The 57,671-nt window shown below is 45.4% G+C and carries 45 protein-coding genes (1 of these 45 running past the window's edge); 26 read left to right on the forward strand and 19 right to left on the reverse strand.

All coding sequences use genetic code 11. The annotated features are described in order from the left end of the window. The 3 genes from NIASO_RS12845 to NIASO_RS12855 all read right to left on the reverse strand — a co-directional run. Nucleotides 1-853, reverse strand: the 5' portion of a protein-coding gene (locus NIASO_RS12845; RefSeq protein WP_008586431.1) for a SusC/RagA family TonB-linked outer membrane protein. Its footprint begins 2,657 nt before the window's first position; only the first 853 of its 3,510 coding nucleotides appear in the window; it begins with the start codon at nucleotides 851-853; the stop codon falls past the left edge of the window. Between the two features lie 219 nt (nucleotides 854-1,072). After that, a complete protein-coding gene (locus NIASO_RS12850; protein ID WP_008586432.1) occupies nucleotides 1,073-2,314 on the reverse strand; it encodes a FecR family protein in 1,242 nt (413 codons plus the stop codon). A gap of 112 nt (nucleotides 2,315-2,426) precedes the next feature. Further along, on the reverse strand, nucleotides 2,427-3,038 hold the full coding sequence (locus NIASO_RS12855) for an RNA polymerase sigma factor (RefSeq protein WP_008586433.1): 612 nt from the start codon (nucleotides 3,036-3,038) through the stop codon (nucleotides 2,427-2,429). 184 nt (nucleotides 3,039-3,222) lie between these two features. On the opposite strand from NIASO_RS12855, the gene NIASO_RS12860 reads away from it, so the two are divergent. Continuing rightward, a complete protein-coding gene (locus NIASO_RS12860; RefSeq protein ID WP_008586434.1) occupies nucleotides 3,223-4,056 on the forward strand; it encodes a phytanoyl-CoA dioxygenase family protein in 834 nt (277 codons plus the stop codon). A 118-nt stretch (nucleotides 4,057-4,174) separates the two neighbouring features. Here the strand turns inward: NIASO_RS12860 and NIASO_RS12865 are convergent, their stop codons facing one another. The 3 genes from NIASO_RS12865 to NIASO_RS12875 all read right to left on the reverse strand — a co-directional run bounded on the left by NIASO_RS12865 (nucleotide 4,175) and on the right by NIASO_RS12875 (nucleotide 7,339). Continuing rightward, nucleotides 4,175-5,275, reverse strand: a complete 1,101-nt coding sequence (locus NIASO_RS12865; RefSeq protein WP_008586436.1) for a transporter family protein — start codon at nucleotides 5,273-5,275, stop codon at nucleotides 4,175-4,177. Beyond that, a complete protein-coding gene (locus NIASO_RS12870) occupies nucleotides 5,275-6,621 on the reverse strand; it encodes a vanadium-dependent haloperoxidase (RefSeq protein WP_025298948.1) in 1,347 nt (448 codons plus the stop codon). Before NIASO_RS12870 ends, NIASO_RS12865 begins: the two co-directional genes overlap by 1 nt. 160 nt (nucleotides 6,622-6,781) lie before the next feature. Continuing rightward, on the reverse strand, nucleotides 6,782-7,339 hold the full coding sequence (locus NIASO_RS12875; protein ID WP_008586438.1) for a hypothetical protein: 558 nt from the start codon (nucleotides 7,337-7,339) through the stop codon (nucleotides 6,782-6,784). Nucleotides 7,340-7,489: 150 nt separating this feature from the next. Here NIASO_RS12875 and NIASO_RS12880 point away from each other — a divergent pair, with 150 nt between their 5' ends. After that, nucleotides 7,490-8,416: a hypothetical protein gene (locus NIASO_RS12880; RefSeq protein WP_008586439.1), complete on the forward strand. Its 927-nt coding sequence runs from the start codon at nucleotides 7,490-7,492 to the stop codon at nucleotides 8,414-8,416. Nucleotides 8,417-9,240: 824 nt separating this feature from the next. Here the strand turns inward: NIASO_RS12880 and NIASO_RS12885 are convergent. The 5 genes from NIASO_RS12885 to NIASO_RS12905 all read right to left on the reverse strand — a co-directional run bounded on the left by NIASO_RS12885 (nucleotide 9,241) and on the right by NIASO_RS12905 (nucleotide 21,769). Beyond that, complete coding sequence (locus tag NIASO_RS12885; protein WP_025298950.1) at nucleotides 9,241-12,585, reverse strand: VCBS repeat-containing protein; 3,345 nt, start codon at nucleotides 12,583-12,585, stop codon at nucleotides 9,241-9,243. Nucleotides 12,586-12,757: 172 nt separating this feature from the next. After that, nucleotides 12,758-16,087, reverse strand: a complete 3,330-nt coding sequence (locus tag NIASO_RS12890) for a VCBS repeat-containing protein (protein WP_008586442.1) — start codon at nucleotides 16,085-16,087, stop codon at nucleotides 12,758-12,760. A gap of 75 nt (nucleotides 16,088-16,162) precedes the next feature. Beyond that, nucleotides 16,163-17,839 (reverse strand): RagB/SusD family nutrient uptake outer membrane protein, encoded by a 1,677-nt coding sequence (locus tag NIASO_RS12895; protein WP_008586443.1) that lies wholly within the window; start codon nucleotides 17,837-17,839, stop codon nucleotides 16,163-16,165. 36 nt (nucleotides 17,840-17,875) lie between these two features. Then, nucleotides 17,876-20,887: a SusC/RagA family TonB-linked outer membrane protein gene (locus NIASO_RS12900; protein WP_008586444.1), complete on the reverse strand. Its 3,012-nt coding sequence runs from the start codon at nucleotides 20,885-20,887 to the stop codon at nucleotides 17,876-17,878. Between the two features lie 192 nt (nucleotides 20,888-21,079). Beyond that, nucleotides 21,080-21,769 carry an NUDIX hydrolase gene (locus NIASO_RS12905; protein ID WP_008586445.1) on the reverse strand — a complete coding sequence of 230 codons (690 nt, stop codon included), beginning with the start codon at nucleotides 21,767-21,769 and terminating at the stop codon, nucleotides 21,080-21,082. Nucleotides 21,770-22,146: 377 nt separating this feature from the next. Between NIASO_RS12905 and ligA the strand changes: the two genes are divergently transcribed. The 3 genes from ligA (at nucleotide 22,147) to NIASO_RS12920 (ending at nucleotide 27,028) form a co-directional block, all read left to right on the forward strand. Then, the gene (gene ligA, locus NIASO_RS12910) at nucleotides 22,147-24,240 is read left to right on the forward strand and encodes an NAD-dependent DNA ligase LigA (protein WP_008586446.1); all 2,094 of its coding nucleotides are present in this window, start codon (nucleotides 22,147-22,149) and stop codon (nucleotides 24,238-24,240) included. 184 nt (nucleotides 24,241-24,424) lie between these two features. Next, on the forward strand, nucleotides 24,425-25,093 hold the full coding sequence (locus NIASO_RS12915) for a DUF2461 domain-containing protein (RefSeq protein ID WP_025298951.1): 669 nt from the start codon (nucleotides 24,425-24,427) through the stop codon (nucleotides 25,091-25,093). An 87-nt stretch (nucleotides 25,094-25,180) separates the two neighbouring features. Next, the gene (locus NIASO_RS12920; protein WP_008586448.1) at nucleotides 25,181-27,028 is read left to right on the forward strand and encodes an amidophosphoribosyltransferase; all 1,848 of its coding nucleotides are present in this window, start codon (nucleotides 25,181-25,183) and stop codon (nucleotides 27,026-27,028) included. A 446-nt stretch (nucleotides 27,029-27,474) separates the two neighbouring features. Here the strand turns inward: NIASO_RS12920 and NIASO_RS12930 are convergent, their stop codons facing one another. Both NIASO_RS12930 and NIASO_RS12935 read right to left on the reverse strand, forming a co-directional pair. Continuing rightward, nucleotides 27,475-29,205 carry a RagB/SusD family nutrient uptake outer membrane protein gene (locus NIASO_RS12930; protein ID WP_008586449.1) on the reverse strand — a complete coding sequence of 577 codons (1,731 nt, stop codon included), beginning with the start codon at nucleotides 29,203-29,205 and terminating at the stop codon, nucleotides 27,475-27,477. Between the two features lie 24 nt (nucleotides 29,206-29,229). Continuing rightward, entirely contained in the window at nucleotides 29,230-32,448 is a 3,219-nt protein-coding gene (locus NIASO_RS12935) for a SusC/RagA family TonB-linked outer membrane protein (RefSeq protein WP_008586450.1), read from the reverse strand. 461 nt (nucleotides 32,449-32,909) lie between these two features. Here NIASO_RS12935 and NIASO_RS12945 point away from each other — a divergent pair, with 461 nt between their 5' ends. Beyond that, on the forward strand, nucleotides 32,910-33,398 hold the full coding sequence (locus NIASO_RS12945; RefSeq protein ID WP_008586451.1) for a SixA phosphatase family protein: 489 nt from the start codon (nucleotides 32,910-32,912) through the stop codon (nucleotides 33,396-33,398). A 74-nt stretch (nucleotides 33,399-33,472) separates the two neighbouring features. On the opposite strand, the gene NIASO_RS12950 is transcribed toward NIASO_RS12945, so the two are convergent. Together NIASO_RS12950 and NIASO_RS12955 are read right to left on the reverse strand one after the other, a co-directional pair. Beyond that, complete coding sequence (locus tag NIASO_RS12950; RefSeq protein WP_008586452.1) at nucleotides 33,473-34,555, reverse strand: sensor histidine kinase; 1,083 nt, start codon at nucleotides 34,553-34,555, stop codon at nucleotides 33,473-33,475. 86 nt (nucleotides 34,556-34,641) lie between these two features. Beyond that, nucleotides 34,642-35,319, reverse strand: coding sequence for a response regulator (locus tag NIASO_RS12955; RefSeq protein WP_008586453.1), 678 nt, complete (start codon nucleotides 35,317-35,319; stop codon nucleotides 34,642-34,644). 218 nt (nucleotides 35,320-35,537) lie between these two features. On the opposite strand from NIASO_RS12955, the gene NIASO_RS12960 reads away from it, so the two are divergent. Together NIASO_RS12960 and NIASO_RS12965 are read left to right on the forward strand one after the other, a co-directional pair. Next, nucleotides 35,538-37,778 carry a hypothetical protein gene (locus tag NIASO_RS12960; RefSeq protein WP_245605181.1) on the forward strand — a complete coding sequence of 747 codons (2,241 nt, stop codon included), beginning with the start codon at nucleotides 35,538-35,540 and terminating at the stop codon, nucleotides 37,776-37,778. Between the two features lie 98 nt (nucleotides 37,779-37,876). Further along, nucleotides 37,877-40,078: a hypothetical protein gene (locus tag NIASO_RS12965; protein ID WP_008586456.1), complete on the forward strand. Its 2,202-nt coding sequence runs from the start codon at nucleotides 37,877-37,879 to the stop codon at nucleotides 40,076-40,078. 101 nt (nucleotides 40,079-40,179) lie between these two features. On the opposite strand, the gene NIASO_RS12970 is transcribed toward NIASO_RS12965, so the two are convergent. After that, on the reverse strand, nucleotides 40,180-40,872 hold the full coding sequence (locus NIASO_RS12970; protein WP_044046323.1) for an ROK family protein: 693 nt from the start codon (nucleotides 40,870-40,872) through the stop codon (nucleotides 40,180-40,182). A 257-nt stretch (nucleotides 40,873-41,129) separates the two neighbouring features. Between NIASO_RS12970 and NIASO_RS12975 the strand changes: the two genes are divergently transcribed. The 13 genes from NIASO_RS12975 (at nucleotide 41,130) to atpH (ending at nucleotide 51,461) form a co-directional block, all read left to right on the forward strand. Next, nucleotides 41,130-42,899 (forward strand): ABC transporter ATP-binding protein, encoded by a 1,770-nt coding sequence (locus NIASO_RS12975; RefSeq protein WP_008586459.1) that lies wholly within the window; start codon nucleotides 41,130-41,132, stop codon nucleotides 42,897-42,899. A gap of 127 nt (nucleotides 42,900-43,026) precedes the next feature. Then, nucleotides 43,027-43,605 (forward strand): RNA polymerase sigma factor, encoded by a 579-nt coding sequence (locus NIASO_RS12980; protein WP_008586462.1) that lies wholly within the window; start codon nucleotides 43,027-43,029, stop codon nucleotides 43,603-43,605. Beyond that, entirely contained in the window at nucleotides 43,602-44,855 is a 1,254-nt protein-coding gene (locus NIASO_RS12985) for a porin family protein (protein ID WP_008586463.1), read from the forward strand. The genes NIASO_RS12980 and NIASO_RS12985 overlap by 4 nt, the downstream gene beginning before the upstream one ends. A 43-nt stretch (nucleotides 44,856-44,898) precedes the next feature. Then, a complete protein-coding gene (locus NIASO_RS12990; protein WP_008586465.1) occupies nucleotides 44,899-45,276 on the forward strand; it encodes a hypothetical protein in 378 nt (125 codons plus the stop codon). A 3-nt stretch (nucleotides 45,277-45,279) separates the two neighbouring features. After that, nucleotides 45,280-45,699: an OB-fold protein gene (locus NIASO_RS12995; RefSeq protein ID WP_008586468.1), complete on the forward strand. Its 420-nt coding sequence runs from the start codon at nucleotides 45,280-45,282 to the stop codon at nucleotides 45,697-45,699. Between the two features lie 15 nt (nucleotides 45,700-45,714). Next, nucleotides 45,715-46,263, forward strand: coding sequence for a YceI family protein (locus NIASO_RS13000; RefSeq protein ID WP_008586470.1), 549 nt, complete (start codon nucleotides 45,715-45,717; stop codon nucleotides 46,261-46,263). Nucleotides 46,264-46,293: 30 nt separating this feature from the next. Continuing rightward, entirely contained in the window at nucleotides 46,294-47,202 is a 909-nt protein-coding gene (locus tag NIASO_RS13005) for a DUF5777 family beta-barrel protein (protein ID WP_008586472.1), read from the forward strand. A 46-nt stretch (nucleotides 47,203-47,248) separates the two neighbouring features. Beyond that, on the forward strand, nucleotides 47,249-48,166 hold the full coding sequence (locus tag NIASO_RS13010) for a COG4315 family predicted lipoprotein (RefSeq protein WP_008586474.1): 918 nt from the start codon (nucleotides 47,249-47,251) through the stop codon (nucleotides 48,164-48,166). Between the two features lie 280 nt (nucleotides 48,167-48,446). After that, nucleotides 48,447-48,677 (forward strand): hypothetical protein, encoded by a 231-nt coding sequence (locus NIASO_RS20225; protein WP_008586476.1) that lies wholly within the window; start codon nucleotides 48,447-48,449, stop codon nucleotides 48,675-48,677. A 116-nt stretch (nucleotides 48,678-48,793) separates the two neighbouring features. Beyond that, complete coding sequence (gene atpB / locus NIASO_RS13020; RefSeq protein ID WP_025298955.1) at nucleotides 48,794-49,906, forward strand: F0F1 ATP synthase subunit A; 1,113 nt, start codon at nucleotides 48,794-48,796, stop codon at nucleotides 49,904-49,906. A gap of 38 nt (nucleotides 49,907-49,944) precedes the next feature. Further along, nucleotides 49,945-50,196 (forward strand): ATP synthase F0 subunit C, encoded by a 252-nt coding sequence (gene atpE, locus NIASO_RS13025; protein ID WP_008586479.1) that lies wholly within the window; start codon nucleotides 49,945-49,947, stop codon nucleotides 50,194-50,196. A gap of 149 nt (nucleotides 50,197-50,345) precedes the next feature. Beyond that, entirely contained in the window at nucleotides 50,346-50,840 is a 495-nt protein-coding gene (gene atpF, locus NIASO_RS13030; protein ID WP_008586480.1) for a F0F1 ATP synthase subunit B, read from the forward strand. Nucleotides 50,841-50,897: 57 nt separating this feature from the next. After that, nucleotides 50,898-51,461 carry an ATP synthase F1 subunit delta gene (atpH, locus tag NIASO_RS13035; RefSeq protein ID WP_008586482.1) on the forward strand — a complete coding sequence of 188 codons (564 nt, stop codon included), beginning with the start codon at nucleotides 50,898-50,900 and terminating at the stop codon, nucleotides 51,459-51,461. A 162-nt stretch (nucleotides 51,462-51,623) separates the two neighbouring features. On the opposite strand, the gene NIASO_RS13040 is transcribed toward atpH, so the two are convergent. Continuing rightward, nucleotides 51,624-52,238 (reverse strand): HAD family hydrolase, encoded by a 615-nt coding sequence (locus tag NIASO_RS13040; RefSeq protein WP_008586484.1) that lies wholly within the window; start codon nucleotides 52,236-52,238, stop codon nucleotides 51,624-51,626. A 197-nt stretch (nucleotides 52,239-52,435) separates the two neighbouring features. Here NIASO_RS13040 and NIASO_RS13045 point away from each other — a divergent pair, with 197 nt between their 5' ends. From NIASO_RS13045 to NIASO_RS13065, 5 genes are all read left to right on the forward strand, one after another. Next, nucleotides 52,436-52,663, forward strand: a complete 228-nt coding sequence (locus NIASO_RS13045) for a CDGSH iron-sulfur domain-containing protein (protein WP_008586486.1) — start codon at nucleotides 52,436-52,438, stop codon at nucleotides 52,661-52,663. A gap of 27 nt (nucleotides 52,664-52,690) precedes the next feature. Beyond that, nucleotides 52,691-53,443, forward strand: a complete 753-nt coding sequence (gene rsmA / locus NIASO_RS13050) for a 16S rRNA (adenine(1518)-N(6)/adenine(1519)-N(6))-dimethyltransferase RsmA (RefSeq protein ID WP_008586488.1) — start codon at nucleotides 52,691-52,693, stop codon at nucleotides 53,441-53,443. 23 nt (nucleotides 53,444-53,466) lie between these two features. Then, entirely contained in the window at nucleotides 53,467-54,402 is a 936-nt protein-coding gene (locus NIASO_RS13055; RefSeq protein WP_008586490.1) for an NAD(P)-dependent oxidoreductase, read from the forward strand. Nucleotides 54,403-54,497: 95 nt separating this feature from the next. After that, nucleotides 54,498-54,968 carry a transcription elongation factor GreA gene (gene greA / locus NIASO_RS13060; RefSeq protein WP_008586492.1) on the forward strand — a complete coding sequence of 157 codons (471 nt, stop codon included), beginning with the start codon at nucleotides 54,498-54,500 and terminating at the stop codon, nucleotides 54,966-54,968. Between the two features lie 175 nt (nucleotides 54,969-55,143). After that, nucleotides 55,144-55,533, forward strand: a complete 390-nt coding sequence (locus NIASO_RS13065; RefSeq protein ID WP_008586494.1) for an HIT family protein — start codon at nucleotides 55,144-55,146, stop codon at nucleotides 55,531-55,533. A gap of 21 nt (nucleotides 55,534-55,554) precedes the next feature. On the opposite strand, the gene NIASO_RS13070 is transcribed toward NIASO_RS13065, so the two are convergent. Further along, a complete protein-coding gene (locus NIASO_RS13070) occupies nucleotides 55,555-56,931 on the reverse strand; it encodes a tryptophanase (protein WP_008586496.1) in 1,377 nt (458 codons plus the stop codon). 241 nt (nucleotides 56,932-57,172) lie between these two features. Further along, nucleotides 57,173-57,667: a DinB family protein gene (locus tag NIASO_RS13075; protein ID WP_008586498.1), complete on the reverse strand. Its 495-nt coding sequence runs from the start codon at nucleotides 57,665-57,667 to the stop codon at nucleotides 57,173-57,175. Between the last annotated feature and the right edge of the window lie 4 nt (nucleotides 57,668-57,671).

A 57,671-nucleotide genomic window follows, 5' to 3' on the forward strand; every position in this document is an offset into this window, starting at 1 on the left:
GGTTGATCCGTTCTATATCGCCCTCAATGCCATCCACCAGGATCAACGGGCCTCCTCCGTTAACGGAATTGAAACCGCGGATATTGATGTCAGGAGTGGCACCGGGATCGCCATTATTTGACTGGATATTTAAGCCCGGCAGCAATCCCTGCAATGAAGTTGCCAGGTTGGGCACCGGCCGGGAAGCAATATAGGTTGACCCAACCTGGCTGATAGCGCCGGTAAGATCTCCTTTTTTTTGCGTGCCATACCCTACTACCACCACATCGTTCAGCCCGGTTACCTGTTCCTCCAGCGCAATACTGATCGCTGCTTCGCTGTTCACTTTTATTCTTTTTGACTGATAGCCCACGCAGGTAATTTCCAGTTCTACCGGCAGGTTGCCGGGAGTCCGGAGGGTAAACCTGCCGGCACTGTCCGTGGTAGTTCCTATGGAAGTGCCAACGATCAGAACAGAAACATTCGACAGCGGCTGGCCGTCTCTTTTTAGTACCCGTCCGTGAAGGACCAAGGGAGGCGGGGGCGGCAAGGACAGGATCGCCCCATCCGGAACATTATTGTCCCTGGTGGATCTGATGACGATTGTTTTGCCAATAATCTCATAAGAAAGCTTTTCTCCCTTTAAGGCCGCTGCAAGCGCTTGCTGAAGGGATGCGTTCTTTACTTTGATCGTTATCCTTCCCGACGCATTTAAAATTTCGGAGGTGGATACCAGTTCATACCCACTTTGTTGCCTGATCTTTTTCAGAACCACCTCCAGGGGTACATTGGTCTCCGTAAGGGTGATCTGGGAATAACCCCTTGCGCTTACGTGAATGCAGGCTATCAATAACATAATAGGAATCAGCTTCATAATCTTCAAGATTTGGCTTGAGCATTCCGGTGAAAAATGCCGCTGGTAAGCAAGTAAAAGAACTTTTAAATCCATAACTTCGTTTGGCCTGTCTGTCCGGCAGGAAGGTTTTAGTTAATACAATAATTGTCCGAAAGCGATTTTTATTAGCTTAGCCTGCATTCAAGCCGGGTTGTGCCGCAAACACTTCCCGGTTTTTTGTGCTGCTTTATCTGCTGTTTAGGTTTTGGCCGGCATAATGATAATTTTATTTCCGTTTATCTGAAAGCGTACGCCTCCGGTAGCCTCCAGTATCTTCAATACCTGCGCAAGATCTGCCTCTTTTGAAATGGAGCCCCAGAAGTGTTGCCTGATAGCGCCCCTGTACTCTACCTGAACATCATACCACCGGGCGATCTGCTGCATAATGGTTTGAATATCTGTGTCCTTGTTAAAAACAAATCGCCCGTTCTTCCAGCCCATTACCTCGTCCAGGTCCACATTGTCCACAATGCTGATATTGCTGGCTACCTGCGCCTGCTGTCCAGGTTTTAATACCCTGGAGGCGCTCCCTTTTATTACCTGTACGGCCCCGTCCAGCAAGGTGATCCGGTCTGCCGCGTCATCCTTATAACTGTTAATATTAAAACGGGTTCCAAGATCTACCGTTTCGATCCCATTGGCTATCACTTTAAACGGCATCGAAGCATTATGCGTCACTTCAAAATATGCTTCACCCGTAATTTCCACTTTCCGTTCCCTGCCTGAAAATGCCGTGGGAAAACGTATAGATGAAAGTGCGTTTAACCAAACCTTGGTACCATCTGCTAAGGTGATCTGGTATTGCCCTCCCCGGGGCGTGGTAATGGTATTATAAAGTGGTGTTCCCTGTTTTTCATTTCCCATATCATATGCCAGGGCACCGTTGTTCAGCTTAATGATACGGGTAGTTCCCTGCATTCCCAGCATGCCATTTTGGGCAGTGTCCAGCACCACTACCTCCCCGTTGGCAAGGGTCAGCGATGCCCGGTTCCCCCCGGGCCGGATGGTGTGTTGCGCCCTGCTTACCACAGGTTGCTCTTTCACTATCTTATCCCCACTACTGAAATGCAATACAAGAAAATAGCCCGCCAGTGCAACGGTTATCAAAACCGCGGCCGCTGAAAGCCCTGTTTTTAAAGTCCGGGAAATAGAAAACCGGCCCCTGGCAACCTTCAGCGCCTGGCCTTCTTTATTTATATGCCTTTCAATCTTTTCCCAAACTTCTGCTGCCGCGGTTTCCTGCACAGCAATTTTCTCTGCAGAAAAAATCGCCCGTAATTGTTCCTCCGCCTCCCGCATCTGGTCAAGGTTTGGAGGGGCCGTGTGTATCCATTCTCTCCAAAAGGCAGATGCATGTTCACTATTGTCTCTTATCCATTCGATAAAAAAAGGGTCTTCCAGGAACGCTCCGGCAGTATATGTATTATAGTTTTTATTCATTTAAGCCAATCGTTTGCAGGCATCCGCTAATAAAGGACAGTGCGATTGCATTTTTTACCCCATCAAAACGGATCTTTTTTTAAAATTTTTCTGTTTTTATTATTTAGCAGCGCTAAGCGAATATTTCCCGGCAACAAGCAGTTAATAAACCGAGCAGCAAAATATCAGACACATGTAATAGTTGTTTCAAGGTATCAAGACCTCTCGCCTTTAGCTTGTACACCGCTTTAAGAGAGCTGTTCATTATTCTGGCTATTTCCTCATAGTCCAGTTCTTCAAAATAACGCAGATAGATGAGCTCCTTTTGTTTGGGTGTTAGCTGGTTGAGTGCGGCCAGTAATTTTTGTGTTTGTAATAAGTGTGATTCCCTGGCGATATATTTTGATTCGGCAGAAAATACCATTTCAAATTCATCCTTCATCTCCAGCGACCGTACTGGTCTTTTACTGCTTTGCTGTATTTTATTATACAATGCAGACCGGAGCGATACCAGCAGATAGGGTTTTATTTTTGTGATGTTCTCAAAATTGGATCGGTTAGTCCATATTTTTATAAAAAGATCCTGTATGGTATCTTTTACCAGTTCTTCATTGGCCGTAATCCGCACGCCATATTCATACAAGCTTTTGAAATGGTTAAAATAGATATTGGCAAGCGCCTCCTGTTTTCCTTCCTTTAAGGATTGCCATAAATGATAGTCATCCTTTATATCTTCTGCCGGCATACCGCTTTTAAATAAGGAGGAAGATACATCTTTTATCGAAAGAAAAACAAAGTGCGTTTTGTTTCGCAAACTTTCTAGCCGTCACCGGTATCCCCTGCACACAGGCTATTGGGAGGATAACATTACCTGATCGCCGTAACCAAGTATTGGCGTAATTTTATTGCTTAATAGTAAAACAATAGCGATGGCAGTACCTGCAACTATTTTAAAAGAATTAGAAGTGCCTTATAAGGTCACAAAGGAAAACGTTGAAGCCTATAACAAGAACCGGTTTATAAAACTAAAGCACGTATTGTCTGCCGGGGCCATTGCGGTTTTCAATGAAATAATCGCCGCGCAGGTTGATAAAATGAATACCGTTACAACCGCGCTGGCGCAAAGAGATACCTATGGTAAGGCTTTTTTACAGTTGTTTAATTTATGGCGGGAAAACGCCGATATAAGATCGCTGATATTCAGCAGGCGGCTTGGAAAAATTGCTGCTGATCTGATGCAGGTGGAAGGTGTACGGATGTACCACGATCAGGCATTATTTAAAGAAGGCGGCGGCGGTATTACGCCCTGGCATGCCGATCAATATTACTGGCCGCTGGAAACAGACAAAACCATTACGGCCTGGATCCCCTTGCAGGAAACCCCGCTGGAAATGGGTCCTTTGGAATTCAGCGCCGGCAGTCATCAGATCATTGAAGGACGCGATTTATCGATCGGCGATGAAAGTGAAACCTTTATGGAGCAGCGTTTAAAAGTGACGGATTTTGAACATATCATTGAGCCTTTTGATGCGGGTGAAGTAAGCTTTCATTCCGGCTGGGTGTTTCACCGGGCCGGGGCCAACACTACCCCCGGTACCCGACGGGCGATGACCATTATTTATATGGACCGCGACATGAAATTAATAGCTCCGAAAAATAAAAACCAGCAACTGGATTGGGACACCTGGTGCCCGGGAGCAGCTATTGGCGCGGTCATTAATACACCGATGAATCCGGTTTTATACGACCGGAATCAATTGTAGTGTTAAGTGAAACGTGAAGAGGAACAGGTTTCACTTAACGTTCAATTCTATATCACTAAAAACAAAAAGGCGCCCGTAAAGACTTACAGCGCCGGATTGCTTATGTTATATTTTTATTTCAGAGCTTTATGGTAACGCCCATATTAAGAAAATAGTCGGCAAAAGCTGCATCACCGTTCACTTTTTTGCCTGTATCCTCCGATATCAATTTATCAGCATAGCTTTGGATGCGATTCCGCTGCAGCGCTACCGGGGCGGATAAATAGATGCTCGTCTTCCTGACGGTGTAAGCAATAACGGGCTCTGCAGATAATATATAGCCCGGTCTTCTGAATCCTTTGCTTCCACCGATAAGATCATTTGCGGGAAGCCCTTCAATACGAAGGCCGGCAGACGCATTAAAACCGCCAGACATAAAAGAGGCCCCCACCCTGGCCAGGTATTGATCGGGCACGCTCATTGTGTTGGTGTAATACCGGAGAGCATTAGCACTAACGGCACTGCCCCTGCTGGTGGAAACGCCATTTTGTTCCACCGGGCTAAGCAGGTAATAGGCCGTAGCGTACAGTCCTATTTTGTGATTGAAGTTATAGAACCCGTTCAGCTCGGTAATGATGCCCGTGCCACCGTCGCCCAACTGGATGGATTGATCTACCGGGCCCATCACTGCACTATCGGCGCCAGCCACCGTTTGCTTGTGAAAATAATCCTGCACGTTATAATTTCCTGTTGGCAGTTTAATCCCTAACCCGGCCTGTATATTTCCTTTGTGTGATTGATGCGGATTTAACAGCCATTTGTATCCCACAATGCGTATATCGCCCAATCCGAATGATTTTGTTGAACGGCGCGCATCAGGCGAAGTGCTGCTGTTGCCGTAATGTTCATACAGGGAGGAACGGGTATTGCTGTTTACCGGGATCGTAACCGCCAGTGACCAGCTTGCGTTAAAATTACGGGTCAGGGTCATGTCCAGGGTATAGGAATGATTAATTACCTCGGTACCATTCTCTTCCCTTTGTTTTTGCTCCTCGGTGCCCACAAAATGTTTATACGAACGGAAATACCGGTTATTAAAATTCAGTTGCCACCCTTTTGCCTCTTCGGGTTGTAACAGGGTGCAGGTATTTCCATTACTTCTTACCGCCACACAACCTTGCGCAGCCGACTCCTGATAAACCACCAGGCTTATCAGGAACATTAGCAAAGAATATTTCATTAATTAGTTTTAGTTTTTATGAATTTCAGTCGCTGAACGATCAAATCGCCCACTTTTTTTCCGTACTCCGTACTAATAATGCAGGAATGATGATAATGGATGCCGCCGTAAAAACGCGCCCAATTATTTTCAATAGCAGCCGCCCGGAAGGAAGGATAAGAACGATTGGCAATGCCAAACTCCAGCTCGGAAGAATCGGTATAGGCAAAATTATCCCCAAACACTTTGGTTAATGCCTCTGCATTTGCAGCAGAAACCGTAGAATGGCCACAGGTATATTCGGGGAAGGGGGGCGTTTGCAGCAACGGCCGCCAATCGGGGTTGATGTACTTATTGATTACTGTTTCCGGCCGTACTGTATTGTATCTGAATTTCGCTTCCCAGCACTGGATAAAAGCGTCAAATTGAGCAATAGCCATAATGGTGTAAGCATACACGGTTTTGGCATAATCGGCCTTTGCTTTTTGAGCGGCAATGCCCGCAATGCTCATCCAATGACCGGCGGGGGAAAACTTTTTAGTACCAAACATCACATGGCCCGACACATTTAATTTAAAAGGATTATCATCCCAGAAATTGGCAATATGCTTTTGCTCGTCGGTCAGGCTGTCGCCCGCATTCTTAATTGCCATTACTTCCTTGTAGTAGGGACTGTTTTTATCCTTTACATTAAAAGTGTATTGCGGCGGGGGTATAAATTGTGTGGCGCTATCCAACACCAACGGGCGAATCTCATCCCAATGCGGTTCCAATGCCGATGTGTAAGCAGGCGGGGTAGGTATCCATCGTCCTTCTTCATTAGTAATAGTATACTTGGGCGCACTGCGGGTTTCGGCATAATTATCTTTTTTACTCCATGCCATGATAGCTGCCGTGATGGTATCTGCAAATAACCGGGTTGCCTGCATGTCCGCTTTGGTCATACCCATATCCACTATCTTTTTCTTCAGGCTGTCAACATATTCTTTCATACTTCCCGCCGGAAATGTAACCGCCTCCCCTACTTTACAAAATGCCAATAAGGAAGCAAAATTGAAGTCGATCTTTCCGTTGGTAGTATCCGGCTTCGGTAAAGTGTGCAGGCCTTTTACCTGACCGGCAAGGGAGTAATACTGATCCGGATAACCCGCCGCAATAACTTCATAGGCGGCAACACTTGCATACATATAATTCCTCGACGCAGTTATAGGTGCAAAATTATTGCCCATTACCACGGTATTCAATTCGTGAACGGCCTGGCTGAAAACAAGCGGATCGGCAGTATATTTTTTATACCCGTTGTTTGTTTGCGTGCATGAAATAAAAACTACTGTAGCCGCAATTGCAGCAATAAATAAATTTTTCACTGATTTTTTTTCTGATTGATAAAATACCGGCAAAAACTTCACTGTTGTTCAGCAAACAATAGTCGCTCACCGGCCGGGATAAACATGAAACGCGCAGACAGCTTATGAAAACAGGCAATGATGTGCCCGCCATCTAAAAGTGCATCGTTTCAATAAAAATTCAGGATTGAAGATCCGGAGGTTGTGCCGGAGCCTTCAGAAACGCCTCGGGCAGCGCTATTCTCAGTTTTGGAAAAACCGGGCTTAAACAACGAGTGGGTAACGCAGCAATATCAAAAGAAGAAACGGTATCATCATAGTCGCCCAGGCTTAGTTTTACAGTGGTGCTCTGTTTTTTATCCTGCCGGGAGCCGTCGAGGCCATTAATGTCTTTGAAGAACTCATTGGCTTTTGCGGTGATCCGGCGCTTCGAATCATTGGGAATACACTTCAATACCAGTGCTCCGTTCTCTATTTTGCGCTTTACATAACGGTAATACTGGCCGTGAAATTCAATTTCCCCATAATGCCGTTCATATTCCGGCTGATCCGTAATATAGGGCATATTCAGGGGTACGCGAATTTCGATCAATGCAGCTTCATCGTAGTCGTTCCGGTCGATCTTTGCCTCCAGCCGCTGATCCGCATTGTGTGTCAACCATGTGGTCATAATCCGGTACCCTGCCCAGTTAAAAGCAAGTAACAGAAATAATATTATGGCGGTTATCGTTTTCAACATTTGTGTACCTTCAACACATCGTTAACAAATTAACAAAATAATTAGTATTTGGCCAATAATTTTTTTAGGCCGCTTTATCTGCGGCCTGGCATCATTATCCAGAGCAAATATTTGATATTTTTGTTTATTGTTTTTGAAACTATTTTATTTATGAAGCGGGCGGTCTTTGTCACTATATCTTTCTTAATCCTTGTCGTTTTTATTTACTCTTTTGTTCCTGCCAGAGGCGGTTTTGAACAAACGACACCTATTGGCGCGCCGGTAAGTGCCCTGCGACGGTATATGGCCACCCCGGGCAATCTCAGGCAATGGTGGCCGGGTGTTTTTATAAATGATTCAACCATCAGCTATAAAAACTGCCGGTACCAGATCAAACAGATTTCCCTTTCCGGTTTGCTTTTCACTGTCTTTTCCGGGAAAGATTCGCTGCAGGGCAGCCTCCAATGCCAGGAGATGGACCAGGGCAAAACACCGCTTTTATGGAACTGCACCCTTCACTACTCCAATAACCCGGTGAGTAAAACGAATCAGTTACTCCGTATGAGCGTGTTTAAAAATAATATCCGGGAATTAACACAGGAGGTGAAAAGGTTTTTTGAAAACCCTGAAAATATTTACGGATGCAAAATAGTGCGACAGAAGGTAACCGATTCCGTATTACTTGTTACACAACGCAGTTTTAACCATCAGCCTGCCACAGCGGAGCTCTACAGCATTATTTCAGATCTGAAAAAATATGCAAAAAAGTATCCGGTTGCGGTGACGAATTACCCGATGCTCAACATTAATAACGCGGCGTCTTCGGTTTTTATAGCCACTGTTGCCCTGCCCATCGAAAAAGAAATACCAACAGACCCTGCATTTATGATAAAGAAAATGGTTTTGGGGAATATTTTGATGGTTGAGGTAAAAGGAGGGCCGGGGGCAATAGCGCAACATCGGAAAGCATTGCTTCAGTTTGTAAATGATAATCACCTCGTATCTCCGGCCATGCCGTTTGCCTCTCTGGTTACCGACCGGGCAGCCGCCCCCGACAGCACCCAATGGATCACCCGGTTATATTATCCTGTTTATTAGGGGCTCAGGTGTTTGTCAGCCGGTAAGGCGTGAAGACGGTAAGCTTTGATAATAAACGGGGATCAAAATTATTTTTAAGGGGTGTACCTATGGCACACCAAATGATCTGCGGCCGTAACCTGTCTACCAATCGGTTGTTCCAATGGAACAAGACAGACCAAAACGGTTCTGATAATGAACCGGTATCAAAATTATCATACCGGACTTACGGATTCTCCTTCATTGTGATCAAAGCAGGTGGGGTGCTCGTTAGCTAAGAGCAATAGCAGGCCTGGCTTGCTTTCGAAATGGATCGTGCCGATGGCACTCAATTCCCTATATTTGGCTCATTACTTCGGAATAAATTCCGAAGTTACCTGAAGAACGCAAGCCTCTGGCTTTCTGTCACATTGAGCATATGATTAAACTTGTTGAGACCTCCAGTCAGTAAACGTTGAAGAGGCGTAGCCTCGGTTTAATGGATTAACAAGGAACTTTAGTTTCTTGTTAAGAGCGCGCAACTAAAAGTAGAGAGCCATCGGCCCGGCCTATAAGCTGATCCTGCAGCGATACCCCATTAGTCAATCAGCATCACAAGTATTTTAATAAAATTGATACCGGTTTATTCTGATTCCCGGAAGCTTTGTATTGGGACCCCTTAAATTAAATAATGCCTTCGGCATAACCCATTTTTAGAACCATATATTATAATGATTAACCGTGCCGCATAGCAGCTACCCATTGAAAAGCAATAATGATAATTTTGATGACGGTTCAGTATGAGCGCTTGAAAACAAGATCTTCCCGTCTTTCCGCATTCCCGGCTTATGGTCAGCTACAATGATTCATTTCAACTGCAACACCTGCAACGCGGCATTATTCTTTGCCAGCAGCACTGCCTGCTTATTGTTGATTGTAATGGGCCGGATCTTTTTAACCACGCCATTTATAAGCAATGGGTTAAGCGATGCATAAGCAAACCGGCCGCCGCCCTTATTAACCAGCAAGGTACCGTAATCCGCATCCTGCCGGCCGATCTGCACATTATTAAAATAATTATTGCCGCCTAAAAGAATGTCCGGGAGGCCATCCTTATTTACATCAATATCCATTGCAGTATTACAGATACTCAATTGCGCCTGAAAAGGCAGGTTCATGGGCCGGTACGTTCCGGCATTATTGAGCAATAAGCTCGTAGAAAAATCATTCGCCTGGTATTTCTTGGCTTCATTCATGGCATCCGCGCCTAACAGATCCGTAATGGACGCATTAGCAAAATCCTGTGCGTATAAAAATTTTTTCTTAAGAGCGGGCATCTGCTTGTCCAGGTCTATTTTAAATGAAAAGGGAATTTCTTTACCCCCCACATCATAGGTCATAATACCCATTGGCCCGGGGCTATTATTAAAAGAATTAAAATAGAGCCCAACCCCTTCGTTTTCTTTTGATTGCAGCGGTGTGTTCTGCCCAATGTTACCTACAAAAAGGTCGGGCTTTTGGTCTCCATTGAAATCAGCAACCAGCAAACAACTCCACCAGCCTTTATTATTGATTATGGGTTTGCGGGTGCAGGTATTTCCGCTAAACGCAAAGGCATCCACTCCGCCCCATTCGGAACAAAGGACCAGTTCTTTTTTCCCGTCATTATCCAGATCGGTCCATTTTGCATCGCTTATAAACCCGGCATATTGCAATGCTTTCGGGTAAGCAGCAGTGGCATCCGTAAATGCCCCATGCCCGTTATTCAAAAGCAAATAAGAAGCCGGTAACATTCCGAAATTGCCGGGCACATTACTGCTGCCAATAAACAGGTCGGTATAGCCATCGCTGTTAAAGTCGCCTGCACATACCACACTTTGCGTGGTGTTAATACCGGGAAAGGCGTTCCCTTGTTTTATAAATGTTCCTTTACCGTCATTCAAATAGAGCAGGGGTTGCAGCCGCGGATCCTTACCAAAATATTCATCGCCGCCGGTAGCAATAACAAGATCTAAATAATGATCGTTATTCACATCAACAAAAACAGCGTCATTATCTTCAATCAAACTATCTGCGGCCAAAGCCGGCTGCAGTGTTTTCGTAAAGTTCCCATTCGCCTGTTGTATAAAAACAGCATTATGCCCGCCTTTTGCTGCGCCAATAAAAACATCATCCAGCCCATCGTTGTTGATATCGCCCACACAGAGGGCAGGTCCTTTAGCCGATTGCATCCGGGGCATCAGCGGGTCCAGGTTAAATTCGTCATAGTCGTTTTCTATATGTTTGTAGAGTAACCCCGTTCGCGCCGTAATATCATCGAAATAAGAAGGGTGTTTTTTAAATTCCTGGATTACCCCATAGTCAAATTTAGGTAGCCCCGGGGAGTAAGAAACCACGAGCTTCTTTTTATTTAAAAGATCGATCCGCTGATAGCTGTTATCCGGCCACACGACCACGGCAGAATCAATGGCTGTATTATTCAAACCTACAAGAACGGGCACCTGCATGCTGGACTGAAAACCATGTACCGGGTAATTTTCATAACTCCTGATGCTATCCTTTACAAACAGGATAAGCTTCGCTCCCAGTGCATTTATATTTTGAGCAGGACCATATAAAGACACCGTTGCATACCGGTTCTGCGCGGTATCGTTAATCTGATTTTCATAGAGCACGGCGGGACCGTTAATATTATTTACGACAATGTCCAGGTCGCCATCGTTATCTAAATCTGCATAGATAGCGCCGTTTGAAAAACCAGGCGGGTTATCATCAATACTATCTGTAACATCTTTAAAAGATACCGCACCGGTATTCAGATAAAATTTATTGGGAATTTTTATCTCGGGAAACCGGGACACGAGCTCCGTATCTTTTTCAATGCCGGCTCCGGATTGCAATTTTCCCTGTATGGCAGTATTCGAAATATAGTCGATATAATCAATATCATTCATACGCTTGGGGATGCCATTCGAAATGAACAGGTCCTTTAACCCATCGTTATTAAAATCGGCAAACAGCGGCGCCCAGCTCCAATCGGTTGCGTAGATCCCCGCATAAAACCCGACCTCGCTGAAATGCCCGTTGCCGCGATTGAACTGCAGGTTATTCCGTGCATACTGCGGGCTGTAGCCCAGGCTTAGTTTATAATTAAAAACATTATAATTCTCTTCTGTAACCGATCGCTTCAAGGTCACGGGATTATAGGGCATCATATCCAGCGAAATAATTTCAGGCAGCGCATCATTGCTGATGTCTGCCACGTCCACTCCCATTGTGTACTTACTGGTATGTTGCAACTGGCTGTCCGTTGCATCCTTAAAGGTGCCGTCCTTTTGATTGATATACAGGTAGTCATTTTCATGAAAATCATTTCCCACGTAAATATCCGGATACCCATCCATATTGATATCTGATACACAAACACCCAATCCATAACTAATGGGGTTGCTATAGATCTTTGTTTGAGGGGTGGCATCGGTAAAGGTCCCGTTCCCGTTGTTGCGGTAAATGCGGTCACCCGCCTGCAGGTCCGGCTTATTCATAAAAGCGCTGCGGGCAGCATAATGTCCTTCATTGCTGATGGCGTGATTTAATAAAAACAGATCCAGGTCGCCGTCGCCATCATAATCGAAAAAGACCGCCTGAGTGCAATAACCGGAAAAATCGATACCATATTGCTGCGCCTCATCTTCATAAAAAGGAACACCCTTCTTAATCCCTTTGCAAACCAGCAACTGATTTTTAATACTGTTGGGGGCGCCCTTATTTACCTTACAGATGTAGAGGTCCATCAGTCCATCGTTATTAATATCTATCACGGATACCCCCGTGCTCCAGCCAGAGTCTGACCTTATATTCGCCTCTTGGGTAACGTCTTCAAATTGCAGGTGCCCTTTATTCAGGTACAGGGCGTTGCCTCCCTGGTTGGCGGTAAAAAAGAGATCGATCAACCCATCATTATTAAAATCGGCCGCGCCAATGCCCCCGCCGTTATAATAGTACATATAATCAAACAGGTTAAACTGCGCGGTTGGGTGCAGATTATTGGAGAACTGAATGCCGCTTTTATCTGCGGAAACGACTTTAAAGAGAGAGTGCTTTTTTTGATTGGAGCATCCTAAGAACACCGTAACCAATAACAATAAGGCGCCCGTCAGTGCATTTTTAAAAAACCGTTTTTTATCTTTTATAAAAATAGATCCTGTCATTGAGAATGTCTTATTATCCGGATGCAATTCAAATTTTCGCCTGAAGCGGTGATCGTTTTCGCACGTCACTTCGAGGGCAACGAGAAGTCTCCCCCGTTTTGATGAGATGTCTCTCCCAACGGTTGTCGGGGTCGACATGACGATAGCAAAAATTTGAATTGCCCCTATTATCCTATTTCGTTTGTTTTCTAAAGATCGCTAACGGAGCATTGTTTCTTGCCACTAAAATAAGTTGTCCTTTTGCGGTATTGATCACCTTAACGTCTCTTACTTCCCCTTTCACAAACAAACCGCTTTCATTATTGGAAAGATATTGAAAGCCCGACCGGCCATCACCAATAAAACTCAGTCCATAGCTGGCATCCAGCCGCCCCACTTCCGGTTTGAACCCATAAAAATTGCCGCCCATGAAAATGTCGGGGGTCTTATCATTATTAAGGTCCGTAATTACGATCCCAAAAACGGGCGCTATCTGTCCCATAACCGGCAACGGCATTTGCCGGAAGGTATTATTGCCCTCGTTGATGAAGACCGTCGTTTGGGTTTGATTTGCATGCAACTGAAGCGCACCGTTCATTTCCTCCGTTGTAAACACTTCGTCAATGGATTTGCCCGCGTAATCTTTATAATACAGAAAGCGCTTCTTTAAGAGCGGCAGCTCCGTAACCAGGTCCGACTTCAGATAAAACGGGTAAGCTTTGCCGTCCGTTTTATAATATACCGGTATGCTTTCCGATCTGCCGGTGTGGAAGAAATCATTCACATACAGCGTTGCAGGGTATTGAACGCTTGCTTTTATTTTAGAGTTCAATCCAAAATTACCGGCGATGATATCGGGCTTGCCATCCTTATTTACATCGGCTACCTGTAAACAGTTCCACCATCCTGATGACTCCGGAATTTCATGACTTTTTTGAAAAGAGGTACCATCGTATTTCAAAACGGTAACGGGCATCCAGTCGCCAACGATCACCAGTTCATTTTTTCCATCGCCGTCAATATCGGCCCACTGCGCGTCAGTAACCATCCCCAATTGGTTCAGTATCGCGGCAGCTTTATTTGTAACGTCTTCAAAAATCCCCCTACCCTTATTATGCAGCAGTGCACTATTGGGCGGCATACCATAGCTTCCGGGTATATCCCGCGCTCCAATAAAAATATCGGGCCATCCGTCCCGGTCATAGTCTATAATTTTTACACAGGAGGCATTTAAAGACAGGAAGGGTAAGGAGCTAGCCGGGGCTTTTGAAAAATTTCCTTTTCCATCATTCAGGTACAACCGGGGTCTTAAAAACACCGATCCGATTCTCTCCTGGTTGCCGCCGGAGGCAACAATAAGGTCTATATCGCCATCCTTATCCACGTCCGCGAACTGAGCGCCTATATCTTCATAATTCGCATCTTGCTCCAGTACCGGTTGTTTTAGCTGCGTGAACGGGCCTGCCGTCGTTTGTATAAAGATCTTGGCTGTATCTCCGGCAGCCCCTCCCATAAAAAAGTCTTCCAGTCCATCGCTGTTTATATCGGCAACTGCCAGTTTTGGTCCTTCGGTAGAGAGCATTTTCGGGATCAGCCGTTCGTTGTCAAAATCAATAAACGCGTTTTCTTTGTGGGTAATAGCTCCCTGAAGCAATTCATTAGTGACCTCTTTAAAAAATGGCGGATGCGGATCTTGCCAGGGAATGAACGGCAGGCTGGCAGCACTTTGCTTTAGCGTCAGCAAGGTATCTGCCTTAATATTTTTTAGTACCTGCACTTTTAAATTTGGCCAGCGGATAACCAGCGAGTCTATTGCATTGACGGTTCCCAAACCAAAATTCAGGACCGGTTCCACGCAGCTTTCAAAGCCCCGTTCGGGGATCGCTTCCAGCACCTGCATTTGATTTTTGGCGTAGAGCGTTACCCTTGAGCCTACGCCAAAAGTGTTCATACCTTCGCCCTGTAATTGCACTTTTAAATAATGATGCTGCAGCACCTCGCTTGCTTTGTTGCGATACACAAACGCTTCCATATTCTCATTATTCACTACAAGATCCAAATCTCCATCTCCATCCAGATCACCATAAGCGGCACCATTGCTAAAGCTTGGCGTTGCCAATCCCAGGAGGGTACTTGCATTTTTAAAGGTCAGGTTCTTATTGTTTAAAAAACCATAGTTGGGAATGGGAGTGGAGGGAAGCTTTGCCAGTATCGCCTTAAAGTCGAATTTGCCCGCTTGTTTTACCTGTTTGAGCAAATCGATCCCACCAAAATAATCCAGGAAATCCTGGTTGGTGAGGTCCTTGCTGATCCCGTTGCTGACAAAAATATCTTTCCAGCCGTCGTTGTTAAAGTCGAAGCTAAGGGCACCCCAGCTCCAGTCGGTAGCCTCTATGCCTGCCAGTTGCGCAATTTCGCTAAAGGTACCATTACCATTATTTAACTGTAAACAATTCTCGGTAAACTGATGATGAAAATCGTTTTGCAGTTTTGCATTAAAAACATCATAATCATCAAAGCGGGTCATTTCCTTTAGCCGCTTGTCCCCTTCGGGCAGCATATCGGTGGTAAATACATCCAGCCAGCCATCGTTGTTGATGTCCATCATATCACTTCCCATAGAAGCCTGGCTCATGTGCCCCAGCGCGTCGTCCGACACTTCTTTAAACGTACCATTTTTTTGATTGATATACACATAATCTTTCTCAAAAAAATCATTGCTTACATATAGATCCTCCCAGCCGTCGTTATTTAGATCTCCAACAGTGATGCCCAATCCAAATCCTATTTCACTGCCATAAATATTGGCCTGCGCGCTTACGTCGGCAAAGTGCCCGTTATCATTTCTGTATAGCCGGTGACCGCCGTTCGGACTTCTGATGTTCCGCAGGTTCTTGTTATACCCAAAACTTTCAATAGGCCGGTAACTGTTGTTCAATACAAAACAGTCCAGGTCCCCGTCATGATCATAATCAAAAAAAACAGCCTGGGTGCTCAGGCCCGTATCGTCCAACCCGTAGGCATGCGCTTCTTCTTTAAACGTACCATCCTTTTGATTTATATAGAGCTCATTGGCCCGGTCATCGCCCTTAATATCTCCGCTATTGCTAATATAAATATCCAGCCAACCATCGCCATTCACATCCGCCATGGTAACGCCGGTATGCCATTTATGAATGCCTTTGACGCCCGCTTTAGCGGTAATATCTTCAAACTTCCAGTTGCCTTTATTCAGGTATAGTTTGCAATCGCTCTGGTTGGAAGTAAAGAATACATCCGGTTTGCCGTCGTTGTTGATATCTCCAATGGCCACGCCGCCGCCGTTATAAAAATTACGGTATCCAAAAACATTGAAGCCCAGGGTGTCAATTACCTTATTGTTAAAGCGGATCCCGGTTGCGGCTGATGGTTGTAGCTCAAACAGGTTTTCAAGCTTTTCATCTGCTGCATCCTTCGCTGCCGGTGCTTTACAGGACCCCAAAAGAAATAAAGTTATAACGGAGAGAAAAGTAACGGTCTTCATTGCTGATAAAAAAATTGAAGCAATAATTTAAATTATTGCTTCAATAAAAATAGGTTAAAATATAATTAATAAATCCTAGTACCCGGGATTTTGAACAAGCCCCGAATTAGCTGTCATTTGCTGAGCCGGGATCGGGAACACCATAGTATGCTGATCAGGATCCTTGGCTTTACCCGGCACCCTGGCCCTTGTAAAGTAGTCGCCATTGCCCGCTACTTCATACCGGATCAGATCATCGCGGCGCACGCCTTCATAAGCCATCTCGCGGCCTTTTTCTGCCAACAAGGTAGTGAGATTAATCGTAGTAAGGTTGAAGGAAGAGTTACCGCCGTAGGCCCTTGTACGCAATTGATTCACCAGAGGCAACGCTGCCCCCGGGTTACCTAAACGGATCTGGGCCTCTGCCTTTATAAGTAAGATCTCTGCCAGGCGGAAAATGATAATATCGTTATCCATATCATTGCCGCTTTTACCGGAATTGGGGCTGGGAAAGTATTTGATATTCCGCACTCCGGCCAGGCGGCCCTGGGCGCTCGGATCAGAAAACAAAGTGAAATTAGGGTTAAAGGCCAGGGGGAACCCGGTCTGCGCATCCAATATATAATTAGCTGAAGGCCCGGCAACCACCACGTTTTGCGAAGGCGGGTAATTGTAAGTACCTATAAATTGCTGCCCTATCAACCACTGGCCGCTGCGCATATCCCTGTAAGTTCGCAAGGTATTGCTGCCGCTTGCGGCATAGGAGGAAGTGGTATCGAAATTATTATAGAAATCAGCGGCCGAGCAGAAGCCATTCCACAAATTGGCCCCGGTAGACATTCCAAAAGCCAGGTAGCTTTGATAATGTAAAATAGCATTCTCCCAGCTACTCACTTTGTTGTTGATATGATCGGTAACTACGGCAAAAATATTTTCGGTGCTGGAGGGTCCATTGGTAGGCGCAAAATTGTCGAAATAATTGCTCATCAATGAATACTTATTGGAAAGCAGGATGGAATCGCAATAATCGCTGGCCTTCTGCCAGGCCGGTGTGCCCGCGGTATAGCTCAACCCCGGTTTTCCTGTAAGCACCTGGGCGTTCAGATACATCCTGGCCAATAAAGCAAAAGCAAAATACCTGGTAACCTTTCCGTATGTGGAGGCATCCACGGTAGTGGTAAGATAAGGAAGACTGCTCTGTACTTCTGATACAATGAAATTAAAAACATCCGCCCGGGCTTTTGTGGGGCTGGTAGTGCTGGTGGTGGTGTCTGTAACGATCGGGATATTCCCAAATACATCCATCGCCATAAAATAATAATAAGCGCGCAATGTTTTTACCTGGGCCAAAATAACCGGCAAGGAAGATGGCGCCGGCTTAATACCGTTTACAGCGGTGATGATATTGTTACAACTGCTGATGGCATTAAAAATATCATTCCAGCCATTATTCCAGTTGCTGTTCGTCTTTTCGTAAGTATGCTTCCAAAGGGCATCCCAGTGGCCGGCATCTCCCCAGTCGTTACCACGGGTAGGCACCACAATATCATCCGCCGTGCACTCCAGCATGGTAGCAATACCGGCGTCTATGGCCGAAATAGAATTAAACCCCCCATATGCTGGCGCCACACCGGCAGTGATCTGGTCCGGTGTTTGCCAATAGGAACCGCTTCCTACGACACTGTAGGTTTTTACATCCAGTTTCGTACATGAGTTTAGCGCAATCATTCCCAGCAAACCCACACACAAACCTTTAAATATTTTATTGTTCATTTTATATCAATTTAGTTAATTAAAGTTTGCCATTTTTTATTTAAAGCTTGTTGTAAACCCTAAAGTAAAGGAACGGGTTTTGGGATAATAAGCATCTCCTTGGTTCCCACCGGTATAGGAAGCATCTATATATGACTGAGTGCCCGACACATGGATTTCCGGATCCAGCCCTTTATAAGGAGTGATCACAAATACATTGTTCGCTGCAAAGAACACTTTTAAATTCTGGAACATCCGGGTGGGTTTGAAGTTGTACGCCAAATTCAGGTTATCCAGCCGCAAATAACCGGCTTTTTCCAGCCAGTGGTCCGAGGCCACCGGGCTGTTGCTGATCCCGTTTGTTAAGGCCGCCACGGTACCATTGTTACCGCCAAAACGGTTAATATTATCCAGGGTCATATTGGTATTGTTATAAATCTTAGCCCCACTTACGCCCCTGAAGAAGAAACCCAGCGCCCAATTCTTATAGGTAAGATCTGTCCGGAATCCATAGGTAAATTTAGGAGCCGGATCTATATAATATAATTTTGCCTTGGTATTATCCGTGGTGGTGGTACCATCACCCATATCGAACAATTCGTTTCCTTTGGAATCCAATCCAACATAATGGGCCATGTAAAATATATTGGGCGTATAACCACTCACAATATACGTAATGGGCGCACCGCTCAACCCCCGTCCCTGGGCACTTCCCTGGGGAATAGAAGGGGTGGAAAGATCAAATACCGCAAACCCGTTATCATATTTCCCTGAAAGACTGGTGATCATAGTTTTAACCGTGCTGAACTGTCCGCCAACATTCCAGGAGAAATCGGACTTCCGTACAACGGCATAATTCAATGCTGCCTCCACCCCTTTATTGGTCAGCGTACCCACGTTGGCCAACACCGTGTTTACCACGTTACCGGGGCTTGGAAAGGGCAACGTGTAGTTATACAGGAGCTTTTTACTGATATCATTGAAATAGTTGATATTACCGGTAAGGCGATTATTAAGAATTCCAAAATCCAACGCAACATTACGGCCATTTCTCTGTTCCCACTGAAGGTTAGGGTTGGCATTCTGAGTAGGAGCATAGGCGGTCAGCCATTGGTTACTGGCAGCATCGTAAAATGATTTAGCACCAGTAATAGGAACCCCATATAACCTATACTTTGAATAAGGAAAAATATTCTCCTGGTCACCCGTAATACCCCAGCCGGCAGATAATTTCAGTTCATTGATCCAGGAAGCATTCTTCAGGAAATTTTCCCGGCTCAGCCGCCACGCAACAGATGCTGATGGGAAGGTTCCCCATTCCTTACCCAGTTTGGAAGAACCATCCTGGCGCACACTGGCTGTTACATAGTATTTCTGATCCCAGTTATACAGGAACCTGCCCAGGAAGGAAATCAACTTATACTCCTCTTTATAAGAATCGGCCGTTTGAAAGGCTTTTGGCGCTGCGCCCAGGTTCCAGGCGCCCAGGTTATCCAATAGCATTTGGCTGGCTCCCGGATCGTAATAATCGTGAGAATAGTAGTTATATTCGTAAACAGCAGTGGCATTAAAATTGCTCTTGCCCCAACTGTTCACATAGTTTAAATGAAAGTCTCCATGCTTGGAGTCATAATTTTCCGTTTTTAAATTGGCCGAGTTGGTATTGTTAACCACCGGGAATACGGGTTGAAAAAATTCTGTTTGGTTATTAAAATAATTCAACGCCCCCAGTACGCCAAAGCTGAAACTTTTGAACAGTTGGTAATCCACTTTGCCGGTGAGGACGGTTAATTTTTCAACGCCTTTATTGGTAGTAAGCATTTGCGTCTGAACCGGGTTCTGCATAGCAAAATCAAAATAAGAATAATAGGACCCGTCGGAGTTATATACAGGATAAACCGGGGGGGTGCTATACGCATAATAAAAGATAGGCGGATTTACCAGTTTCCTGTTGGTAACCGTATTCACTCCGCTTACATAAATAGTCAATTTATCATCCAGCGCTTTCTGCTGTGCATTGAAGCGCAAGCCTACCTGTTCTTTCCCGGTATTGATCACGATACCGTCCTGTTTCAGATAGGTACCCGAAGCGCGGTAGTTAAACCCGCCCGATCCGCCTGAAATAGAAAGAGCATGATTGGTGGAAAGCGCCGTACGCAATAATGCATCCTGCCAGTTCGTATTGGCTCCTTTGTCAAAACCCTGGATGGTAGAGTCTATTTTCCCTTGGGAATTGCCATTGATCTGCCCCAGTTTGGTAACACCTGCGATCCATTGGTCGCGGTTAGCCATATCATATGTTTTGGCAACCTTGTCCACACTTACAGATCCTGTATAAGAAACCTGGGTTCTGCCGGCCGCGCCCTTTTTCAGGATTACGTTAATAACGCCGTTGGATCCCCTGGAACCATAAATGGCGCTGGCAGAGGCGTCTTTTAACACGTCAATGGAAGCAATATCGTCTGAAGGGATATTGGCAAATTGATTGGGGTCATCCAAAGGAACCCCATCTACTACGATCAATGGCGACTGTCCGCCCGATAGAGAAGTCTGACCTCTTAACCGTATAGATATCCCCGCATTGGGGTCACCACCTGGAATCGTCACCACCAGACCCGGTACTTTACCCTGGATAGCCTGTGCTGTATTTTGCAGGTTACCCGTTGTAAAATCTTTTGCCGAAACCTGCGCAACTGATCCGGTCACATCTTTTTTACGGGCGGTACCATAGCCGATCACCACCACTTCGTTTAAGCCGGCTGCTGAGGACACCAGTCCCACCAATATGCTGTCTTTTCCAGCAATAGTTACGGTTTGATCGGCATAGCCCACAAAGGATACCTCCAGGCTTTTGGTATTGGCAGGTACCGACATCGAAAAGGTACCGTCGGGCTTGCTGACCGTTCCCAATGCGGCTCCTTTTACCTGAACAGACGCTCCCTGGATCGGGGACCCGTCCTTTGAATCATACACACGTCCTGCGACGGGTTTATTTTGCGCACTTGCTGAAAGGGTACCTAAAAACAGTACGGATGCCAGTATTGCTCTGCGCAATCGTTTGCATAACATAAGCTTATTTTTTATTTATAAAAAACCAATAACTACAATACTCTGATCGAAACACGGCAAAGGACGAAACAAACATAAACGTCAATAATCACAGACAGCACTTCTCATGTATCAATGTGTAACAACTACACATTCTATATCAAAAATAGGGATTATTTTTAATTTGCAAAAAAAAAGTTAAGAAAGGACTAACTACTTGAGATGCTTCTTATTAAACCGGTATAATTTACCCGGCCGGTGCGATACATTATCTTCCATTTCATTAAGGTCCACCAGCCATTTTTTGATGGTGATCTTCTTCCGGAAGTTGCGGCGGTCGAGGGTTGTGGCCAAAATCGCTTCATATAATTCCTGCAGTTCCCGCAAAGAGAATTTTTCGTTTAAAAGGTTGTGCACTACGGGGTGTTCTTCTATCTGGCCCCTCAGGTGTTCCAGGCAGGTATTCAGTATTTCCTTATGGTCAAAGGCCAGTTTACCGATCGTTTGTACCGGGTGCCAGTGCAGGTCATTATTGTCGATCTTCAGTTTATGGCTGTTAATATTGATCAGTGAATAATAAGCCGTTGATACCACCCTTCCGGAAGGGTGTCGCTTTACCGCGCCAAAAGTGTGCACCTGTTGTAAATACACGTCATCCAGATCGGTGCGCTCCTTTAAAATACGGTAGGAAGCCTCATCCAGGTCTTCATCAGGACGTACCAGGTCGCCCAAAAGGGAATACAGGCTGGCAAACTCTTTTAAGTCAGACTTTATCAGCAGCACTTTCAGCTCCTTTTCTTCATATCCGAAAATTACACAGTCTACTGATACAGCAATTTTAAAATATTCAAGGTGACTGCTTTTTTCAAGCGCCGCCGTTTTAAGGTTTCCGATTTGGGTCATGGTTTTAGGTACTTCTCAACAAATGTAATCAATTGATGTGTTATTTATACATAACCGTCTTTGCGGAATATTCAACATTTTTAGCATTTGCCTCTTTCGGTGAAAACAATGGCTCACGGATTACACGGATTCTCACAGAAGGGTTTTAAAAATCTGTACAAATCTGCAGCGTCTGTGCGAAACATTTCACCGCGTCTTTGCTCCTTTGCGTCGTTGCGTGCAATATATATGGCTCACGGATTACACGGATTTTCACAGAAAGGTTTTAAAATCTGTGCAAATCTGTGCCATCTGTGAGAAACATTTCACCGCGTCTTTGCTCCTTTGCGTCGCTGCGTGCAATATTTTAAATACTTTTAAACCCGCAAACAACCCATATGTACACAAAGGAACAAACAATACAATTGCAGAACGCAACCCTGTCTTTTCTTAAAGAAGGCGAACAGCCGGCTACCGCTGAACAACTGGAAGCCTTACGGAAGGTATTGCGCTTTCATGAATACCGGTACTACGTGTTGGATGATCCTTTACTGGCGGATGGTGAGTACGACCAGTTATTTAAATTCCTGGAAGCTGTTGAAACTGCCCATCCGGCCTGGATCACGAAGGATTCTCCCTCCCAACGTGTAGGTAAAAGCCTCAATGGCAATTTTGTTACCGTTCCGCACCTGGTACCCATGCTGTCATTAGACAACTCCTACAACAGTGAGGATCTGAAAGATTTTGACCGTAAAGTAATACAACTTTCAAAAACAAGTAAAGTCACGTATTGTGTAGAGCCCAAGTTTGACGGGGGAAGCATTTCATTGATCTATGAAGACGACCTGCTGGTGCGCGGCGCCACCCGGGGCAACGGGGTTGCGGGCGATGACATTACCACCAATGTTAAACAGATACGCTCCGTACCCCTGTCTGCAGCTTTCAGTAGCTACGGGATACAGCAAATAGAGATAAGAGGAGAAGTATTAATCAATAAAAATAATTTTAAAAAGTATAATGCCGATCTCGCAGAAAAAGGCTTAGCCCCGCTGGCCAACCCGCGCAATGCGGCATCCGGCACCCTGCGCATAAAAGATCCTGCCGAAGTAAGAAGGCGCCACCTGGAAACCTTTGTTTACAGCATCGGCTATTACACCTTACTGCCGGGACACGAGCTTCCCGAAGCGCTGAAAACACATGAAGCCTCTTTACGATTACTATGGGAGCTTGGCTTCAGAAGCCCGGTAAAAGAACTAAAAACTTTTGACCATATTGACCCGGTGATCGATTATTGTCTTGCGTTTGAAGAAAGCCGGGACAACCTGCCTTATGAAATAGATGGCATGGTCATTAAAGTGAACAATATAGCCCTGCAGGACGTCCTGGGTATGACCTCCCATCATCCCCGCTGGGCCATTGCCTTCAAATTCAAAGCCCGGCAGGCAACCAGCAAATTACTTGAGGTAAAATTCCAGGTAGGGCGCACCGGTTCCATTACACCTGTGGCCAAGATCGAACCCGTTTTTATCGGGGGCGTTACCGTCAGCTCCATCTCCCTTTTTAATGAAGAAGTGATCCGGGAAAAAGATCTGAAGATCGGCGATTCGGTACTGGTAGAGCGCGCGGGCGACGTGATCCCCTACATCGTAAAATCGCTGGAAGACTTGAGGACAGGCCAAGAAAAGGAGATCGAATTTCCAAAAACGTGCCCGGTTTGCGGCAGCAAATTATTTAAGGAAGCAGAAGAAGCCGTCTGGCGCTGTATTAATATAGAATGCCCCGCCCAGGTGATGGAACGGATGATCCATTTTGTAAGCAAGGACGCGCTGGACATCCGCGGCTTTGGCGAAGCCAACGTGCGCAAATTTTATGAGCTGGGATGGCTGACCGATATCCCCGGCATTTATAAACTGGACTATGAAAAGCTGGGAACGTTGGAAGGTTTTGGGAAAAGATCGGTAGAGAACCTGCAGCAGGCGATTGAAAAAAGTAAAGAACAGCCCTTGCACCGCATCATTTTTGGCCTGGGAATCCGCTTTGTTGGGGAAACCACTGCCAAGGTGCTGGCAAATAAGGTCCATCACTTACTGGACCTGGCACAATTCACGCAGGAAGCATTACAGGACCTGGAAGATATAGGCCCCAAAGTAGCAGGCAGTATTGTTCATTTTTTCAGCACCCCAGCTAATATTGAAATGATCAAAGAACTGGAAACGCTGGGCGTGCAATTAACAAATACCCACAAACAGTTAACTGCTGACGGCAATCTTACCGGTCACACGTTTTTATTTACCGGCACCCTGCCCACCCTTAAACGCAGCGATGCCGAAGCCATGGCGGAAGCCCAGGGCGGCAAAATACTGAGCGGCGTCAGCTCCAAACTGAATTACCTGGTAGTGGGGGAGGATGCGGGCAGTAAGCTGGATAAAGCCAAAAAATTAAATACCGTAAAAATTATTTCAGAGGCTGAGTTTTTAAAAATGATACAGTAAAGAGAGATCCCGCAGACTTCGCAGACGCGCGCAGAATTTTTCGCCGGCGCACATTCAGTGCTTTCTGGTGACCCGTGGGACCCGTGCGACTGATACGGTTACAAAATTGATACGAATCACCCCCGCATTCATGCGGGGTCAACGCCGTATTCTGGTTAAAAAAAATCTTGTACTTTTATGTCCTATGATTCAATCCTCCACCCTGAAATTTCTCCGGGATCTTAAATCAAATAACAATAAACCCTGGTTCGACGCCCATCGCAGCGATTACGAGGCCGCACGGGATAATTTTGCAGGTTTTATCAATGCTGTTATCAAAGAATTTGGGAAGTACGATCCTTCTATTGCTCATTTAACTGCGAAAGATTGTATGTTCCGCATCAACCGCGACGTACGTTTCTCCAAAGATAAAAGTCCCTATAAGGCCAACTTCGGCGCCAGCATTAATGCAGACGGCAAGAAATCGATGAAAGCAGGGTATTATTTCCATCTGTCCCCGGGAGAGCATTTTGTGGGCGGGGGTTTATGGCACCCGCAGCCGGCCGATCTGAATAAAGTGCGCCAGGAAATCGATTATAACCTCCCTGAATTTGAAAAGATCCTGAAAGCAAAAAAATTCAGGGATACTTATGGGGGCCTCTATGTGGAAGAAGGGCAATTACTTTCGCGCCTGCCCAAAGGGTATGAACCGGATAACCCTGCCGCCGAATACCTGAAACACAAGAGTTTTATCGCCACTTCGGACCTTACGGATGCTGAAATTTCATCTAAACCCTTATTGAACAATATAGTAAAAGCCTTTCAGGCACTACAACCGCTGATCACTTTCATCAATAAAGGAATTGATGAATAACAAACGTTGTTTAACTGCGGAATTAATCTGCATTAAGTAATCTTTATATTTCAAAATCGTAACTTTGCATTTCTTTTTTGAAATATTATGAGTGATCCCATAAAACACGAATGTGGTCTTGCTTTTGTAAGACTCCGCAAACCCTTCTCCCATTATCTGAAAAAGCATGGAACCGTTATGTGGGGGCTGAATAAGCTGTACCTGCTAATGGAAAAACAGCATAACCGTGGACAGGATGGCGCAGGTATTGCCAGTATTAAACTGAACGTGGAAGCGGGCTACCCCTTCCTGCACCGGATGCGCAGCGCTGAGCCCCAGGCCATCTCAGCCCTATTCAAAAACATTGCGGATGAGGTGGACGAAGTGTGCCGTTACAACCCGGATGCGTTAAAACACCCCGGATTAATGAAAGGGCATATCAAATTCCTGGGAGAATTATTACTGGGCCATCTGCGTTACGGTACACAGGGGAGAAATAATGCCGATTTCTGTCACCCCTTCATAAAAAGAAATACCGTTCCCGCCCGGAACCTCGCATTAGCCGGGAATTTCAACCTGGTTAATACAAATGAGTTATTCGAAAAACTGGGCATTGTTCCCGGAACCTTTCAAAAACAAAGCGACCTGGCAGCCATGATGGAGATCATCCACCATTACCTGGTGGAGGCCGATAAAAAGCATCCGGAAAAGGCAGATATAAAGGCGGTGCTGCAGGAAGTAATCCCCATGTTTGACGGCGGTTTCACGGTGGGCGGTTTAACCGGCGACGGGCTGGGGTTTGTATTCCGGGATAAACACGGCATACGTCCCTGCTATTATTATATTGATGAGGATGTGATCGTAGCCGCTTCGGAAAGAGCTGCCATTCGAACCACCTTTAATGTGGGCGAAAATGAGGTAAAGGAACTGATGCCGGGCAATGCATTAATTGTACAGGCAGATGGCGCTTACGAAATTTCGGAGGTCGTTACCCCCGGCGAGCGTAAGGCCTGTAGTTTTGAGCGCATCTATTTCTCCCGCGGCAGCGATGAAAAGATCTATAAGGAACGTAAGGCACTAGGCCTCAACCTTAGCGAACAGGTGTTAAATGCGATCGACTTTGATCTTAAAAATACCATTTTCTCTTACATACCCAATACGGCAGAAGTAGCTTTTTTAGGGCTGCATAAGGGGATGAATCTTTACCTCAATAAAATAAAAACGGAGCGCATCCTGAGCTGGGGAAAGGATTTTGATGAAGAGAAACTGAGCGAGATGGTCAATCGCCGCATCCGTATCGATAAAATTGCGATCAAGGATGTAAAAATGCGCACTTTTATTACAGAAGATGCCAGCCGTAATGAAATGGTGCAGCACGTTTATGATATTACTTATGGCACGGTGCGCCCGGGCATTGACACCATTGTGGTGATCGATGACTCCATTGTAAGAGGTACCACCTTAAAAGAAAGTATCATCAAAATGCTTTCGCGGCTGCAGCCCAAAAAGATCATTGTGGTTTCCTCCTGTCCGCAGATCCGCTATCCTGATTGCTATGGGATCGACATGAGCAAGATGGGCGACTTTATTGCCTTTAATGCTGCTGTAAATGTATTAAAAGACAAGGGCGAAGAAGGGTTACTGGATGAATTGCTGCAAAAATGCAAGGATCTTAAAGAAAAGAACCTGCTGCATACAGAAAATGTAGTAAAACAATTATATAAAAGCAGCACGGTGGACGAGATCACTGATAAGATCGCGGAAATGATCACGCCTGCGGGGCTGAACATCCCGGTACAGGTGATCTTCCAAAGCATTGACGACCTGCATAAGGCCTGTCCTAATAACCTGGGCGATTGGTATTTTACCGGCAACTACCCCACACCCGGCGGTAACAAAGTGGTAAACCAGGCGTTTATGAATTATATGGAAGGAAAGAATGAAAGAGGATATTAAAATGAAGAATAAAAAATATTGAACAAGGAATATAAAAGTAGACCGGGTTTCAGAAATGAAAAACCCCAATCTGCAGCAACTCCCTCCTTATTTTTTATTCCTTATTTTGCATTTCTTATTTCAATCAGGAATCATTTCCTCCGGTTTTGTTCCATCAGAACAACCGATTGGTAGCCGGTTAGAACAGCAGATCATTTGGTGTGCTGTAGGTACACTCCTTAAAAATAATTTTGAACCCTATTCACATCCAATCTACCAAAACGAATAATCGTTGAATATTTTACATTGGTAATGCTACATTTTCCCACTCCGTAAAAACGAGATCCCCTCAGTTTTGCAGCTACCGGGATGACGTTTGTGTTGGTAGATGGGGTTTCAGAAATAAAAACCCCGTCCACTGTTACCGTAGACGGGGTTTATTATTTAAGATCAGATTGTGTTTTCTCTTATTGATTTTGCGTTAACACTCCCTGTGCACGGTCGATCTGCTCCTGCGGGATCGGCATTCCCTTGGTCCAATCCGGGTAGGTGAGTGTGGGTGTTACCGCAGCTGCGTTAACATAGTTCTTTTCAAAATTAAAGTAAGAGGTCAGCACCGCCTGGATAGTGCCCCAGCGTGTGAGATCATAATAGCGGTGCCCTTCCAGGGCCAGCTCCAGCCTTCGCTCAAACCGGACAGCATTCCGCGCATAGTCCTGGCTCGGGAAAGAGGGGTAAGTTGCTATCTTATAAACGGCGGCAGGAACGCCGGTATCCGTTAACACGGGGTCCAGGTGGGAAGCCCGCGTCCGCACCGCATTCACCCAGGTTCTGGCCTGTTCGAGCGCATTGGTTTCCACCGCGCATTCAGCCGCCATCAGGTACACATCAGAAAGCCGGATAATATTTACATTTTGCGCGGTAAGGTAGTTGGCGCCGTTAGCCACATTGCCCGGGAAATCAGCCTGGTTAATATTTTGTTTTACCGCTACAAACGGTCCGCCAAAAGGCTGGTCACGGATCCAGCCGGGTACCAACGGGCCCCAGTCGCGGTACTGCACCTGCCTCCGGCCAATTGTATAGTCAAACCGGGGGTCAAAAACCAGACCGGTATTTACCCTGTAATTATCAACAGCCGCCCCGCTCAACCCCTGATCTGATACATAGGGATTGGTCCGGTAGCTGCCATCCAGATAAGGCAAACCATCGGGGCCTACTTTAAAGGCATTTACCAGGTCAACAGATGGCTGAAAAAAACCGCAACAACCGCCGGGGGAGTTCCCGTAAAGACCATTCAGCATATCACCCACATTGGCATTATCCCCGCTTCCGTCCGCATTGATAACGCTTTGGGCCACCAGGATCCCTTCTGCGCCATTCTTGGTTTTGATATTAAAATTAGCCGTAAACGATAAACCTGTTAAAGCGGGTTTTTTATTGATCACATTAGTAAACAGGGGCAACGCATCACTGTATTTTTTCTGGTAGAGATATAATTTTCCCAGGTATGCTTCCGCAGCATATCTATCTACCCGGCCCACCTGGCCCAGGGGTTTTGAATAGTCTGCGGGTAAGCCGGCTATCGCTGCTTTAAAATCGGCCTCGATCATCGGGAACACATCCTTATCATTTTTCACTTTTGCTGCATCTGCGGTACTCATTGTTTCATCGATATAAGGGATATTTTTAAACAACCGCGCCAGGAAAAAATAATAATGGCCCCGCAGCATTCTTGCTTCTGCAGTTATTTGTGCAGCGCGGTCGTCGCTGAATTTTGCGCCACTGCCCGCTTGCACCACCTTAAGAAGTTTAAGCGTGTTATTACAACGGATCACACCTTCGTAGTACACGCGCCACATACCGGGCAGTTCATCATTGGTGGGCAGCACATTGTGCAATTCGATATCGCTCATAAGTGATTGGTCTGAGCTGTTACTGCCTTTATGGGCATCATCCGCCCCTACTTCGCCGAAAAGCCACTGGCTGGGGCCGCTGGAATAGTTGCCCCAGGTACCGTTGATATTTCCGTTCATAATACCATAAGCGCCGATCAGCGCCGATTCCACTCCATTGGTATTGGCCAGTTGGGTTTCGGAAAGAACACCCTGTGGCTTGGCATCCAGGAATCCCTTTCCACAGGAATATACCGTAGCCAGCACCGAAAGGAGGAATATAGCTTTATATAGTTTCTTTATCATACAATAATGTTTTAAAGTCAATGTTTAGAATGTAACGTTTAAACCAACCAGGTACTGGCGAGACATTGGGTACATTCCCTCATCTACCCCGGGTGCTGCATAGGTGCCCGGAGCAGACGTAACTTCAGGATCCAGCCCGCTGTATTTGGTAACGGTAAACAGGTTAGTGCCGCTTACATATAACCGCAGGTTTTTGATCTTATCTTTCAGCGCGCCGTTCATTTTGAAGTTATAGCCGAGCTGCGCCAGTTTCAATTTGAGGTAGCTGGCATCCTGCACAAAGTAGCTATTAGACAGCATTTCAATGGAATTACGGCTCCTGTAAGGCGCAGGTATATTGCTATTGGTATTGGTGGGGCTCCAGGCGTTCAGCATCCGGTCGCTCACGGCGCCATCAAACAGGCTCAGGTCGGTATACAAACGCGTCATATCAAAGTTTTGATTACCCTGGGATCCGTTAAAAAACAGGGAAAGATCAAAGTTGCCATAGCTTGCATTAAAATTAACGCCGTAGATAAATTTCGGATGGGGGCTGCCGATATAGGTCATGTCATTATTATTAATTACACCATCTCCGTTAACATCTGCATAATGGAAACCACCCGCGTGCGCTCCCGGCTGTTTTGAGGCATTGGCTTCATCAGCGGTCTGGAACAGCCCCAGCACTTTATAGCCATAGAAGGCGCCAAAGGGAAGCCCGGCCTGGATTACAGAAGGCTGCACAGAGCGGTTGCTAAGCATGAACACTCTTTTTACTCCCGGCGCCAGGGCATCCAGGTTATTTATGTTTCTTGAAAAGTTAACGCCCGCATCCAAATGAAATGGCTTAGCAGTGGAAACACTGTTATAATGGTAATTCAACACAAGTTCAAAGCCCTTGTTGCTCATCTGGCCCAGGTTTACCCAGGGAGATCCCCCTCCGCCAACGGCCTGTGCCGGTAACGCCAACGGATAAAGCAGGTCTTTTGTTTTTTTGTTATACACATCAAAAGATCCATCTATTGTATGATTCAGTAGCGTAAAGTCAAGTCCCAGGTTCAGGGACTGCGCCTGCTCCCATTTAACATTAGGATTGTCATAGGATGATGTCCATACGCCGCTGGCCAAGCTGCTTCCTCCTATGGGATAGTTAGAATAATTGATAGCAGACTGGAAGAATTTCAGGTACTGAAAATCGGGAATATTCTGGTTACCGGTAACCCCCCAGCCCGCACGGAGTTTCAGATCGTTCACCCATGATACACTTTTCATGAATTCTTCATTGGATACCCTCCAGGCCAGGCTCGCAGCAGGAAAGTTACCATACTTATTGCTGGGACCAAAACGGGAGGACCCATCCCGGCGCAGGGTTGCCGAGATCAGGTATTTATCCAGGTACCCGTAATCTACTCTTCCAAAAACAGAATAGAGCGAACTTGGCTGTATGATTGTATTGCCGGCCACAGGGGTCGCGGTTGCCGTGTTCATATAATAATAGTTCATATCCCCCATCAGGAAAAAGCCGGTAGCATTACCGTTCAGTATCCTTGCCTGGGATTTTACTGCTTCTGTACCCGCCAGTACGGTAAGGTCATGTTTCTCAGCAAAACGCTTTTTATAGGTAAGGGTATTGGACCAGGTCCAGTCTGTGTTCCAGCCCATGCTTTCACCAAACGTATGGTTGTTATAGCTTCCCTCCGCACGTTCAGGGTTAGGATAGCCCACTGATCTGCTGTTCCAGCTTTCATATTGGGTTCCGAAAGTGGTTCTCAGGTGCAGGCTCTCCAGGATCTTAAGATCGGCAAAAGCGCTTCCAAAAAACCGGTTGGAAGTGCTTGTATTGTCCTTAGCCCGGTACAATGCGGCCATCGGGTTCTCGGCATTACCCAGCAGGTTACCGCGGCTGCCCGCAAAATTGCCCATAATGTCGTATACCGGTATAATGGATTGAATACGATAGGCCCAGCCGATAGGCGAGCCTTCACCCATATATTGCCCCGCCGTATTTACATTCGTTGAGAACCCCTGGTTCTGCGTACGGGAATACAGGATATTCTCTCCCAATTGCAACCGGTCATTAAATACCGTAAAATTACTGTTGGCACGAACGGTATAACGCTTAAACCCGGTGTACTTTACGGTGCCCTCCTGGTTCATATAGCTTCCACTCACCGCGTAATTGGCTTTGTCTGCCCCGCCGCTCACCGTAAGCTGGTAGTTCTGGATGGGCGCGTTCTGGGTAATGGTCCGGTACCAGTCTGTACCTGCTTTGTTGGCCTGGGTGATCTGGTAAAAAGTAGTTCCATCCATTGTGTAATTATACAATTTGGGATCGGCCTGGGCTGCTGTGATCTTTTGCCCATAAGTTCCCCCCGCCAGCAAATAATCCGGCAATGTAGGCTTATTAGGGTCGCTTCCATAATAATCATTTGTTATGGGCAGCCCTGCGTTCTTGAAGCCGGCGTAAAGGAAATCAGCAAATTGCTGCGGGTTCATATACTTTGGAAACCGCCCCCTGTTGGGGTTCTGGGTACCATAATACATATCCAGGTTCACCCGTGGCGCACCTGATTTTCCTTTTTTTGTAGTAACAATAACTACCCCGTTATTGGCGCGGGAACCATAAATAGAAGCCGCAGACGCATCTTTTAATACCTGCATGCTTTCAATATCAGTAGCATTTAACCAGCTTAGTTTCCCCTGGTAGGGCATTCCATCAATAATGTATAACGGATCATTATTATTAATGGTACTAAAGCCGCGGATCCGGATCTGCGGCGTAGCGCCTGGCGATCCGTCATTCACCACCTGCACACCCGCAGCTTTACCCTGCAGCGCTTCAATAGGGCTGGCCGCCGGCTGCGATTTTAATTCAGACATATCCACCACGGCCACAGAACCCGTCAGGTCCTTTTTCCGGGCCGTTCCATAACCGATCACCACTACATCTGTCAGATCCGACACATCCGATGTTAAGGTTACCGCAATAGTAGCTGCCGCCCCAACTTTTGCTGTTGTAGCTTTAAATCCTACGCTGGAAAGTTCCAGCACATCTCCGGATTTGGCATTGATGGTAAATTTTCCATCCTGGTTAGTAGAAGTACCTGTGGTACCCCCCTTTACAATAACAGACACATTTGGAACCGGGTTGCCTTTGTCATCGGTAACCGTTCCGGTAATTGCTTTGCCCTGGCTATAGCCCTGTAAGGCAAGCCCAAAGCAGAAAAGCAGTAAAAGCAAGGAGAAAGCTTTTGTTCTCTTCATACGACAATTTTAAAGTTAGAAATGCGGTTTGTTTTTTTCGCTAGAAAATGAAGGTAACATTTCATTAACAAAAAACAAATTTTATTATGTTGATCGCACACAATATTTCTTAACCAAGCCCATGGCTGCTTACAGCCGTTATCAGTTGTTATTTTTCGTTCCGGGCCTCAACTTCAACGCCCTCCCGGCCTGTCATCTGCCTATACATCCGTAATCGCTGTTACGGCCGCCGGCATATATTTATCCTGATAAAAACAGTGCGTGGCCTGGCCTGCGGCTCCGCGATACCGCCTGATCGCCGCAGGCGACCTTTTTCATCCTTTACTACCTCTTAATCCCCGTTTATTTCATGGTTTTGCGCCGCCATGGTTTGCACCACACCCTCACGAAAATATCTGCCACGCATTTTGTTTTATTTTAGTAAACTTGCAAAGCACTTCTTCAAAAAGTTATTCTTATTCATGAAAACGTTAATTATCATACGCCATTCCAAAGCCGAAAAAGGATCGGGCAGGGACATAGACCGGCATCTTACGGAAACCGGCCATCGCGACGCAATCCAGGTAGCAGAACTATTAAAATCCAAAGGATATGAGATCGACAAGATCCTGTCGAGCAATTCGGAACGGACGAAACGGACGACCCAGCTTTTCTCAGGGGTATTGGGCATCGACAATGATGCGGTTTTTTTCTTCGAGAGCCTTTACCTGGCGGATGTGCTGGGCATATCAGAAACAATTGAGCTGTATGGCGGATCAAAAGCGAATACCCTGGCGGTTGTGGGCCATAATCCCGGCGTAACGAATTTTGTTACCGATCTTACCCATACGTCGATCGACAATATCCCGACTTCGGGCGTAGCGGTCATGGAAGTTGACCTGGAAGATTGGGCCCAATTGGGAAGCGCGGGTAAGAAGCTGGTAGCTACTTTTTCACCGAAGGATCTTTAGAGTGGATAATGTAAAATATTGAATGTAACATCAACGCCGGATCCCGCATCCGGTAACTGGTATCCAGCAGCACATTAACCATTCACTACCGCCGCTTCATCCTTCCCCCAATCTTTCTTTGCCGCCAGCGTAAACCCAATGGTCGTGCCCACATTTTCCGTGCTGCGTATATGAATGGTTTGCTGATGCGCTTCAATAATATGTTTGCAGATTGCCAATCCCAGCCCACTGCCCGTTACGTCCATACGCCGGCCACATTCCGTGCGGAAAAACCGCTCAAATATTCTTGGCAGGCTTTTCTCTTCGATCCCCACGCCATCGTCACTTATTTCAACAAGGATCCTTTTATCATCTGTTTTGTAAATCCCCGCCTTCACTGATCCGTTGGTTTTCCCGTATTTGATCGCATTCTCAAACAGGTTCAAAACCACCTGCCGGACCCTTTCCTTATCGGCATTAACCGTTATGGGAGCCTCACATCCTTTTTTTATGCTGAAATGAATATTTTTTTGCTCGGCTTTTATAGAAATGCTTTCAAATGTTTCTTTCAGCAGATCCTGGATCACAAAATTGCGTTTTACGATGGTGATCTCGCCCCGTTCCAGACTCGATATTTCATCAAGATCCTGTAGCAGCGTGGTAAGGCGGTCGACATTGACCGCGGTTTTTTCGAGAAATTTCCGGTTGAGGAGCGGGTCGATCATATCCCCTGCCAGCAACGTCTCCACATAGCTTTGTATAGCGAAGACCGGCGTTTTAAATTCGTGCGACAAATTTTGCAGAAATTCCCTCCGGAACTCTTCATTGGCCTGCAGGGTGGCTACTTTCTGCTGATTTTCCTGTGCCCAGTTTTCAACATCCACCGCTACTTCGTCCAAGCTTTTTTTGGGTAAAATGTATTTATAATAGGTTTCCTGCCGGCGCGTTGCCTTGGTTTGATAAATAAATTTATAAATAACTTTGATCTTTCGGTAGATAAACCGTTCCAGCACAATGCTGATCAACAGATACCCCCCGATCAACACGACCAGGAAAGAGATCAGCGCCGCTTTCCATTCATGCTCGATCGCCAGATCAATTAAGCTGATAGGAGCGGCAAGACCCAGCGCGGTAAAGAAAGACAATTTGCGGGGCGAAAGGTTCTTCGGGTCAAACATATTTCACTTTTGTAAGGCAAAAACGAATGATCAAGTTGAAAAGTTTACAAGGGCCTTAGTAACTTTTCAACCTATAAACGTGTCAACTATACCTCAAACTTATAACCTACTCCTTTTACAGTAGTAATACAATCCATCTCCAGTTTCTGGCGTATTTTCCTGATGTGGACGTCGATGGTGCGATCTCCGACAATTACGTCATTGCCCCAGATAGCGTTCAGGATCTCATTCCGCAAAAAAACACGGCCGGGCTTTAACGCCAGCAGGTACAGCAATTCAAATTCTTTTTTCGCCAGGATGATCTCTTTTTCTCCATTTTGAACCACAAACCTTTCAGGATCAATGGTTATAGGACCAGCTTTAATAGATTTAGTATCTTCCTTATGGATTCTACGCAACAGGGCGGCAACCCTGCTCAACAGTACTTTCGGGCTCACCGGTTTGCTTACATAATCATCTGCTCCTGTCTCCAACCCCCTGATCTGGGTAGACTCATCATTAAGGGCCGTCAGAAACATAATAAGCGTTTCTTTAAAAACATCCTGCGTCCTCAATACCTGGCAAACCTGAACGCCGGTTTTTTTGGGCATCATCATATCCAGGATAATCAGGTGAGGTTTTACCTGTTTTGCTTTTTCAATAGCCTCGTCACCGTCCTTTGCTGTTGTTACATTATAACCTTCTTTAATAAGATTATAAGATAATATATCAAGCAAATCCGGCTCATCATCTGCCACTAAAATTTTATAGCCCTGGTTCTCCATTTAACAGAAATTTAAAGCAAACCTAACCGTATTTTTTTATTCTGATACCTTTTTCGCGATCCGATTACACAGAGTTAATAATAAATTAATTTTGATTTGAGCCCGCTTGTGCCATTTAATTAGTTGAATAATTGCCGTTTAAGCTATGATGGTACAAATTTTGCGTAGATTTTAACTTAATATTTATAATCAGGCTGTGTAATTTGAGGTTTATGTATATGAATAAATTTTTGCCGGTTCTCCTGCTGCTGTTATTGTCCCTGCAAGTATCTGCTCAAAGAAGATCTAAACGTAAAAAAAAGAATGTGCCGCAGGTGGTTGCCGTTGTGGATACCATTCCGGCCTATACACCGGCAATGATCCGCCTGAAATTACACGAGAATATTGATGCCGACCAAAAAGCTTTACTCGCCAGCGATGGCAACGCCGACGGTATTTTAAAAGTTGGGGTGGACAGCAAGGTAAACGAAGCCGTTACCAATGCGGCAACCAAACAGGTGAACTGGTTGCAATATCGCCTGGAAACCGATCCCAAACTGGACCAGCGTTTAAAGGCGAATTACCTCTCCGGCATCTCCGAGATCCTTCGGTTTGTAAAAACGGGATGGAAAAGAAATGAAGTGGATGCCGCCTACCTGCCCCAGATCATAACCGCCTATCAGAACTGTATAGAAGCCGACCGGAATAAACAATCCATAGCGCCGGTGATTCGTCCGCTGCCTTACGATGTAGCCTATACAAGCATTTTACCCCGTGTGTTTAAAGATAATCCGGGGTATAAGGAGACCAAAGGACTGGTTTTGGTAAAGCTCAGCCAAAAATATCCCCAGCGGACCTTTGCAGCGTTAAAGGCCGACCCGGAGTCGCCTTATGCGGATAGCCTTATAAGAGTAATGGCGCATAAATATCCCCAGCAGGTATATGATTATGCCCAGGCAAATAATAAACTCAGCTATAAACTCCAGGGAATAGAAGATGATCCGCTGATCACTCATATTGTAGCCATGGCCCGCAGCGACAGTAAAAGCGGACAGTTTTATTTTCCGTTTTTGGACAACATAGTGAAGGGAAAAATCACTACGAAGGACATCGACAATGCCAAAAATGATCCGGTAAAATATTTCCGCCTGCTGGTAAATACCGAGATTGAATATACCACGCGTATGGCCAATGGTGATACGGCCATTGGGTACAAGAGCCTGCTGGCCAAGATGGAGCAAAAAGCGAAAGATGATTTCATCGCACCCATCAACGGACTTCATGAAAGCCCGGACGCCATCCGGTTCAGGGCTATTCAGCCTTTAAGAGCTGAAGATCTTTATTATGTGGCGGTACTCACGGATGGACTGATCTATACCAGCAGCTATACCAACGGCGTGTATCCCCTGATGATGAAAAAAGCCGGCAATAAAGGCGATGAGCTGCTGAAGAAACTAAACTTCGACCACTACCGTAAATTTATTGCCCAGGCCGCTGCCTACAATACATTGAGAAATTTCCTGGGATCCTTTCAAAATCAGGAAGATACAAAGAATCTCATGACCACTTTCGTAAGTAATCTTGAAAAATCGGATGGTCTGGAAGATGGCGTGGATGTGGCAGATTCCTATGCCAGTGTTTATGAAACCCTGCCCGATCTGTCTAAGCAAATGCTGGAAAACGTAAAAAATAACCTGGACCGGAATCAGCATAACCGAAACAAAAAAGGAGTGGCCATCTACAGCATTCTGTACAACCTGTTTCTTTCAGCAGACTCCACCAACCATATTGATCTTACACAGAAATTGCATATACCGCCGGTATACGATGTATCATTTAAAAGCCTGGCGAACGAAAAAGGAGAAGTGGTGTGCCAGGTGTTTTTCTATGGCGATAAAGACGGTCAAACCATTTTTAATGGCTTCCTGGGAATGTTTAATTCCAACTGGAAAATTGACCGCAGCAATAAACAATGGGTAGTCATCCGGTCAGTAAAAGGCAATCCTGTAGCCATCTATGCCAACCGGCCGTTAGATGAAACCAAGGGCGAAGACGACGCCGCCCAGCGGGCATTGAATGCCTACCTGGAAGATCATAATCTTTACCCAACCGTTACCATACATCGCGGCCACAGTTACTGGGCGCCTTCCACCATCGATTATATGTCACCCACTTCAAAACTGGTATTTATGGGCTCCTGTGGCGGCTTTAACCTGATCGACTCTATTCTGCGGAAATCGCAGGATGCACATATCATCGCTTCCAAGCAAATTGGTAAAACGGCCATCAACAAGCCCTTCTTCCTTTTATTAACCGAAAAATTACGGACCGGAAAAGATATTGAATGGATCCCCTTTTGGAAGGAATTTAAAAAAGCTGCCAATGTACCTGGTTTTGAAGACTATATTCCTCCCTATAAAAATTTAGGCGCCATTTTTATTAAAGCCTATAAAAAAGAAACCGGGCAAACCGATGTGTAATCTTTTGCGTCTTGGTTTTGTTAAAAGATAGCAGCAGCCTGTTTTTGCACAAAAAAGGGCCTAGTTTTGCGCATCGAAGCATTTAAGAATCGTATTTTATGAAAAGATCGGCATTAGTTTTTGGATTGGCAATCGCATCCGTAACCCAGGTATTTTCCCAATCAGAAAATTCCGCTGTACCGGACTATACAGTTCCTGTTACCCGGCAGTTATTACACGACAAAATCAACAAACAACAAACGTTATTATTAGGCAGCGACGGCAAAGCCGATAACAGTTTTGTAATTGACAATAATGAAAGTGCCAGCAGGGTAGCCACCAGCGCTATCACTTCGAAAGTGGACTGGCTGGAGTATGAAATAGAATCCAACGCCAAGATCGATAATCGCATGAAAGCCGGCTATCTTGCCGGTATTGTGGATATTCTGAGCCACATGCGCACCGGGTGGCTTAAAAAAGAAGTAAACCCCACGCATTTTGACCAGATCATCGCCTTGTATAAAAAGCTGATCGAGGCGAACCAGGAGAAAGGCTCCCTGATCCCCTATATTTCTTATTTCCCTTACGATATTGCCTATACGGCAACGCTGCCCCGGATCCTGGAGGAAAACCCGTCGTACAAGGAGATCAAAGACATCGTATTATTAAAATATTGCCGGCAATATCCCAGCAAAACCTTTCAGAAGCTGGTAAGTTATCCTGATGCGCCTGCAGCCGACAGCCTGATTAAAGCCGTTGGACGACAATACCCGGAGCAATTATATTCCTATGCTCAGGGTTACGACAAACTGGCCAACAAAATACGCAGCATCAAAAATGATGATTTTGTAAAAACGGTGGTTGATCTTTCGCAGCAAAAAAGCGGGCAAATGTATTTTCCCTTCCTGGATAATTTGGTAAAGGGAAAAATATCCATTGCCCAACTGGATGCCGCTAAAGATGATCGCTACAAATACTACCGTCTTTTGGTAAATACCCAGCTCGATTATGTGCAGCGGGCCCTGAACGGGGATACCGCCATCGGGTTCCGGGAACTGACCAACCGGTTGGAGAAAAAGGCTTCTGATGATTTTATTATGGAGATCAACGGGCTGCATGAATCGCCGGATGCCGTGCGGTTTAAATGTATTCAGCCGCTGAACGCCCAGGAGCTTTATTACCTGGCCGTACTTACGGATGGATTGATCTATACCAGCAGCTACACGCATGGCGTGTACCCGTTAATGATGAAAAAGATCAACGACCGGGGTGATTCCCTGCTGCTGTCGGTTCATTTTGATCACTATCGTAAATTCATCAGCCAGGCGGCTGCCTACAATACCTTAAAGAACTTTTTCACCACTTTTAAAAGCGAAAACGACGCCCGGGACCTGATGACGGCATTTGTAAGCAGCCTGGAAAAATCAAAAGGCCTGGAAGACGGGGTGGATGTGGCGGATTCCTATGCCAGCGTATATGAAACCCTCCCCGACCTTGCGGGACAGATGTTACGCAACATCCGCAGAGGATTGGATGCCAATCGAAGTTCACGTAACAAACGGGGTGTTGCTATTTACAACATATTGTATAAGTTGTTCCTCTCTGCCGATTCCTCCAATAATATTAACCTTACCAAGGAGCTTGGCATTCCCCCCGTTTATACCGTGCCGTTTAAAAACCTCACAAACGAGAAGGGAGAGGTAATTTCACAAATGTTTTTTTACGGGGATGAGGACGGACAAATGGACTTTGATATTTTCGTTCGCACCTTTAGCGCCGATCCCAACTGGAAAGTGGACCAAAGCAACAGCAACTTTATTGTAGCCAAATCAGTTAAAGGCGCGCCGGTTTATGTATATGTTAACCGCCCCCTTCCTAAGGTTGAGGATGGAGACAGTAAGGCGCAAAACGCCATGGAACAATACATGGAGGATCATAATCTTTCGCCTACCATCACGTTTCACCGGGGGCACAGTTACCATGCGCCTACAAGCGTCGGGTATATTACACCCACTTCCCGCATTGTATTTATGGGGTCCTGCGGCGGATTTAACCTGATTGATTCTATTCTGAAAAAATCAAGCGACGCGCATATTATCACGTCCAAGCAAACAGGGTACAGAGACATTAACCTGCCGTTTATACGTATATTATTAGAAACATTACGGGATCAGCACGATATTGACTGGATGCCCTTCTGGAAAGAATTCAGGGAAAAAGCCCACGTAACAGGGTTAGAAGACTATATTCCTCCCTATAAAAACCTGGGCGCCCTCTTCATTAAAGCCTATAAAAAAGAAATGGGAGAGGATGATCTGTAGTCTAACATAAAAGTCACTGAGGCACAGCATCACGAAAATTTTTCAGAGGGTTCTGTGCCTCAGTGGCCATATCCTTAATTCCTCAATGATTTAGCCACCTTTTACTGCTTCCACAACTGAACGCCGCCATCTATCCCGTCTTCATTAGTAACGATGCTCATAGTGGCATCCAGTTCAAAGGTTATTTTCTTTGCGTTTCCGCCACCAATAAATAAATGATCATAGTTAAACGTGGTTTTCAGAATCTTCAGGATCTTTTCCAGGCGTTTATTCCAATCTTTTTTCCCCAGGGCATCATAGGCTTTTTGGCCGATACAGTGGTCATAGGTCTTACTATCAAAACAGGGATGTTGCCCTATTTCCAGGTGAGGCAATAGTTTTCCGTTCAGAAAAAAAGCCGTTCCAAAACCGGTGCCCAGGGTGATCATCATTTCGAACCCATTCTCTTTTATACAACCCAGGCCCAGCATATCAGCATCATTCACCACCCGTGCCGGTTTGCCCAGCGCTTTTGTAAGCAAGGTAGCCAGGTCCACCTTATCCCAGTATTTTGAGCCAAGATTAGGCGCAGTATGAACAATATTATCCCGTACATACCCAGGAAACCCGGCAGCGATCCTGTCGTAGGTAAATCCCTTTACTAATTCCTTTATCGTTTGTATAAGATTTTGCGGCGTAGCCGGGTCCGGCGTGGGGAGTTTTATATAGTCGTGCACCAATTGCCCCTTTTCGTTCAATGTGCTCGCCTTTACTTTGGAACCGCCAATATCAATTGCTAAGGTAATTGCTCCCATTTCTGCTGTTTTGAGCGAAAAGATACGCAAGATTCTATGCCCTTTAAAAAAAATTGTGCGGATAATTACGCATAGATTTTAGAACCGTTGCCTATACGAGTAAACCACGAACCGAAAACCGCCACGAATTCCATCGTTCTGCATTGCAGGCATTAAAAAATTAACAGGCAGACAACAGAACCATTTTATGCGTCCGCCCTGCTCCTTTTTGACCTTTCATCTTTCACTATTCACGGGAATAACTATCTTGCAGGTTCATGACCGAGGCAAAAAAAACTTTTTTCGATATTTCCAAGTTAAGACGCATTTTCCACTATGCAGCTCCCTACAGGAAAAAATTCTATTTGTCGGTCGCCCTGGCTATTCTGCTGGCCCTCATCACGCCCCTCCGCCCCTTGCTGATTCAACTGACCGTTGATAAATATATAGCTCATTCCATTCCCCGTATGGTAGTAGCCATCACCCTTATTCAGGGAATCATCATTCTGATAGAAACGGCCATGCGTTTTTCTTTTTCTTTTACCACCGCCTGGCTGGGGCAGGCCGTGGTAAAAGATATACGCGATGGTGTTTATAAAAAAATACTGAACCTGAACCTCAGGCAATTTGACCGTACCCCCATCGGAACACTTACCACCCGGACCATTAACGATATTGAATCCATAAATGATATTTTTTCTGACGGACTGATCCCTATTGTTGCCGACCTGCTTTCCATACTTTGTGTGCTGGTTTACATGTTTTGGGTCGATTGGCAACTGACGTTGATAGCCCTGATCCCCTTCCCGATCATGATCATCGCCACCTATTATTTCAAAGAGAGTATTAACAGGTCTTTTTTTAAAGTACGTAATGCTGTAGCCGCACTAAATGCTTTTGTACAGGAGCATTTATCGGGCATGAGCGTGGTGCAGGCCTTTCATTCTGAAGGACGGGAGTTTAATAAATTCAATGCCATCAACAGACAGCACCGCGACGCCAATATCAGATCTATTTTTGCCTACTCTGTTTTTTTTCCTGTAATTGAAGTAGTGCTGGCCCTTTCCATCGGGCTGGTGATCTGGTACACGGCGGGCAAAGCGCTGGACCTGAAGCAGGAACAGCAGGGTGTCATCGTGTCCTTTATCCTTTGTTTGAACTTATTGTTCCGCCCCCTGCGAATGCTGGCTGATAAATTCAATACCGTGCAAATGGGCATAATAGCCAGTGACCGCGTCTTTTCTGTTCTGGATAATACCGATGTAACGTTGCCGCCCGCCGGCGGATATGCAGCTCCCCGCCACCGGGTGAACGGCGCTATTGGTTTTGAAAAGGTATGGTTTGCTTATGTAAATGAGAATTGGGTATTGAAGGACATTAGTTTTCTTATTGAGCCGGGTGAAACCGTTGCCATTGTAGGCCACACCGGAAGCGGCAAAACCACCATTACCAATTTATTGAATCGCTTTTACACCATTCAACAAGGGATCATAAAAATTGATGACCGTGATATCATGCGCTTATCTCCGGAATACCTCAGAAAAAATATTGGTGTGGTGTTACAGGATGTTTTTTTATTCTCCGGATCTGTTTTAGATAATATTACCCTGCGCAATCCGGCCATTTCCAGAGAGCAGGTAGTGGCTGCCGCCAAAATGATTGATATGCACGATTTTATTATGCGGTTACCCGGCGGCTATGATTATAATGTAAAAGAACGGGGCGCCACCTTATCATTAGGACAGCGACAGTTACTGTCGTTTATTCGCGCGCTTTTATACGATCCTTCTATCCTTATCCTGGACGAGGCCACCTCTTCTATTGATACCGAAAGCGAATTGCTCATTCAAAAAGCAACCGAAACATTGGTGAGTGGCCGCACGTCTATTGTTATTGCACACCGGCTGAGTACCATCCGCAAAGCGGATAAAATAATAGTGCTGGATAAAGGCATATTGGTGGAAATGGGCACCCATGAAGCGTTGATGGAGAAAAATGGGTTCTACGCGCGGTTGCACCGGATGCAGTTTCAACACCAGGAAGCTTAAACTAACTTTGTTACAATTCTTATGTACTTGCCATCCCTTTTAAAAAATTATTTTTTTACAGGCAACCCATTTAAGAATCTTCTTGTATATATATACATAAACCTTTTCGTAACCTTATAAATATTGTTTGTCAGTATTGCACAAGACCGGGTATAGCCTGTCAGAGATCATAGGTGGCTGTAAGTTGGGGAACCCCACCTGGCAGAAGGCGCTGTATGAACAATATTACGGGTTCGCCCTTGCCGTTTGTCTGCGTTATGCAGTATCAGAGCAAGTGGCCTTGGAGATTGCAAACGACGGGTTTGTAAAGGTATTCAGGGGAATGCGGGAGTTCAATGAACCGGCGGATGCGTTACAGCTATCAAAAACGTTTATGTCGTGGTTTAAAAAAATAATGATCAATACCAGCATCAACTATACTAAGTCTGCTTTAAGCAAAGAAAGTGCCCGCTTAAAAAGTGGCAGTCCGGAAGATCTTGAAGCAGACACGCGCGAATCTGCGTTCGACGAGTTGGCGTACAGAGACCTGGTGCGGCTGATACAACAGCTAAGCCCGGCCTATAGAAATACCTTTAGCCTGTATGTTATTGAAGGCTATACGCATGATCAGATAGCAAGCATTCTTGGAATATCTGTTGGGGCTTCAAAATCAAATTTACTTAAAGCACGAAAAAACTTAAGAGCGTTATTGGATAAACTTAAATGAGCAAATTCACAAATATGAGTGATGAAGAGTTGGATAAACTCTTTCGCGATGCGGCGGATCGTTTTCAACCACCCGATGCCCCGGAAGGCGCCTGGGAGGATTTTTACAAAACAAAGCTCCTTAGGGAGGGGCAGCAGCCGGCAGCGGCGGGCATCCCATGGAGGAAAAAGCTACTGGCTTTTCTGATCCCCGCACCCTCCTGGCAATTTGCTGCATCCTGCTTGTTTGTTGTTTTAGCGGCCTGGTTTTTTCTGAACAAAGAAAAGCCAACCGGATCTGTGGCAGCTATTCAAACTGAAAACAGGCCTGCCAGGGTTACAGGTACTGATACCACTGATCAATCGAATAAAAAGGAGCATAATAATACAACAACTGAAACCGCTGGCGCTAACAATGCACTTATAATGCCGCAGCGTCAGCCGGAAGAAGTCATCAGCGCACCCGTTCGCGAAGAACCGGTTAGCGGGTTAATCACAAACACAGCGCCGCTGAAGTTTTCGCCCGGGGCAAATGGTTTCGTTAAAAAAGATTCCGTGCTGCCCAGGCAGCCGCAACAAGGGATACTTTCATTAAGAGGGAACCCGGAGGAAAAGGATAATAAACCTGTTTATCATATAAATCCGCAATGGGAGCCGCAAACCGAAACGGCCGGCAACAGCCGCAGTCCGGGTTTCAAATGGCAGATCGGCGTACAGGGCGGTTCCAACCTGGGTATGGTTAAGGGCGATGTATCTAAAAAACCGGGAGTGAATGCTGGAGTTGTTGTACAAAGAAAATTAGGAACCTCCAGGTTTTCACTGGAATCGGGGGTTATGTATGAATCGATGACATATGCGGTAAATAACGAGGATTTTACGCCTAACGGGTACCCCGTATCTACAAAAGTGTCCAATATTGAAGGCTCCTGTTCTATGATCGATGTTCCGGTAAATGTGCGGTACGATGTGATATCCTCTAAAAAGAACAAGGCATTTGTAAGCACAGGTGTGTCGCCTACTATGATCGTAAAACAAAGCTACGTGTACGACTATGATAAAGGAGACGGGCCGGCCCGGATCGACAGGGACGTTTCGGGAAAAGGGAATAGTGTTTATGCTGTAGCCAATCTGTCAATAGGATATGAGCAAAAGTGGAATCACATTTCTGTTCAGGTAGCCCCTTATGTCAAAATTCCAATGGGCGAAATCGGTTATGGCAATTTAAGTCTGGGCGGCATTGGCACCCAGATATCGATAAAAAAAGATTTGTAGCCAGTCATTGATCCGTATCTATTAATTCTAAAATAACAGTATTATGAAACAGGTAAAAAAAACCTTCGCGTTTTTTGGTGTGCTACTTTTTGCCCTGACTGTACTATCGAGGTGCTCAGGAAAAAAAGATAGTGTCAGCACCAACCCTCCGGGAGGTGGAACCGACTGCTCCACCATACAGGCAAAATTCGCCGCCAATGTGTACCCCATCATCCAGCAGTCCTGCCAGCTATCGGGTTGCCACAATAACACGGACAGGGCCGGAGGCCATGCCTGGACTTCCTACGCTGAAATATCGGCGAGCGCTTCGCTCATAAACTCCGATGTACAGTCTGGTAAAATGCCCAAAACAGGCTCCCTCACTGCTGCACAAAAAAGTATTATTAATTGCTGGGTGAATTCAGGGGCTTTAAATAATTAGAAAATGAAACGCCGGATAAAAATCCTGTTGCTTGTAATAATAGCAATGGCAGGTGTATTGTATGGACTATACTGGTACTACAAGAAACCGGAAGATATAAGAAGCGCGGTTCCACAGTTGGAAAGTACCGCCGCGGGGATCATAGCAGACTTTAATAATGACGAACAGGTGGCCACGAAAAAATATGTAGACAAGGTTATTTTAATCAATGGTAAGGTTACCGATATAAAAGTTGAACAGAATGGGACTGCTACTGTTTTCCTGGACGGCAATGACCCCCTGGCTTCTGTTACCTGCAGCTTTTATAACAACGAAGCCGGCAATTTAAAAACGATAAAGCCCGGCGCTATGGTAAAGATCAAGGGCGTTTGCACCGGCAAGCTTATGGATGTCGTATTCAATAAATGTAGTATTGTTCCCTAACAAAATAATTTTAAAATGAAAACCGGACTATTCATCATCAGTTTTTTGCTGTTGAGTGTTGCAGCATTTTCACAAAAATACTTTACTAAAAATGGTACCGTTTCTTTCCAGGCCGGCACCGCCCTGGAAGATATCGATGCTACTAATAAATCGGCCGCCAGTGTTTTGGATGCAGCCACCGGTCAAATTGAATTTGCTGTTTTGATAAAGGGTTTTGAATTCCGGCGGGCCCTGATGCAGGAACATTTCAATGAGAATTATATGGAAAGCAATAAGTATCCCAAGGCCGTTTTCAAAGGGAAAATAACCAACCTGCAAAGCATTTCCTTTCAAAAACCCGGTTCCTATCCGGCAGCGGTATCCGGCGTCCTGGAAATACACGGCGTAAAAAAACAGGTAACAGCAAACGGCACCCTGAAAGTATCGGGAACTTCAGTTCAGTCACTGGCGAAGTTCTCCGTTAATATCAATGACTATAACATTGCCATTCCCGGTATTGTAAGAGATAAGATTGCCCAGACGGCGGTAGTTACGGTAAACTGTTCCTATACCCCTTTACATTAATCCATTTACTAATTTCTTAAACCTTTACGAATGAAATATTTAATCACCGCCAGCCTGCTCTTTGCCATTACACACCTGCAGGCACAGGATAACGACCCGATGCAGCACTTGCTGGATTCGGCCAGCACGCCTCAAAAAGAATATGTTACCGGCGCCTTTAAATCAAGCCGGGTCATCAATGATCACTCGATGGAATTCATCGGCAAGCATGTACTGGATGTAAGGATCCTGCACCGTTTTGGAAGAGTCAACGATGGAATTAATGAATTCTTTGGCCTCGACCAGGCCAGCATGCGCCTGGGGTTCGATTATGGCCTGGGCAAAAATCTTACGATCGGTGTGGGCCGCAGCACTGCCGAAAAAGAACTGGACGGTTTTATTAAATACCGCCCCATTCAGCAGGCTGTGGGCGGAAAAGGCGCTTCCCCCGTTTCAGTGGTGTTGGTGACCGGCGCCGCATTGACCACCATACAGTTTCCGTCTGATGCAAAATATACTTCCACCACGGATCGTATGGCTTATTATAATGAGGTTATCGTAGGCCGGAAATTCAGTGAAGCGTTCAGTTTACAAGTATCTCCTATATATGTGCACCGCAACCGGGTGCCCGACCAGGCGGATTTTAATGATACCTATGCTGTGGGGATCGGCTCAAGATTAAAACTTTCCAAACGGGTAGCTTTTGTTGCTGATTATTGCTATGTGGTAAGCGGGCTAAACAAAGATGTCTACAAAAATCCGCTTTCGGTGGGTTTTGACATTGAAACCGGGGGCCACGTATTTCAGTTGCATTTCACCAACTCTACGGGGATGAACGAAAAAGCATTTATTACCAATACTACGGATAGCTGGGGAAAAGGAGATATACGATTTGGCTTTAACCTTTCACGGGTCTTCACCATTGGTGGTAAAAAGAAAAAAACTGCTCCCGAGGCGTGATCCCTGAACCGGGTAATAAATCTCAACTAACAAATAAAATATAAATATGAAATCGCATTTTTTAACTCAACAATTAAGCGGCAAAACAGGCGCCGTCCTGTTTATTGCGCTGGCTGCTACAGCCTTCATTTTTTCCGGTTGCAGCGCCGATAATGCCTACCAGGCCCCCGCACAAATGGAAATCCAATTACAAACAAGTGCTACCCTGGGCAGTTATCTTACCGACAAAGATGGCAGAACCCTTTACTATTTTGCAAACGATTCAGCTACGGTAAATACCTGTACCAGCGCCGCCTGTATGGGAAAATGGCCCGTATTTTACAGTGAGAAGCTAAGTGCTTCCACGACGGGTAGCGGACTTACCTTTTCCGATTTCGGCGTAATAACCACCGCCGGCGGCGCTAAACAAAGTACCTATATGGGCCGGCCATTATATTACTATGCACCGGCGGGTGATGGGGTGCGGGAAGCCGTTGGCGCTACCAGCGGGGAAAAGGTGGGTAATGTATGGTTCGTGGCAAAACCCGACTATACGATTATGATCACCAACGCACAGTTAGTAGGCGCTAATGGTAAAAATTACACGTTCACGATCACCTCCCCAACCCCTACTTATGTGGAAGGCAATGGAAAATCGGCTTATTTTACTGATGCCCATGGCGTGGCATTGTATATTTTTAAGCCCGACAAACAAAACACGAATACTTTTACAAAACCCGATTTGTCTAATAACGCGGTATGGCCGGTTTACGAGATGGATAAAATTGTGGTGCCGTCTCTGCTGGACAAATCACTATTCGGGGTTATTACGGTTTATGGCAAAAAGCAAATGACTTATAAAGGATGGCCCTTATATTATTTCGGGCAGGATGCCATGACGATGGGCCTCACCAAAGGGGTATCGGTGCCCAGCCCGGGTGTATGGCCGGTTGCGACCAAGGACCTGGTGCCGGCAACCCCTTAACCGGACTAAGGATAGGTTCGATAGGTTTATAGAAAAGCCGTCTTCTAAAAAAATTGAGGGCGGCTTTATTGTTGCATTAGTGAATTGCATACCAAGGAGCCGTAAAGACCATAATATGTTATTTTGCAATGTATTACAACTTACTGCCTCAACGCCTTTTCGGCCAAAAAATATTTTTATTTTCTTTGAAGACTGCTTAATAGTGGCTGGTTTTAGATTTATGTATATGCCCTACTACAATACATTGCTGACCCCAAAATATTTAGTAAATTGTATCGTCATGGCAGACGAAAAAAAATATACCAAAAATGACAACCCCTTACCCCTGTTACAGGAGCCGGGTGCTGTTATGAAAACTTTTTCCAGCCAGGAAGAGGCAGAACTGTACCGTTTAAAAAGAAATCTTGCCCGTACGGATATGGAACGTTTCCAGGTAATGTGCCGTTTGATCCGGGTTGGCAAAATGCTTTCAAGGCCGTTAACCGGCCCAAGGACCAGATCGATGTTATAGAACTGGAGCGGATCAAAAAAATCCTGGAAGATCAGGCTGAAAAACTGTAAATTCCCTCTATAAATTCCCTTTTTTATCAGTTTCAGCCTTATCTTTGCCGCAAATTTCAGAGCAGTATGGGTTTTAAATGGTTCAAATCCTTTATGGTAGCGGCTTTAGGCCTGTTTTTGGTATCTTCAGTTCAGGTTGTAGCTGCACAAGAGGACGCGCACGCCGACACTACTGCCAAAGAAGAGAAATTTAATCCGGGCGAGGCTATTTTACACCACATTGCCGATAGCCACGAGTTTCATTTTTTCACCCTGAAAAACGACGATGGCACACAAACCCACGGCGCTTTACCGCTGCCGGTGTTTTTATATTCTCCTCAAAGAGGCTTTTCGGCCTTTATGTCTTCTAACTTCCACCACGGCGAAGAAGCTTACAACGGTTACAAACTGGAGCATGATAAAGTAGTTGCAGTAGATGCCAGCGGAAACCCGGACGAATCGGTAAAAGTGTACGATTTTTCCATCACCAAGAACGTAGCACAGATGCTTATCGCCCTGGTAATATTGGTATGGCTGATGACCAGCATGGCAAAGAAATATAAAAGCGGCCAAGGCGTTACATCCGCACCCAAAGGGCTACAAAACGCCATTGAGCCGGTAATTACTTTTGTAAGAGACGATATCGCTAAGCCCAACCTGGGACCTAAATACCAGAAATTCCTGCCTTATTTATTAACCATTTTCTTTTTTATACTCATCAACGCAATACTGGGTATGTTCCCGGGCTCGGCGAACGTAACGGGCAATATTGCCTTTACCGCTGTGTTGGGTCTTATTGCCTTTATTGTAATCATATTTAATACGAACGGTCATTATTGGCAGCATATTTTCTGGTTCCCTGGTGTTCCCCTTCCTGTTAAAATATTAATGATCCCTGTGGAGCTGATGGGAGTATTCACCAAGCCCTTCGCATTGATTGTCCGTTTGTTTGCAAACATGACCGCCGGTCATATTGTAATTCTCAGCTTTATCAGTCTTATTTTTATCTTCTCCGAAATGTCGAAAGTGGCCGGGGTGGCTTTTACACCGGTGTCCATCGCCTTTGCGGTATTCATTTATTTAATTGAAATATTGGTAGCCTTTATCCAGGCGTATATTTTTGCAAATCTGACAGCGATATTCATTGGCGAAGCCATTGGTGATCATCATTTTGAGGAAGATGTGCAACCCCATCATTAATAACGTTTTTTATTTTTAATCAATATAAAATCAGAGTCATGAGTTTAATGAACACTTTGTTGGAAGTAAGCGGAAGCTGGTCTCACTTTGGTGGCGCCGTAGGTGCCGGCCTTGCTGCGATTGGTGCCGGTATCGGTATCGGTCAAATTGGTAAAGGAGCAACCGAAGGTATCGCTCGTCAGCCGGAAGCTGCTAACGACATTCGTGGTGCTATGATCTTATCTGCAGCCTTGATTGAGGGTGTTGCCCTGTTTGCGGTAATCGCAGGCTTATTGGCTGTGTTGAAGTAATAGCTTCACCAAAACAATTTACTGCATCTAAAGCAAAGGGCGGCGGATGCAGTATTTTTCGGTTTTTAGTTTACATGTTTAAAAGTTAACCAGTTAGCAGGTTTGGTCTTGTTAACTTAGCAACTTATCAACCTTTCAACTTTATAAAAATGGGATTACTTACTCCTGATCTGGGTTATTTCTTCTGGATTTTCGTAGCTTTTGTTGTGGTATTTTTAGTGCTTAAAAAATTCGCCTGGAAACCCATCATCAAATCATTAAACGAGCGCGAGCAAACCATTGCGGGTGCCATCGCTTCTGCTGAAAAAGTAAAGGCAGAAATGGCGCAGTTGCAAAGCGAGAATGAATCCTTGCTTGCCAAAGCGCGTGAAGAGCGTTCCCAACTGCTGAAGGAAGCACGCGAAACCAAGGACAAGATCGTTAATGAAGCAAAAGAACAGGCAAAAACAGAAGCCAGTAAGATCATTGCCGATGCACAGCAGGCCATCAACGCTCAAAAAATGGCGGCCCTTACCGAAGTGAAAAATGAAGTGGGCAAAATGGTGATCGAAGTAAGCGAAAAAGTGCTACGTCAGCAATTGAGCGGAGAAGCCAAACAAGAAGCGTACATCAATGGCCTCGTTGACTCGGTTAAGCTGAACTAATCCTGTCGGAACCGTTTTACATTTTACATTTTACATTCGTTATTCTACATTTAAGATATGCCAAATCCCCGTTTAGCCTCCCGATATGCAAAAGCCTTGTTAGACCTGTCGAAAGAAAAGGATCAGGTGCCCCAGGTATTTGCTGATGTACAGTGGTTGCAAGCTGTATGCAAGGGGAGCAAAGATTTTGTAGACCTGCTGCGCAGTCCCATTATTAAGGCTGATAAAAAGAAAAGCATTGTGAGTGCCATTGCAGGGAATAATATTGGTGCCATCACCAAAGGATTTGCCGATCTGCTGATTGCAAAGAACAGGGAAGCTATTCTGCCTGAAATTCTTTCGGCATTCGTCGATCAATATAAAATACTGAATAATATTCACACGGTAAAGCTGACCACTGCAGTACCGATAAGCGACGAGGTAAAAAACAATATCATTAACCAGGTGAAAAAAGCCAGCGGTGAACAGAATATTGAACTGGAAGCTTCGGTAAACCCGGATATCATTGGTGGTTTTGTTTTGGAAATGGGCGATAAAATGGTGGACGCCAGCGTTAGCTATGACCTCAAGGCTATCGCAAAGCAATTCAGGAACAACGATTTTATCTACAAAGTACGTTAAACTTTATTATAATAAATTGGAGAAGCCTGTTCCAAAAGAACGGGCTTTTTTATTGTCTGCCGGTAAGGCGTTGAGACGGCATATAAAACATTTCCGCATTTTCCGCTGTGCGAGGCTTGCAGCCTCGCACTTTTATTCTATCGCTTTGAGCGATGAAAAATATTATTGTAAGATTTCCAAATGCTCAATCCGTTCCTCCGGTAGCAGCAGATGCGTTTGAATACCCAATTCTTTTGCAGCCGGAAAATTGGTGTAGCTGTCGTCAATAAACAAAGTTTCATTTGCCGCAATACCTGCGTCATTCAATACAAATTCATAGGTTTCCTTATCGGGTTTGCGTAAATGTATTTCGTGCGAAAGCCAGGTTTTGGTAAAAAAGGATTCCAGCGAGGGGTAGCCGGTCTCTTCCCGCAATGTTTCCGAAAAATGATCGTAATGTATTTTGTTCGTATTGCTCAGTAAGAACAACCGGTGCTTTTTTGCCAGGGGAACTAAAAAATCAAGGCTATGCTTACGGTAATCCAGCAACATCGCGTTCCAGGCAAATTCCAGGTCATTATCGGGAATATTTTTTTTTAGCAGCATCCGTAATCCATCATAAAATTCTCCGGGGGTGATCAATCCCTTTTCAATTTTTCGGAACAAAGGATCAGCAGTGTACTGCGAAAATTGCTTTTCGAAATCAGCAAAGCCCAGGTCTTCAAAGGCACGGAAGGTGCGGTTAAAATCGAGGTTCAGTAATACCCCGCCAAAATCGAAGATTACATTCTTAATCATAGATACAAAGATAGACGGGAGGAAATGTAAAATAAGAAATACCGAATAATAAATGTAAAACGGCAGTCCGCCATGACCTACAGACTATGAACCATTGGCCCATTCTCATATTTCCAAATTTTCACATTTCCAAATTTTCATATTCCCACATTTCCACATTATCCCATTAAATTTGCCGGCAAATAAATCAACAATAGATGGCTACAACGAAGATTACAGTAAACAATAATGGCTCATTAAGAATTGACGGCGATTTTGAAATCGTGGATAAAGAAGGCAACCCTTACGACCTGGGCGGCAGAACAGTAGTGTCGCTTTGCCGCTGTGGCAAATCTATCAATAAACCTTTTTGCGACGGCAGTCATAAAGGGCATTTTGAACATGAGGCAGTAGCTTTTGCCCTTCCTCCTAAAAAGACGGTCTAAACAAACGCTGCGGCGTAATTTTGCAATATGTACACATTAAAAAAGTCGCTGGGCCAGCATTTTTTAAAAGATGAAAACATCTGCCGGAAAATTGTTGACGCGGTACAGGCTGAGCATCCCGCTCAATTACTGGAAGTAGGTCCCGGCGGCGGCGCCATTACCAAATACCTGATTGCTTTAAACGGCGTGGACTTTAAAGCTATTGAGGTGGATGCAGAAAAAGTACAATACCTTACCGCTACTTACCCCGCGTTACAGGGAAAGATCATTCATAAAAGCATACTGGATGCCACAGCGCCCTTTACCGGCGGCTTTCATATTGTAGGAAATTTCCCCTACAATATCTCCACCCAGATTCTTTTTAAAATACTGGACTGGAAAGAGCAGGTACCCGTGATCACGGGCATGTTTCAGAAGGAAGTAGCACAGCGGATTGCCGCCACGCCCGGTTCAAAAACCTACGGCGTCACCAGCGTGCTGATGCAGGCATTCTATGATGTAGCTTACCTGTTCGATGTAAGTGAGCAATCCTTTAACCCGCCACCCAAAGTAAAAAGCGGGGTCATCCGGTTAAGAAGGCGGGAAACAACAGAACCCATGAAAACGGCAAAGGCATTTACCCTGCTGGTAAAAACGGCTTTTAACCAAAGAAGAAAAACGTTGCGCAATGCGGTACGGTCATTATTTACGGAAGAAATACTGAAAGACGCTATTTTTACCAAACGCGCAGAACAATTATCGGTTGCTGATTTTGCACAGCTGAGCTTTAAAATGAATTAACGGCTTATAAACAAAAGAAACCAATGAAGGAAAAAGTAATCATTACCGGCAATGCCCACCCTTTTTTAGAAAAAACACTTGCAGAAAAAGGATATGATGTACGCTACCAGCCCCTTATTACTTATGAGGAGCTGACGAACGAAATAGCAGATTGCACCGGCCTGGTACTGACCACACGTATTACAGTAGACAAAAAACTGATCGACGCCGCTCCCCAGTTAAAATGGATCGGCCGCCTGGGCAGCGGACTGGAACTGATCGATATTCCCTACGCAGAGAGTAAAAATATCCTTTGTGTCAGCAGCCCGGAAGGCAACCGGAACGCCGTAGCGGAGCACAGCCTGGGCATGCTGCTGATGCTGCTGAATAAAATGAATACCGCCCCGGCAGAAGTGCACGATTTTATCTGGAAGCGCAATGAGAACCGAGGAACGGAACTTTCCGGCAAAACAGTAGGCATCGTCGGTTTTGGAAATACGGGCGGCGCTTTTGCCAAACTATTGCAGTCATTTGATGTGACTGTTTTAGCCTACGATAAATACAAAAACGATTTCGGGCAGGGCTATATCAAAGAAGCCTCATTGGAACAGGTTTGCAGGTATGCCGAAGTCATTAGTTTTAACGTACCGCTGACGGCGGATACCAAAGGTATGTTGACACTGGACCTGATGAAAAGCATGCAGCAACAACCCATCATCATAAATGCCAGCCGTGGAAAAGTTATTCATCTGCCCACCTTAATAGAAGGGCTTAAAAAAGGATATATCTCCGGTGCCTGTCTGGATGTATTGGAAAACGAGAAGCTGGACACTTACACCGCGGCCGAAAAAGAGCAGTTACAATGGCTTACTAATCAACCCAATGTAGTTATTACACCTCATATTGCCGGGTATAGCCATGAGGCCTTTTTAAGAATGCCTACGGTTATGTTAAAAAAGTTGGGTATCACCGCCCCATAAGGTTTTTTCAGTATATTTGTGAGAATAGTAAAAGGCAACGTCTCAGTTAATACTGGGGCGTTGTTATTTTTTTTGTTTATTCTAAAGGAATAGCTATGACGATACAATATGTAACAAAGGAAACGCTGGAGCAAATGAAGGAAGAGCTGCAACACATGAAGGGGGTAGAACGCCCTGCAGCCAGCCGGGCTATTGCTGAGGCACGTGAAAAAGGCGACTTAAAGGAAAACGCTGAGTATGACGCCGCGAAAGAGGCCCAGGGCATCCTGGAAGCCAAAATAGCCGCCCTGGAAGGCGCATTGGCCAATGCCCGGGTGGTAGATGAATCTACTATTGACACCAGCAAAGTGTCTATCCTTACCAAGGTAAAGCTCACCAATCTGAAAACAAAGAAACAGGTGATCTACCAGTTGGTAAGCGAGCAGGAAGCCGATCTGAAGTCGGGTAAAATATCCATCACCTCTCCTATAGGAAAAGGTATCCTGGGTAAAGAGCCCGGCACCATAGCCGATGTGCAGGCCCCCGCCGGCGTCATCCAATTTAAAATTGAAGAGATCAGCATATAATTTTATACAGCCGGCTGCAGTACAGATGGCATCATCGTTGTGTCACACTCTTGTACTTCAGTGCTGATGGCAACTTTTTAAAACCGCCCCCATTAAACCGGGGCGGTTTTTTTGTAGCTTTGAGAAAACAGGTACATAACGATAAACGGCAAACACATAATAATAAATAATTAGCATGACGATCTTTTCAAAAATCATCGCAGGCGAGATCCCTTCTTATAAAATTGCAGAAAACGACCGGTTCTATGCGTTCCTGGATATTTTTCCTTTGCGCAAAGGCCACACCCTTGTCATTCCTAAAATTGAAGTAGATAATTTATTTGATGTGCCGGATGAATACCTGGGCGAACTGCTGGTGTTTGCCAAACCCATTGCAAAAGCCATCGAAAAAAGTTTTAACTGCAACCGCTGCGGCGTAAGCGTAGTAGGCATAGAAGTACCGCATGCGCACGTACATTTAATCCCCCTGAACAATGCCAACGATCTCAACTTCACACAACCCAAATTAAAGTTATCGCCCGAAGAAATGAAAGAAATCCAGGAACTGATCGTAAAAAGCCTATGAGGTTTACAAAACCTCATAGGTTTAACTAACCGGTCTCAGTCTCGCTGTAAAATGCCGCAGGAGCGGCGCTTCATATGCTATTTCATAACCTTTTACTGACGCGCGCTTATTGAACACTTCAATAATGACCTCCGCCACATAATCAATATGACTTTGGGTGTACACCCGGCGTGGAATGGCCAGTCGCACCAGCTCCATTGGCGCGGGGATTAAAGCCCCATCTTCCGCATATTTGCCAAACATCAGGGAGCCGATCTCCACACTCCTTATCCCTCCTTCAATATACAATTCATTGCTCAGCGCCAGACCGGGATATTGATGCACCGGCACGTGCGGCAGAAAGGCTTTAGCATCCAGATATACTGCGTGCCCGCCCACCGGTTTTACAAAGGGTATGCCCGCGGCTTCCAGCTTTTCGCCAATATATTCCATGCTTCGGATACGGTATTTCAAATAGTCCTCCTGCACAATTTCTTCCAGTCCCACAGCAATGGCTTCCAGGTCGCGCCCGGCAAGGCCGCCATAGGTAGGAAAGCCTTCTGTAATAACCAAAAGATTCCGGCATTCCTGTGTTAAGGCGGCATCATTCAGCGCCAGGAATCCCCCAATATTGGCAAAAGCATCTTTCTTGGCGCTCATGGTACAGCCATCGGCACAAGAAAAAAGCTCATTGGCAATTTCGAGGATGGTCTTTTGCGCATAGCCCTCTTCCCGTTGTTTTATAAAATAACAGTTCTCCGCAAAGCGACAGGCATCAATAAAAAAGGCCACTCCGTATTTCTTACAGATCCGACTGGCCGCGCGGATGTTTTCCATACTTACCGGCTGCCCGCCGCCGGAATTATTGGTAATGGTAATAATGACCATCGCAATATTTTCGGCCCCTTTTTCCAATATTATTTTTTCCATCGCTTCCAGATCAATATTGCCTTTAAATGGAGCAGGAACAGAAGGTTGTAAACCTGCTTCCGTCAACAGATCAATCCCCGTAGCTCCGGAAAACTCAATATTGGCGCGGGTGGTATCAAACAACGTGTTACTTAAAAAGTATTTCCCTTTTCCTCCGGTGATGGTAAATAATATTTTTTCAGAAGCCCGGCCCTGGTGGGTGGGAATGATGTTTTTCATGCCGGTGATTTTTTGCACAGCCGTTTCAAAGCGATAAAAGCTTTTACTGCCGGCGTAGGATTCATCGCCTTCCATCATCGCCGCCCATTGCCGGCTGCTCATGGCAGACGTACCGCTGTCCGTCAGCAGATCGATCAGCACATCATCTGCACGTACTAAAAACGGGTTATAAAAGGCCTCTTCTAAAATTTTTATTCGTTGCTCACGGCTGGTAAAACGTAAGGGTTCTACCGATTTTATGCGAAACGGTTCAATAATGGTCGTTGCCATAAATTATTTTTTGATGGGTCAATGATTAGCCGGAAAAACGGGAAGGCGGTAAAATAGCGTCTTCCTGCTTGTAATTTTGCCGGCCATTTTTAGTCGACTGCAATGATATTTATAAAGAAGGGTACGCAGCGGTACGCTTTCCTGCGGGGTGCAGGAAAATCAGGTAGGACTTTTTATGACTTTTTGCCAGAGCGGGAGCATCAGCAATATTAGGAAAGTTTCGGCAAAAAAAGACGTCTGCCTAAAAAGGCTCATCGGCGCTGGGGCCGTAGCTACCAGGGATCGGCACCTCCAGCAGCCGCAGGAATACACCCAACTGTGCACGGTGGTGGATGATCTGAGATAAGGATATTCGGATCATATCGGCTTTTGGATCGGCGCTGTAAATCTTTTCCCCTTTGCGCATTATCCAGGGTGTGTCCAAAACAGCCTCCGTTGCTTTTGCCAGGTTTTCGCGGCCCTCCAATACGCTTTTTTCAAAGAGTTCCATCAGGGACCGGGTATCATTAATGGGTGTAGGTTTATAGTCCATCGTGGCAAAATCAACCCCATCGGTATTGAGTGCCATGCTAACCCAGGCGGGTAGTTCTGCAATATGCGTTGCCAGTTGGCGAACGGTCATGCTTTTGGGGTGTGGCTGCCAATCGTATTTATCATCCGGCACAATAGATAAAAACTTACGGGTAGTGGCCATTTCTTTTTCAAAATCACGCTGAAAAACTTCGACGCTGTTCATAATA

It is taken from the genome of Niabella soli DSM 19437, from assembly GCF_000243115.2.
Lineage (GTDB): Bacteria > Bacteroidota > Bacteroidia > Chitinophagales > Chitinophagaceae > Niabella > Niabella soli.

Bases quoted from the DNA above. Each gene is read 5' to 3' on its own strand.
- NIASO_RS12920 (WP_008586448.1), top strand. From the start codon at position 25,181: ATGAGTGATCCCATAAAACACGAATGTGGTCTTGCTTTTGTAAGACTC.
- NIASO_RS12855 (WP_008586433.1), bottom strand. From the start codon at position 3,038: ATGCCGGCAGAAGATATAAAGGATGACTATCATTTATGGCAATCCTTA.
- NIASO_RS13005 (WP_008586472.1), top strand. From the start codon at position 46,294: ATGAAATATTTAATCACCGCCAGCCTGCTCTTTGCCATTACACACCTG.
- rsmA (WP_008586488.1), top strand. From the start codon at position 52,691: ATGTACACATTAAAAAAGTCGCTGGGCCAGCATTTTTTAAAAGATGAA.
- NIASO_RS12880 (WP_008586439.1), top strand. From the start codon at position 7,490: ATGAAGCGGGCGGTCTTTGTCACTATATCTTTCTTAATCCTTGTCGTT.
- atpH (WP_008586482.1), top strand. From the start codon at position 50,898: ATGCCAAATCCCCGTTTAGCCTCCCGATATGCAAAAGCCTTGTTAGAC.
- NIASO_RS12955 (WP_008586453.1), bottom strand. From the start codon at position 35,319: ATGGAGAACCAGGGCTATAAAATTTTAGTGGCAGATGATGAGCCGGAT.
- NIASO_RS20225 (WP_008586476.1), top strand. From the start codon at position 48,447: ATGGCAGACGAAAAAAAATATACCAAAAATGACAACCCCTTACCCCTG.
- NIASO_RS12930 (WP_008586449.1), bottom strand. From the start codon at position 29,205: ATGATAAAGAAACTATATAAAGCTATATTCCTCCTTTCGGTGCTGGCT.
- NIASO_RS12875 (WP_008586438.1), bottom strand. From the start codon at position 7,339: ATGTTGAAAACGATAACCGCCATAATATTATTTCTGTTACTTGCTTTT.
- NIASO_RS12970 (WP_044046323.1), bottom strand. From the start codon at position 40,872: ATGGGAGCAATTACCTTAGCAATTGATATTGGCGGTTCCAAAGTAAAG.
- NIASO_RS12890 (WP_008586442.1), bottom strand. From the start codon at position 16,087: ATGAAGACCGTTACTTTTCTCTCCGTTATAACTTTATTTCTTTTGGGG.
- NIASO_RS12950 (WP_008586452.1), bottom strand. From the start codon at position 34,555: ATGTTTGACCCGAAGAACCTTTCGCCCCGCAAATTGTCTTTCTTTACC.
- NIASO_RS12915 (WP_025298951.1), top strand. From the start codon at position 24,425: ATGATTCAATCCTCCACCCTGAAATTTCTCCGGGATCTTAAATCAAAT.
- NIASO_RS12935 (WP_008586450.1), bottom strand. From the start codon at position 32,448: ATGAAGAGAACAAAAGCTTTCTCCTTGCTTTTACTGCTTTTCTGCTTT.
- NIASO_RS13045 (WP_008586486.1), top strand. From the start codon at position 52,436: ATGGCTACAACGAAGATTACAGTAAACAATAATGGCTCATTAAGAATT.
- NIASO_RS12895 (WP_008586443.1), bottom strand. From the start codon at position 17,839: ATGAACAATAAAATATTTAAAGGTTTGTGTGTGGGTTTGCTGGGAATG.
- NIASO_RS12905 (WP_008586445.1), bottom strand. From the start codon at position 21,769: ATGACCCAAATCGGAAACCTTAAAACGGCGGCGCTTGAAAAAAGCAGT.
- NIASO_RS12995 (WP_008586468.1), top strand. From the start codon at position 45,280: ATGAAACGCCGGATAAAAATCCTGTTGCTTGTAATAATAGCAATGGCA.
- NIASO_RS13055 (WP_008586490.1), top strand. From the start codon at position 53,467: ATGAAGGAAAAAGTAATCATTACCGGCAATGCCCACCCTTTTTTAGAA.
- NIASO_RS12885 (WP_025298950.1), bottom strand. From the start codon at position 12,585: ATGACAGGATCTATTTTTATAAAAGATAAAAAACGGTTTTTTAAAAAT.
- atpB (WP_025298955.1), top strand. From the start codon at position 48,794: ATGGGTTTTAAATGGTTCAAATCCTTTATGGTAGCGGCTTTAGGCCTG.
- atpF (WP_008586480.1), top strand. From the start codon at position 50,346: ATGGGATTACTTACTCCTGATCTGGGTTATTTCTTCTGGATTTTCGTA.
- NIASO_RS12965 (WP_008586456.1), top strand. From the start codon at position 37,877: ATGAAAAGATCGGCATTAGTTTTTGGATTGGCAATCGCATCCGTAACC.
- NIASO_RS13075 (WP_008586498.1), bottom strand. From the start codon at position 57,667: ATGAACAGCGTCGAAGTTTTTCAGCGTGATTTTGAAAAAGAAATGGCC.
- NIASO_RS13010 (WP_008586474.1), top strand. From the start codon at position 47,249: ATGAAATCGCATTTTTTAACTCAACAATTAAGCGGCAAAACAGGCGCC.
- NIASO_RS13065 (WP_008586494.1), top strand. From the start codon at position 55,144: ATGACGATCTTTTCAAAAATCATCGCAGGCGAGATCCCTTCTTATAAA.
- NIASO_RS13070 (WP_008586496.1), bottom strand. From the start codon at position 56,931: ATGGCAACGACCATTATTGAACCGTTTCGCATAAAATCGGTAGAACCC.
- NIASO_RS13040 (WP_008586484.1), bottom strand. From the start codon at position 52,238: ATGATTAAGAATGTAATCTTCGATTTTGGCGGGGTATTACTGAACCTC.
- NIASO_RS12850 (WP_008586432.1), bottom strand. From the start codon at position 2,314: ATGAATAAAAACTATAATACATATACTGCCGGAGCGTTCCTGGAAGAC.
- NIASO_RS12945 (WP_008586451.1), top strand. From the start codon at position 32,910: ATGAAAACGTTAATTATCATACGCCATTCCAAAGCCGAAAAAGGATCG.
- NIASO_RS12900 (WP_008586444.1), bottom strand. From the start codon at position 20,887: ATGTTATGCAAACGATTGCGCAGAGCAATACTGGCATCCGTACTGTTT.
- NIASO_RS12990 (WP_008586465.1), top strand. From the start codon at position 44,899: ATGAAACAGGTAAAAAAAACCTTCGCGTTTTTTGGTGTGCTACTTTTT.
- NIASO_RS12985 (WP_008586463.1), top strand. From the start codon at position 43,602: ATGAGCAAATTCACAAATATGAGTGATGAAGAGTTGGATAAACTCTTT.
- NIASO_RS12865 (WP_008586436.1), bottom strand. From the start codon at position 5,275: ATGAAATATTCTTTGCTAATGTTCCTGATAAGCCTGGTGGTTTATCAG.
- NIASO_RS12960 (WP_245605181.1), top strand. From the start codon at position 35,538: ATGAATAAATTTTTGCCGGTTCTCCTGCTGCTGTTATTGTCCCTGCAA.
- NIASO_RS13000 (WP_008586470.1), top strand. From the start codon at position 45,715: ATGAAAACCGGACTATTCATCATCAGTTTTTTGCTGTTGAGTGTTGCA.
- ligA (WP_008586446.1), top strand. From the start codon at position 22,147: ATGTACACAAAGGAACAAACAATACAATTGCAGAACGCAACCCTGTCT.
- atpE (WP_008586479.1), top strand. From the start codon at position 49,945: ATGAGTTTAATGAACACTTTGTTGGAAGTAAGCGGAAGCTGGTCTCAC.
- NIASO_RS12975 (WP_008586459.1), top strand. From the start codon at position 41,130: ATGACCGAGGCAAAAAAAACTTTTTTCGATATTTCCAAGTTAAGACGC.
- greA (WP_008586492.1), top strand. From the start codon at position 54,498: ATGACGATACAATATGTAACAAAGGAAACGCTGGAGCAAATGAAGGAA.
- NIASO_RS12860 (WP_008586434.1), top strand. From the start codon at position 3,223: ATGGCAGTACCTGCAACTATTTTAAAAGAATTAGAAGTGCCTTATAAG.